Here is a 56516-nt window from a genome sequence, read left to right as displayed (position 1 = left end):
CGGGGCGCGGTCGTCTCGGCCGTCGCCGAGCCGGTCGCCCACGCGGATGCCCGCGACGCCGCTCAGGGCCGCGATGTTCCCGGCGGTGAGCTGCTCCGCCCCGCCGACGACGTCCAGGTGTGTCACCCGTCCGGTCACCTGCGTGGTCCGGCCGTCGGCCTCGCGCCGCAGGAACGTGAGGCGCCGCCGCCGGGTCACCTCACCGTCGTAGAGGCGCAGGTACGCCGTCCGCTCGCCACCGGGGCCGGGCCGTACCGCGAACACCGTGCCGCGTGGTGCTCGGCCCGTCGTCGTGGGGGCCGGCGGGATCAGCCGGGTCACGCTCTCGGCCAGTTCGGCGACGCCCTGGCCGCCGAGGGCCGAGCCGAAGAGGACGGGGTGGAAGGAGCCGTCGGCGGTGCGGGCGGCCAGCGCCTTGCGCAGGTCGTCCCCGGTCGGCTCGGGGCCGTCCACGACCGCCGCCAGGACGTCCGGGTCGACCTCGGCGAGCGCCTCGGCCAGCTCCCGGCCGGCCGGGAGCGGCACCGCGCGGGCCTCGGCCGTACCGATGCCGGTCACGTCCGTGAGCGGCGCGATGTGCGGGGTCAGCCTGCGCCGGATGTCGGCGAGCAGGGCGTCGGAGCGGGCGCCCGCCCGGTCGATCTTGTTGACGAAGACCAGGGTGGGCAGCCGCAGCCGCCGCAGGGTCCGCATCAGGACACGGGTCTGCGCCTGTACGCCCTCCACGGCGGACAGCAGCAGCACCGCGCCGTCGAGGACCTCCAGGGCGCGCTCGACCTCGGCGATGAAGTCCGAGTGGCCCGGGGTGTCGATGAGGTTCACCTGCGTGTCACCGACGGTGAAGGCGGCGACGGCGGAGCGGATGGTGATGCCGCGCTGCCGCTCGATCGTCCCGTCGTCCGTGCGGGTGTCACCGGCGTCGACACTGCCGAGCCGCTCGATGGCGCCGTGGTCGAACAGCAGCCGCTCGGTCAGACTGGTCTTACCGGCGTCGACGTGGGCCAGGATTCCGATGTTCAGGGTGTGCATGCGTGGTCGTGTCCTCGAGAACCGTCGTCCAGTAGGGGCGCTGGGGGTTGTCGAGGAGTCGGCGCATGCGAGGGGTCCTGACGTGAGGGAACCGGGACGTCCCCATCATGGCTCGTGCCCGTGGACGGTCCGCAACCGGTTTTCGCGCGGCCCGTAGCATGAGCCCCGGCAGCCGGAATGATCATGCGAGGAGCAGGTCGTGCGAGACATCGCGGTATTCAGCGGGAGCGCCCATCCCGAGCTGGCCCAGGAGGTCTGCGCGCATCTCGGTGTGCCGCTCAGTCCCACCCGGGTCAGCCGGTTCGCGAACGACTGTCTGGAGGTGCAGCTCCAGGCGAACTGCCGGGAACGGGACGTGTACCTCATCCAGCCGCTGGTCAGGCCGGTGCAGGAACACCTCGTGGAGCTCCTGCTGATGTGCGACGCGGCGCGCGGTGCGTCGGCCGGGCGGATCACCGTCGTCATGCCGCACTACTCCTACGCCCGCTCCGACAAGAAGGACGCTCCCCGTATCTCGCTGGGCGGGCGGCTGGTCGCCGACCTGATGGTGGCGGCCGGTGCGAGCCGGGTCCTGGCGATGACGCTGCACTCGCCGCAGGTGCACGGCTTCTTCTCGGTGCCGGTCGACCACCTGCACGCGCTGCGGGAGCTGGCCGTGCACTTCCGGCAGTACGACCTGTCCCGCACCACCGTCGTCTCGCCGGATCTCGGCAACGCCAAGGAGGCCGCCGCCTTCGCCCGGCTGATCGGCGCCCAGGTGGCGGCCGGCGCCAAGCAGCGGTTCGCGGACGACCGGGTCAGCATCAACTCGGTCATCGGCGAGGTCGCCGACCGGGACGTCATCGTGCTGGACGACGAGATCGCCAAGGGGAGCACGGTCCTCGAACTCCTGGAGCGGCTGCGGGAGCTGGGGCCGCGCTCCATCCGGGTCGCCTGCACGCACGGACTGTTCGCGGACGGGGCGCTCAAGCGGATCGGCGAGCAGCCGGACGTACTGGAGATCGTGTGCACCAACACCGTGCCGGTCCCCGAGCAGGAGCGCACGGACAAGCTGCGGATCCTGACCGTCGCCCCGGCGCTCGCCGAGGCGGTACGCCGCATTCACAACGGTGAGTCGGTCAGCGCCCTGTTCGACGCGCCGCGAACCGAATAGCCGCGGTCACACGGAGCCGGACGTGGACTCGGGCTGCCCCAGGGCCGCGTCCAGCGTCGGCATCGGCGGCAGCAGCCGGGCGAGGCCCGTGACGCGCAGGACCCGCAGGGTGAGCGGATGCGTGCAGACCAGGAGCAGTCGGCCGCCGTGGTCCAGCACCCGGCTGCGGGCCCGGTACAGCAGCCGCAGGCCGGAGCAGTCGAAGAACTCGACCCGGCTGAGGTCGATCACCATGCGGACGTCGGGCCGCCCCGTCACCCGGTCCAGGTACGGGATGATCTCCATGGCCGCGGCGATGTCGATCTCCCCGCGGAACTCCAGCACCGTGTGTCCCCGGTTCTGGTGGACGCGCAGATGCCGGGTGAGCGGTGCGGGTACCTGCTCCACGACGACCTCGCCTCCATCCGGCTCTTCACGGGGCGGGGGTGCGCGCAAATCCGTTCCCCGTCCTGCAAGTTACCCCCGATGGAATGAATTTGAGCATGTTCGATTGACATATGTCTTCGAATTGCGGCGGGGTCTTACGACAAGGCGTGCCATGCCTTGGTGAGTGCCTGGCGGAGCTGCTCGGACTGGTGTGCGGTCAGGTCCCGGACCATCCGCTCCTCCAGCTCCCGCACGGGCCCCTCGTGCAGCGCCAGCACCTCGCGGCCGGCGTCGGTCAGCAGGATGAGCAGCTCGCGGCGATTGCGGGGGTTGCGCTCCCGGCGCACGAGTCCACGGTTCTCCAGTGACCGTACGAGATCGGCGATGGACTGGGCGGTGACGAACGAGTCACGGGCCAGCTGGGCCGCCGAGAGCCCGTCGTGTCGCTCCAGCACGGTGAGCGCGGTGTACTGCAGTGCGGTGATCCCGGAGGGCTTGACCAGGTCATCGAGGTGGGAGCGCACGACCAGCTCCACCTGCTTCACCATGTAGAGGAGAGACGGCGGTGTCTTGACTGCCTGGGTGTCGAGCATGACTTCAGGTTAGAGCATTGACAGGAAACCTGTCTGTAATGAGACTGCGAACCAACAGGAATCCTGTTGGTTGAAATCTTGGCGATGAGGCTGAGGAGTGGCGATGACCACCATCGAGATCGAACCCGGACAGCTGTTCATCGGAGGGCAGTGGCGGGAGGCCGCCGACGGCGCGCGCACCGACGTGGTCGACCCGTCCCGAGGCGTGGTCGTCACCACCGTCGCCGAGGCGGGCGCCACCGACGTGGACGCGGCCGTACGCGCCGCACGTGAGGCCTTCGACAGCGGCACGTGGTCGGGAATGAGCGGCCGCGAGCGGGGCCGGATCCTGCACCGGGTCGCCCAGCTGATCCGCGAGAACGCCGACGAGCTCGCCGCGCTGGAGAGCCTGGACGTGGGCAAGCCGATCAGCCTGTGCCAGGCCGTCGACGTGACGAACGCGGCCAACGACTACGAACACTTCGCCGCCCTCGCGTACTCCCTGGACGGCGCGGTCCGCGACACCCCCATGAACGCCCTCGCGTACACCCGGCGCGAACCCCTCGGCGTGGTCGCGGCGATCACCCCCTTCAACTTCCCGCTCATCCTGGCCGGCTCCAAGATCGCCCCGGCGCTCGCGGCCGGGAACACGGTGGTCCACAAGCCGGCCGACGAGACCCCGCTCAGCGCCCTGTACATGGCCGGGCTGCTGCGCGAAGCCGGCGTCCCGGACGGCGTGGTCAACGTCGTCACCGGCGCCGGCCCGGTGGCCGGCGAGGCACTGCTCAGGCACAAGGGCGTCGACAAGATCGCCTTCACCGGCTCCACCGCCGTCGGCCGGCACGCCGCGAGCATCGCCGGCGAGAACCTCAAGCCCGTCACCATGGAGCTCGGCGGCAACGCGGCCCACATCGTCTTCGAGGACGCCGACCTGGAGAAAGCGGTCGGCTCCGTCATCAAGGGCTTCGTCTTCAACACCGGACAGTTCTGCATGGGCGGCCCACGGCTGCTCGTGTCCCGCCCGGTGTACAGCACCCTGCTCGGCATCCTCGCCGAGGCCGTCCCCGGCGTACCGGTCGGCGACCCCCGGCAGCCCGAGACCGTCGTGGGACCGATGGCGGGGGAGAGGCACCTCAAGAAGGTCGAGGAGTACGTCGAGCTCGCCCGCAAGGAGGGCGGCCGCATCGTCTGCGGCGGCGAACGCCTCGACCTCGACGGCGGCTACTACTACCTGCCCACCGTGATCGCCGACCTGCCCAACGACTCCCGGGTCGTCCAGGAGGAGATCTTCGGACCCGTCCTGACCGTGCAGCCCTTCGACTCCGAGGCGGAGGCCGTCCAGCTCGCCAACTCCACACCGTACGGCCTGGCTTCGGGCGTCCAGACGACAAACCTCGCCCGCGCCCACCGCGTCGCCGAACGGCTCCAGGCGGGCATCGTCTGGATCAACGACTGGGCGATGCTCGACCCGGCCGTCCCGTTCGGCGGGGTCAAGGACTCCGGCTACGGCCGCGAGTACGGGACCGAGGCGCTCGCCGCCTACACCAGGGTCAAGTCCGTCGTCGTCTCGCTCGACTGAGCGCGTCCTTCAGGGAGTTCCCACGATGTCCATCACCACCCGCGCCGCCGTCGTCGAGTCCGGCGGGGCACCCTTCACGCTCAGCGACGTCCAGCTCGACGAGCCCGGCCCGCACGAGGCGGTCGTCCGCATGGTGGCGACCGGCCTGTGCCACACCGACCTCGGCGTGGCGAGCGGCGGTCTGCCCTTCCCGCTGCCCGGCGTACTGGGCCATGAGGGCGCCGGTGTCGTCGAGGCAGTCGGCTCGGCCGTCACCGGCGTCGCGCCCGGCGACCACGTCGTGCTGTCCTTCACCTCCTGCGGCGAGTGCCGCAACTGCCGGGGCGGCCACCCCGCGTACTGCGCCACCTGGCTGCCGCTGAACCTCATCGGCGGCTGCCGCGCCGACGGCAGCAGCACCATCAGCCGGGACGGCCAGGCCCTCGGCGGGCACTTCTTCGGCCAGTCCTCGTTCGCCGAGCGGGCCCTGGTGGACGAGCGCAGCCTGGTCAAGGTCGACGCGGACGTGCCGCTGGAGTCGATCGCCCCGCTGGGCTGCGGTGTCCAGACCGGCGTCGGCGCCGTGTGGAACGTACTGAAGCCGGTCACCGGATCCACCGTCGTCGTCCTCGGCGCCGGAGCCGTCGGCCTGTCGGCCGTGATGGCCGCCGCCCTCAGCCCCGCCACCACCATCGTCGCCGTCGACCGGGTCGGCGAACGCCTGTCCCTGGCAAGGGAGCTGGGGGCCACCCACACCATCGACGCGAGCGAGGCCGACCTCGCCGAGGCCCTCGCCGAGATCACCGGCGGTCAGGGTGCGGACGGCATCGTCGAGACCACGGGCAACGTCGCCGTGCTGCGCCAGGGCGTCGACGCGCTCGCCGCCCGCGGCACCCTGGTCATCGTCGGTGCCCCGGCGTTCGGCACCGAGGTCGCCCTGGACGTCAACGGGATGCTCGGCGGCAAGCAGGTCGTGGGCCTCACCCTCGGCGACGCCGAGACGCAGACCTTCATCCCCGCCCTGGTCCGGCTGGTGAAGGAGGGGCGGCTCCCGCTGCACCGCCTGATCAGCACCTATCCGTTCGCGGACATCGACCAGGCGGTGACGGACATGCGCGCGGGCAAGGCGATCAAGCCCGTGCTCACCTTCTGACCCGCCGGATCAGTCGACCGTGAGGACCAGCTTCCCCGTGGTCCGGCCGGTGTCGCCCAGCGCATGCGCCTCGGCGGCATCGGCCAACGGGAAGGTGCCCGCGATCGTGGCCCTCAACTTCCCCTGCTCCACGAGGTCCACGATCGCCCGCATCCCGGCCCGGTCGGCGTCCACGAGCATCCTGAGAGCCCGGACGCCGAGCCGCTCGGCCTCCTCGTGGAAGTCGTCCGACCCGACCGGCAGGATCGACACCACGATCCCGCCCCGCCGCAGCACGCGCAGCGACTTCACGGAGGTCTCACCACCGAGCGTGTCCAGGACGACGTCGACGTCCTTCACGGCCTCGGCGAAGTCCGTCTCCCGGTAGTCGATCGCCTCGTCCACGCCGATCTCGCGCAGGAAGTCGTGCTTGCCCGCGCTCGCCGTGCCGATCACGTAGCCGCCCCGCGCCTTGGCGATCTGCACGGCCACGTGCCCGACCCCGCCCGCCGCCGCGTGGATCAGGACCCGCTGACCCGGCCGCAGGTCCGCGTTCTCGACCAGGGCCTGCCACGCGGTCAGGGACACCAGAGGCAGCGCGCCCGCCTGGGTGTGGTCGATGACGGACGGCTTGTGCGTGAGGGCGCGGACCGGCGCGATGACGTACTCGGCGTGCGAGCCGCTGCCGAAGGGGTACGGCAGCATGCCGAACACCTCGTCGCCGGGCCGGAACGTGGCGACACCGATGCCGACCGCCTCGACCACGCCGGACACGTCCCAGCCGAGCACGAAGGGCGGCTCGCCCAGGAAGCCACCAGTCGCCCGGTGCTTCCAGTCGGTGGGGTTGAGGCCGGCGGCGCGGACCCGGACCAGCACCTGGTTCGGGCGCGGACGTGGGACCTCCAGCTCCACTTCCTTCAAGACCTCGGGACCGCCGAGGACGTCCTGGCTGATGGCTCGCATCGTCTTCGCAGTGCTCACAGTGCTCATGGTGAACCAGCCTGCCGGGAGCCGCCCACCCGGGAAATGGCATGATTGCCAACCTTCGATAGAATCTTGCCATGACGCATGGGGAGCGGGTCAAGGCAGGCGAGCGGGTCGTGGTGCTGGCCCTCGATGGTGTGTACCCCTTCGAACTGGGCATCCCCAGCCGGATCCTCGGCGCGGCCGACGGCCGGTACGAGGTGCTGACCTGCACCGTCGACGGCCGCCCGGTGCGCAGCGACGCGGACTTCACCATCGGCGTCGAACACGGCCCCGAGATCATCGCCACGGCCGACACCGTGGTGATCGCGCCCGTCTCGCCCTCCCGGGTGACCGCCGACCTCCCCGAAGAGGTCGCCGCCGCCCTCGCGTGCATCCGCCCCGACGCGCGGATCGTCTCCATCTGCACGGGCGCGTTCGTCCTGGCCGCGGCCGGGTTGCTCGACGGCCGCAGGGCCACGACCCACTGGCAGCTCGCCGACCGTTTCCAGCGCATGTACCCGCACATCGCCCTCGACCCCGACGTCCTCTTCGTCGACGACGGCCGCATCTTCACCTCGGCCGGAGCGGCCTCCGGCGTGGACGTCTGCCTGCACCTGATCCGTCAGGACCACGGCAGCGAACTGGCCAACAAGGTCGCCCGCCGCTGCGTGGTCCCGCCCTTCCGGGACGGCGGCCAGGCCCAGTACATCGAGCAGCCGGTCCCGGAACAGGGTGCCGCGAGCACCGTCGCGACCCGGGCCTGGGCCCTGGAGCGCCTCGGCGAACCCCTGACCCTGGCCGACCTCGCCGGCCACGCCCGGATGAGCCCGCGCACCTTCGCCCGCCGCTTCAACGAGGAGGTCGGCCTCAGCCCCGGCCGCTGGCTGATCCAGCAGCGGGTGGCCCGGGCCCGGCACCTGCTGGAGGCCAGCGACCTGTCCGTCGACCAGATCGCCGGACAGGTCGGCTTCGCCACGGGCGCCTCCCTGCGCCAGCACCTGCACGCCTCCATCGGGGTCTCGCCGCAGGCGTACCGGCGGACGTTCCAGACGGCGGCCCGCTGAACGTTTCGTGCCGCTGCCACGTCGGAGGTCCGGACGGTGATCAGGGGACCGTGACTCAGGTGACGGGGAACAGGGGCGGGGATGCGCAGAGGGCTCGCGACGGTGGCGGTACTGGCGGCGACGGCGGCCATAGGCGGGTGCGGGGCCGGGGACGGAGCCGACGTGGTCGTCGAGGGGACGGCCCCGGCCACGCCCTACGGCGGACCGCTGTACCTGCCCACGAAGGACCTGGACGACCTGGACGAGAACACCGAGCGGGCCGCGCTCATCGAGTCGGGCGCCGCGGGCCGGGCGCTGGAGTGCGACGGGGAGGTCTACTCGGGTGGCCACGGCGAGACATGGAGCAAGGGGGACGGCGGATCGACCCCCGAGGAGGGACTGAAGCTGTACTTCGACATCGAGCAGCCGGAGGTCCCCCGGTCCGGTTACCGCCAGGAGCGCGAGGAGAACGGCCGCGTCCTCTACTCCTACGACGTGGCGGGCCGGACCAAGGTGGCCGTCGTCGTCGCCAAGGACCACGAGAACCGGCCGGGCTGGGGCCCGGAGACCAACGCCTCCTGCGATCCGGCCGAACTCCCGGCGAGTTTCACCGACTCCAAGGAGTACGAGATCTGGACCGACCGGAGCGGGAAGCGGATCCCCACCACCACCGTGAGCAGCAACGCCGGTCCGCAACACTGTGACTGGCAGAGCGCGCACTTCCTGCAGCTGGGCCGGGGCGAGGACAGCCGGCAGTACGTGCGCGATCCCGACGGCGTGTTCGAGAGCGGCCTGCTCGCCGCCCCGTACGACGGGGACGTCCGCCTGCCCGAGGACGCCCGGGACACCGGATACCGCCTGGACGAGCGGGAGTTGTGGCTGACGGACGATCCCTCCAGGGCGTACGTCCGCACCCCTGACGGCGTGGAGGCCTGGCCCCTGGCCGAACGGGGAGTGGCCTGCAAGTGACGCCTCAGCGGCTCGCGTGCAGGGCGACCAGCAACTGCCAGACCTGGTCGGCGATCTCGCGGGCGTCGGCCTCGAGAAGGCCGTGCAGCCAGTCGGCCAGGACCCCGGCGAAGGTGGCGGCGACGGCCGAGGCGACCAGCGGGGCGTCAGCCGCGCCCGCGAGTTCGCGCTCGCGCAGGCTGTAGGCGCGCAGATCCCGGTGCAGCACGCGGCCCAGCGGGCCGCCGCCGCCCGGGGTCAGCAGCACCCGGTACAGCGCGGCCCGTGGGGCGAGCGAGTCGAAGAACTCCGCCAGCGCGGGCGGCGCGTGCACCGGGTCGGGCCGCCCGCGCCAGGCGTGCAGCGCGTCCACGGCCTCGCGCACGACGTCCGCGCAGGCGTCGACCGCCAGCGCCTCCAGGCCGTCGTAGTGGACGTAGAACGTGGCCCGTCCGACCCCGGCGCGGCGCACCAGCGCGGCCACGCCGACCTCCGCGAGGGGCCGCTCGGCGCACTCGTCGAGCAGGGCCTGCCGCAGTCGCGCCCGGGTGCGCGCGGCCCGCGGGTCCTGCGGGGTGTCCCGGCTCACCGGGCCAGCAGGACGGCACCCAGGGCGAGCGCGCCCGGCAGGGCCTGCGCGAACAGGATGCGGCGGTTGGCGGTGACGGAGCCGAAGACGCCGGCGACCACGACACAGACCAGGAAGAACACCTGTGCCCGGAAGCCGGTGGGATCCGGGGCGACCAGCCCCCACACCAGCCCCGCTGCGAGGAACCCGTTGTAGAGCCCCTGGTTGGCGGCCATCGGCGCGGTCGCCGCGGCCATCTCCCGGTCGAACCCGTGCAGCGCCCTGCCGGGCTTCTTCTGCCACAGGAACATTTCCATCACCAGGATGTAGACGTGCAGGGCGGCCACCAGACCGACCAGCACACTCGCCAGGATCTCCATGAGTCGCTTCCTCTGTTTCTTGGACGGGTGTCCACTATAGCTGGACAGCTGTCCAGAAAGTCCACTGCGACGGATGGTGCGGGGCGACCCCGTAGGTACGTAAAGGGATTTGTCGATGTGTGGGTTCTTGTCTGACAGTGATGGAACCCTCACCTCCGCCAGGCGGATGCGTTTGATCCTTTCCGCATCAAACCCGATAAGCTCCGGGTCGGCGCTGCGAGTTGACGCGATTTCGATCGGTCGTCGCGTGGTGCGTACTCATGAGTGCGGTCCCCCCTTGAACACCCCCCTTGTTGGATCGTGTTGCTTCGAAGGATGCAGATGGAACTCGCCACTCCGCCCCCGGCGGCGCGGGCCCCTGTCGCCTGGTACAGCTGGTGGCTGATGCCGCTGGCCTTAGGAGGCGGGACGGTTGCCGCCACGTTCATGAGCTCGGAGCGAATAACCGCCGCCGTCGCCGGCGTTGCCGCGACGGCAGCCAGCGCCGTGTGCGTTCGTCTCCTGCTCCGCGCCCGGACCGAACTGCGCCGGACGGAGGGCTCCTTCCGTACCTCGCAGGCCGAGCACTCCCAGCAGTGGCAGCAGCATGTCGCCGGTCTGGAGCGCAAGTTCTCGGCCGAGCGCGCCGCCCAGGAGGCGCAGTTCGCCGACCAGGCGGGCGCCTACGAGGTGCAACTGGCCGAGCAGTCACGGGCGTTCGATGCACGGCTGGCCGAGCAGACCTCCGCGTACGAGGCACGGCTCGCCGAGCAGGCCACGTCCTACGAGTCGCAGCTCGCCGACCAGGCCGAGGTCTGGAAGGAGCAGCTGACGCACCAGCAGGACGCGGTCGCGCGCCTCGCCGGCGAGCAGTTGCCGGACGCGCTCAAGCGCCTGCGCGACGGCGACGCCATCGACGACCTGCTGCCCAGCACCAACCAGTGCGCGAAGGTCAGTGCCGACCTCCAGGCAGAACTCCGCAAGATCCTGCGGACCGCGCTGATCGGTGTGGAGGAGGAGTTCAACCGCTCGACCTCCGCCGAGCAGGCCGTGATCAGCATCGGCAACCGCATCCACGTGCTGACCAGCAAGCTCCGCGGTCGTCTGCACGAGATGCAGGGCGAGCACGGCCGGCTGCCGGCCGTCGCCCGCGGCCTGATGGAGCTCGACCAGGAGATCGGCCCCGCCGACTGTCTCGCCGCCAGCATCGGCGTGCTCGGCGGCTCGGACCGGCCCGGCCGGCAGTGGCAGGAGCCGCAGCGTCTGCTGAGCGTGGTGCGCGGCGGCATCGGCCGCATCAAGGACTTCCACCGTGTCCAGGTGCGCCACCTGCCCGAACTCGGCGTGGACGGCGGTCTGGTCGACCACCTCACGCTGATCTTCGCCCACCTGCTGGACAACGCGGCCCGCTACTCGCCGCCCACCGAGCCGGTGGTCGTCTCCGGCAAGGAGGTCCCCAACGGCGTCGGCATCGAGATCCAGGACTCCGGCAAGGGTCTGAGTGAGGAGAAGAAGCGCGAGGCCGAGAACGCCCTCGCGGGCACCGGGGCCGGACCGGGCCTCGGCGGTGTCTCGGAGGACGCCAACCTCGGCCTGCGGGTCGTCGGCGCCCTCGCCCGCCGCTACGGCATCCGCGTCACCTTCGCGGACTCCCCCTGGCTCGGCACCTCGGTGGTGGTCGTGGTCCCGCACAAGTACTTCAGCCAGCTGCCCGCGGTCACCCCCGCGGCGACGGCACCGGTGGTCCAGGCCGCCGCGGCGACTGCGGCCCAGGTCCCGGCCGGCGTGGAAGCCGCGGCGCAGGAGACCGACGCCGCGGACACCACCCCCGGCGGACTGCCCAAACGAAGGAGCAAGCGCAACGAGTCGGAGCGGCACCAGCCGGCCGAGCGCGCCGAGCGGACCGAGGAGACCGGCGTCATGGCCGTTCCGCCCGACGCTTCCTTCACCGGCCTGGCCGCCTTCGCCACCGCCGGACGCGAGTCCGTCGAGGCGACCGGCACGCCCGACGGCCGCGAGTCCGCAGAGCACCGCACTGAAGAGAGCGACTAGTCCCATGACGCAACAGGGAACCGACGTGAGCTGGGCGCTGCGCGATCTGGTGGAATCCATCCCGGAGATCCGCTTCGCCCTCGTGGCCTCCAGCGACGGCAAGGCAATCACCTCCTTTGGCGCCGAAGACCCCGACGACGTGGACCGATTCGCGGCCGTGGTGGCCGGCCTGCAGGCGCTGGCCCAGCCGGTCGCCGAGCAGTTCCCCAAGTACGCGGGGCAGCTCAGGCTGGCGATGATCGAGGTCGACGGCGGCCACCTCTTCGTCGTACGCGCCGGCGTGGAGACGTATCTCGGTGTCCTTGCCAGGGAAGGCCTCGACCAGGGGCTGCTCGGACACCAGATGAGGGATATGGCCCGCCGGATGGGTGAGCTCCTCGGCACCACTCCGCGCCTGGAGGAGCACTCTGGATGAGTGCTCCCCGTCGGCCCACGGACCCGTCCGGTCTCGAGCGCTACTACGTCCTGACCGGAGGGCGTAGCGGACCGGGCGGTCCGGCGTCGAGTCTCGACGTGGCGACCCTCATCGTCTCCCGCACCGCCCCCGTCCCGGGTATGCAGCACGAGCACGAGGAGATCCTTCGACGCTGCCGCGATCCGCTGTCGGTGGCCGAACTCGGCGCCCATCTCGGATTGCCCTTCAACATTCTCGCGGTGCTGTTGGCGGATCTGCTCGAGGCAGGCCGCGTCGAAGCCCGTGACCCCATCCCGGCGCACGACGCCGGTCGCGGGCCAGACCTCGCGCTCCTTGAGGAGGTACTCAGTGGACTTCAAAGGCTTTGACCATCCCGGCGGTCCGGCTGCCGGGGGCACTCGCTCGGTGAAGGTGATGATCGCCGGCGGCTTCGGGACCGGGAAGACCACGATGGTCCGCTCGGTCAGCGACATCAAGCCGCTGACCACCGAGGAGACCCTCACCCAGGCCAGCGCCGACGACGACCACCTCATCGGCGTCGCCGACAAGACCGAGACCACGGTCAGTCTGGACTTCGGCAAGATCGGCATCAACGAGAAGCTGGTGCTCTACCTGTTCGGCACGCCCGGCCAGGAGCGCTTCTGGTTCCTGTGGAACGGCCTGTTCAAGGGCGCGCTCGGCGCGGTCGTCCTGGTGGACACCCGTCGGCTCGCCTCCAGCTTCCGGGCGATCGAGGAGATGGAGCGGCAGAACGTCCCCTTCGTGATCGCCCTGAACGTCTTCCCCGACTCCAGGAACCACCCGGTCGAAGAGATCCGGGACGCCCTGGACATCTCCCCGCACACCCCGATCGTGGCCTGCGACGCCCGCGACCGGGCCTCCAGCCGTGACGTACTCGTGGCCCTGATACGTCACTTGAAGGAACGCTCCGCCGTCGCACTGGAGCCCCGATGAACGATCAGACCTTAGACGGCACCGACGCCCCGCGCGGCTGCCCCGTCGCCCACGGCGGAGCCGATCTCGCCCGGCTGTACGGTCCGGAGGCGGCGACCGACCCGCACGGCATCTACGAGCGGCTGCGCAAGGAACACGGTTCCGTGGCCCCCGTCCTGCTCGAGGGTGACGTCGCCGCCTGGCTGGTCCTCGGCTACCGCGACAACCGGCGGGTGCTGGACAACCCCCGCCAGTTCAGCCGGGACGCCCGGATCTGGCGGGACTGGCAGGACGGCCGGATCGAGGAGACCTCGCCGCTGGTCCCGATGCTCGCCTGGCGCCCCGACTGCGTCTCCCAGGACGGCGAACCGCACCGCAGGCTGCGCGGCGCCGTCACCGACGGGCTGCAGGCCGCGGCCGGCCGCGGAATCCGGCGGCACGTCACGCACTTCGCGAACAAGCAGATCGACGCGTTCGCCGACACCGGGCGGGCCGACCTGGTGGCGGAGTACGCCGAGCACCTGCCGATGCTGGTCCTCACCCGCATCCTCGGCCTCCCCGCGGCGGAGGGCCGCAGCCTGGTCGAGTCCTGCGCCCAGGTCCTCAAGGGCGGCGAGGGGGCACTGGCCCACAACGACCGCATCGTCGGCATCCTCGGCGAACTCGCCGCCCGCAAGCAGGCCGAGCCGGGCTCGGACTTCGCCACCGCCCTGCTCGAACACCACGCGGGTCTCGACATGGAGGAGGTCGTCAGCCATCTGCGCCTGGTGCTGATCGCCGCGCACACCACGACCAGCAACCTGCTGGCCCGGGTGCTGCAACTGGTCCTCACCGACGCCTCCCGCCTCGCCGGTCTGGTCAGCGGTCAGCTGAACATCTCCGCGGTGGTGGAGGAGGTCATGTGGAACACGCCGCCGCTGGCGGTCATGCCGGGGCGCTTCGCCGCCACCGACCTCGAACTCGGCGGGCACCACATCCAGGAGGGCGACCTGCTCGTCCTCGGGCTCGCACCGGGCAACCTCGACCCCGAGGTCCGGCCCGATCCGGGGGTCTCCGTCCAGGGCAACCAGTCGCATCTCGCGTTCAGCGCGGGCCCGCACGAGTGCCCCGGGCAGAGCATCGGCCAGTCCATCATCGAGATCGGCGTGGACGTCCTGCTGCACCGGCTGCCGGGCCTGCGTCTGGCCGTACCGGCGGACGAGCTCGGCTCGACGGCCTCCACGTGGGAGTCCCGGCTGGACAGCCTGCCGGTCGAGTTCCCCGTGTAGCGCCCGCGGCGCGCGCACTCCCGCTGCCCGGTCGGACCACCGACCGGGCAGCGCTGTCCCGTCACACGGCCAGCAGGTCGTCCACCGAGCCTCGTCCGGCCAGTTCGGCGGCGGCCGCGGGTCCGTCCTTGGCCGCCGCGTAGCGGCCCGAGACCAGGGCCCACTCGTAGTTGCCGTTGATCCAGTGCTGGATGGCCTCCACGCCCATCAGCACCCGGGCGCGCTGTTCCTCGTCGAAGCCGAGCTCGTCGCACATTCGCGGGACGCGGGCCTCGAGTTCCAGGTACTCGTCGAGGCAGGCGGTCGTCATGCGGTAAGCCTCGGCGGCCGCCTCCTTCCACGAGAAGGACCGCTCCCTGTGCAGCACGGCGATCAGGTTGTGACCGTCGCCCCGGCGTTTCTCGCGCTCGAAGGAGTGGATGTCGTTCATGAACCCGATCGTGTCGGCGGCCAGGTCGCGCATCCGCTCCATCACCGGATGCGCCATCGCCTGCGGCGGCACCTCGAAGCCGCGGCTGCGCTCTCCCGCGTCGATGCTGTGGTGGATGCCGACCGTGCGACGCCGGAACTCGGCGTACTCGTCGAGCCCCAGGGTCCCCGCCAGCCCACGGGCCGCCAGGTCGACCTCCTCGCAGTGGGCCACGAGGAAACGTCCCCAGGAGGCGGCGAACCGGGTCCGCCAGGTCAGGGACATGCCATCGGAGAGATGGTTCCAGACCTCCGCCCAGGCCAGCGTGATGGGGCAGACCACCCGGGGGCGGATTCCCGCCGGCCGCAGCGGTGTGACGATGAGCTCGCGCGCGACCTCCGCTATGCGGTCCGCGCGGTCCGGCTGATTCGCGTCGAACTGGTCGTCGAAGAGGAAGGCCAGGGAGAACCAGTTCATCAGGACGACCATGTCGTCCGCCGAGGCGTGCGGGTAGGTGCGGGCGGCGGCCTGCGGCAGGTCCCAGGACTTGTACTCCTCGAACCCGGCCAGACTGCGGACCAGGCCCATGTCCCAGATCCAGCGCAGATGGCGCGCCCGGGCGTACTCCAGGTGTTCGCTGACGGGGGTGTCGAAGGGGAGGTCGAACCGGACGTCCTGAGGCATGTGCTTCCTTTCGGGAGACGTGACGCAGAGCCCCCCGCCCCTGCGAGCGGGCAGTCACGACGACCGCCCCGTGCACTCGAACTGGGCTTCTATGGCCGAAAGTTGAACCGAGAAGCGCTACGAGGCTGCCCAGAGCGTAAATGATCTACACCGTGACCTGGCCGTGATGTCCGTTACTGCACAGCCCAGTTGAGCTGCGTATACTCCCTCCCCTCCCACACGTGTCAACGCGCCCTCACCTGTGGGCGATTGACCCGGGAGGCCGACTGAATCGGCCAGGTCGGGATATCCGCTAGGTACAGGGTGGCGGGACACCACCGTTCCGCGCCCCGGACCTTCGGAGGAGACATGGCACTGGTCAAAGCGGGCGTGGTCGTGCTCGACTGCGCCGAGCCCGAGAAGCTCGCCGTGTTCTACAAGGAGCTGCTGGGCGCCGAGCAGACGCACGAGAGTGCCAACCGGGTCGAGATCAGGGGCGCCGGCGGGATGTGCATGGCCTTCCGCCGCGACGTGAACGCCACGCCGCCGAGCTGGCCCCGGCCCGAGAACGCCCTCCAGGCCCACATCGACTTCGTGGTGGACGACCTGGACGAGGCCGAGCGCAAGGTGATCGGGCTCGGCGGGCGGCCCCTGGAGACCAAGGACGCGGCCGGACCGTACGAGGAACGCGGTTACGCCGATCCGGCCGGCCACTCCTTCACGCTGCGCCTGATCCCGTCGACGGCGCCCAAGCAGGGCTGAGCCGCGACCGGGCGTCGCTGGGCCCCGTAGGAAGAGGGCTGAGGCTCGTACGAACAGGGCTGAGGCTCGTACGAACGGGGCTGGGCCCCGTACGAACAGGGTGAAGCGCCCGGGCGGGGATGACCCCCGTCCGGGCGTGACCACTGGCCGCCGTCAGTCCCGGCCGCCCTTGTCGTCGGCCGGCCACACGCCCGTCGAGCGTTCGATGGCCTTGGCACCGGTGCGGTCCACCGCGCTGCGCACCACGGCGAAGATGGCGCCCTGGATCGCGGCGGCCAGCAGGATCTCTCCCCAGCCGCGGTCCCGGTCCAGGGCGTCGGGCGCGTCGTCCTCGTGTCGGATCGCCTTCCAGGTCTTCTGGAAGGCGAGTCCCGCCAGGGTTCCGCTCGTCCAGCCCAGCACGAAGCCGACGGGCTTGTAGACGAGGGGCAGCTTCTTCTTCTTGGCCACGTGAATCTCCTTGTCAGCGGATGGGTCGGTGGTCTTCCGGGACCTTCTCGCCCTCGGGTACCGGACCCGGCGGCGTCCCGTCGCCGAACGGCCGGCCGCCCAGTTTCTCCCGGTGATGGGGTGTCAGCCAGCCCGACAGGTCCGGTCCGAGGGGCACGATGCCGGTCGGGTTGATGCCGGTGTGCACCTGGTGGTAGTGCCGTTTGATGTGGTCGAAGTCGACGGTGTCGCCGAAGCCCGGAGTCTGGTAGAGGTCGCGGACGTAGGCCCACAGGACCTCGTTCTCGGTCAGCTTCCAGCGGTTGCACTTGAAGTGGCCGTGGTAGACGGCGTCGAAGCGGACCAGGGTGGTGAACAGCCGGATGTCCGCCTCGGTGATGGTGTCGCCGACCAGGTACCGCTGCCGGGCGAGCCGGGGTGTCAGCAGGTCCAGCCGGCGGAAGACTCCCGCGCAGGCGGCCTCGTACTCCTCCTGGCCGGTGGCGAAGCCCGCCCGGTACACGCCGTTGTTGACGTCCTGGTAGACGTCCGCCATCACCGCGTCGATCTCGTCGCGCAGCGCCTGCGGATACAGGTCGGGCGCGCCTTCCCGGTGCAGGGCCGTCCACTCGGTGGCGAGGTCCAGGGTGATGCGCTGGTAGTCGTTGGTGACCAGCTTCCCGCTCGGCACGTCCACGATCGCGGGCACGCTCACGCCGCCCGGGTAGTCGCTCTGCCGCCGGTCATAGGCCTCGCTGAGGTAGCGGATGCCGAGAACCGGGTCGCGGCCGTCGGGATCGAGGGTGAAGCGCCAGCTGCGGTCGTCCTGGATCGGGTCGGCGACGGCGAGGGACAGCGCGTCCTCCAGGCCGAGGAGGCGCCGGGAGATCAGCGAGCGGCTCGCCCACGGGCAGGCGCGGCTCACCACCAGCCGGTAACGGCCCGCCTCAACCGGCCAGCCGTCCCGGCCGTCCGCGGTGATCCGGTCCGCGAAGTGGCTCTTGGACCGGGTGAAGCTCTTCTTGCCGTACTCGCTGTTGCCGTCGTCCCCGGCACCCATGCTTCCTCCCTGCTCCGTGGCTGCCCGCTGTCGGACCGCCCTGGTGAACGCGTTCCCCGTTTTCCGCAGACGGCACGGTGTGAGCCGGACCGACCGGGGCAGTCGGCGGAGGTGACAGGTACATCTTCAGAACAGACGGCGGATCGGAAGACTCGCGTCACCGTGCTCGTGGCGCTCGCGGCCAACCTCGTGATCGCGGTCGCCAAAGCCGTCGGCGGGCTCCTCGCGGCCTCACCGGCACTGCTGTCGGAGGCCGCGCACTCGGTGGCCGACAGCATGAACGAGGTCTTCCTGCTCGCCGCACTGCGCCGCAGCCGCCGTCCCGCCGACCGGCGTCACCCCTTCGGCTACGGCAAGGAGCGGTTCTTCTGGTCGCTCCTCGCGGCCGTCGGAATCTTCGTGATGGGCGGCTGCTTCTCCTTCTTCCAAGGGATCGAGGCCCTCAGGAACGGCGCCGAGGAGACGCGCGGCGGATATGTGGCGGGCCTGGTCGTGCTGGGCGTCGCCCTCATCGCAGAAGGACTCTCGCTGGTCAGGGCCCTGTACCAGGTACGCCGACAGGGCGGGGGCATGGACGGCCTGCGCGACCCGGCGCTGCGCACGGTCGTCGCCGAGGACGGCACGGCGGTGCTCGGCGTCACCCTCGCGATGGCCGGCATGGCGCTGCACATGGTCACCGGGCAGGTCGTGTGGGAGGCGTCCGCGTCGCTGGCGATCGGCGCCCTGCTGGTCTACGTGGCCTACCGCCTCGGCCGCGAGGCACGGGACCAGCTGATCGGGGAGGCCGCCGACCCGGAGTCCAGCGGCAGGATCCGGATGCTGCTGAAGGCGCAGCCCGAGATCGACAGCGTGGAGGCGCTGTTCACGATGAAGATGGGGCTGGACTCGCTTCTGGTGGCCGCCCGCATCGACCTGGTGCCCGGACTGGACAGCGAGCGGGTCGAGGAGGTCGCGGTACGGATCAAGCGGTCCATCGCCAGTACCGTCCCGGAGGCCGGCCAGATCTTCCTCGACGTGACCGACCGGCCCGCCGCCGAGACAGGGGAAAGCCCCGCCGCGACGGGGGAACGCGGCGGGGCCTGACGCTCGGGTGCCCGGCGGACGCGGGTCCATGCGTCCTGGGCCGAGAATTTTTTCCGGGAGGTTCAGTTCCCGTCCGAGGGCTCCAGCACGAAGAGCGGTATCTCCCGGTCTGTCTTCTTCTGGTAGTCGGCGTAGGGCGGATAGGCGGCCACCGCGCGCTCCCACCACTCGGCCTTCTCGTCGCCGGTGACCTCACGGGCCGTCATGTCCTGTTTCACCGGACCGTCCTGGAGTTCCACCCGAGGATCGGCCTTGACGTTGTGGTACCAGACCGGGTGCTTGGGCGCCCCGCCCAGGGAGGCGACCGCGGCGTAACGCCCCTCGTGCTCGACGCGCATCAGCGGCGTCTTGCGCAGCTTGCCGCTCTTCGCGCCACGGGTCGTGAGCAGGATGACGGGCATCCCCATCATGGTGGTGCCCTTCGTGCCGCCGGAGCTCTCGTACTCCTCGACCTGCTTGCGCACCCATTCCGTCGGGCTGGGTTCGTACTCGCCCTCGAGAGGCATGGCATCCGTCCCATCGTCGTCGGCTACGTTCGTCCGTGTCCCGGTTGAACATCGGTACGAACGGTTTTCATCCGTACAGCGTTCCCCGACGGCCCCAAAGAGTGCCGCCCGGCCCTTACTTCCTCCGGTACCCGCCCGCACCGAGCCTGTACGGCACAGCCCCCACCGCACCGCACGACAGGTCGGCCCACTCATGACGGAGCCACCAGCATCCGCACGGCCAACGCCGTCATCACCCCGCTCGACAGCACTGCCGTCGCCAGCCGCCCCCGGTGTCCGGTCAGGGCCCGGCCCAGCAGGGCGCCGCCCCCGGCGAGCAGCAGCTGCCAGCTCGCGGACGCGACGAAGGCCGCCAGCACGAACACCCCTTGTTCCAGGGGGCGTACGGCCGTCTCGGCACGGGTGCCGAGCACCAGGGCGGCGAAGTAGACCACGGTGGTGGGGTTGAGCAGGGTGATCCCGAGCAGCGCCAGGAAGGCCCGCCCGGGGCTCGGCGGAGGCGGGTCGACCCGGGTGGTGAGCCGGTGGCCGCGGTACTGCCGTACGGCCGTGACCGCGCCCAGGACCGCGAGCGCCACCAGGACCAGGGCGGAGGCCCAGCGCAGCGGCCCGAGCACCGGCCGCAGCGCGCCGGCGAGGGCGGAGCCGCCGAGGGTGGCCACGAGGGCGTAGAGCCCGTCGGCGGCCGCCACGCCGAGCGCGGCGCAGACGCCGGTTCGCAGGGACGTCCGGGCGGTGAGGGAGACCAGATAGGCGCCGACCGCGCCGACGGGGACGGCGATGCCGTACCCCGCGAGCAGTCCCGCGACGAGCGCGGCGGTCATGAGCGCGCGGGCGTCGGCCTCCATGGACGGCCGGACTGCCGCTGGACGCGCACCGGAGGAACGGCGGTGGCGGTCGGCGGCAGCGGGGCATCGGTTTTCAGCATGGCCAGATCCTGGGGGTGGCGGCCGTGCGGGGACAACCGGATTTCCGAGGTGCGACGACGGTCCGCCGGCCGACCGTGGATCCGGCCGTGCGATGCGCGCCCGGGGAGCGGTGATCCCCGGCCATATCGCCCGTGCCACCGATCTGGCCGAACTTCTCGTCGCCCCTTAGATGCCCGGGGCATCTAATGATGCTGCATGCCGCACCCTTCGTCTGCGAGGTCTGCCATGACGGAAACGGAACCGGTCGCCTTCCCCCAGAGCCGGACCTGTCCCTACCACCCGCCGGCCGCCTACGATCCGCTGCGCACCGCCCGGCCGCTCACCCGGATCACCCTCTTCGACGGCAGCCCGGCCTGGCTGGTCAGCGGTCATGCCGCCGCCCGCGCCCTGCTGGCCGACCCGCGCCTGTCCACCGATCGGACCCGGCCCGATTTCCCCGCGCCCTCGGCGCGCTTCGCGGCCGTCCGGGACCGGAAGACCGCACTGCTCGGCGTCGACGACCCCGAGCACCGCGCCCAGCGGCGGATGATGGTCCCCGGTTTCACCCTCAAACGCGCCACCGAACTGCGCCCGCGCATCCAGCAGGTCGTGGACGAGCGGATCGACGCGATGATCGCCCAGGGACCGCCCGCCGAGCTGGTGAGCGCCTTCGCACTGCCCGTGCCGTCGACGGTCATCTGCGCCCTGCTCGGCATCCCGTACGCCGACCACGACTTCTTCGAAGGGCAGTCCCGGCGCCTGCTGCGCGGCCCGACGGCCGCCGACACCATGGACGCACGCGATCAACTCGAGTCGTATGTCGGTGAGTTGATCGACCGCAAAGAAAAGCAGCGCGAGCCCGGTGACGGCGTGCTGGACGGACTCGTCCACCAGCAGCTGCGCGACGGGGAGATCGACCGCCCAGAAGCGATCTCCCTGGCGATCATCCTGCTGGTCGCGGGCCACGAGACGACCGCCAACATGATCTCCCTCGGCACCTTCACGCTCCTCCAGCACCCGCGGCGGCTGGCCGAGTTGCGCGACGATCCCGCACTGCTGCCCGCCGCCGTCGAGGAACTCATGCGGATGCTGTCGATCGCCGACGGCCTGCTGCGGTCGGCGACCGCGGACATCGAGGTGGCGGGCACGACGATCAGGGCGGGCGACGGCGTGGTCTTCGCGACCTCGGTCATCAACCGCGACGAGGAGGTGTACGCCGACCCCGACACCCTGGACTGGCACCGGTCCGCCCGCCACCACGTCGCGTTCGGCTTCGGCATCCACCAGTGCCTCGGCCAGAACCTGGCCCGCGCCGAGATGGAGATCGCCCTGCACACGCTCTTCGCCCGGCTGCCCGGCCTCCGCCTCGCCGCCCCCGCGGACGAGATCCCCTTCAAACCCGGCGACACCATCCAGGGGATGCTGGAACTCCCCGTGACCTGGTAGGGGGCTCAGGTCATGCGCATCGACATCGACAAGGACGTCTGCATCGGCGCCGGCCAGTGCGCCCTGGCCGCCCCGGGCGTCTTCACCCAGGACGACGACGGCTTCAGCGCCCTCCTGCCCGACCGGGAGGACGGCGGCGGCGACCCGAAGGTCCGGGAGGCCGCCCGGGCCTGCCCCGTCAGCGCCATCACGGTGTCCGAGACGGTGGGCTGACGCTCCCCGCGTCCGGCCTGGGCGATGCTCCGGCAGGCGGCTTCAGTAGGGTGCCGGGATGACCGGACCGGACGGGAAACCCTTCCTCTACGTCGTCGTCTGCGCCGCCGGGATCGCGACGGACGTCAGCAAGCTGATCACCGCCGCCCAGGAACGCGACTGGGAGGTCGGGGTGATCGCGACGCCCGTCGCGATGAACGGCTTCTTCGACACCGCCGCCGTCCAGGCGCAGACCGGACGGCCGATCCGTTCGGCCTGGCGCAGCCCCGGCGACCCGCGCCCCTTCCCGCCGCCGGACGCCGTCGTGGTGGCTCCCGCCACCTTCAACACCGTCAACAAGTGGGCGGCCGGGCTCGCCGACACCCTCGCCGTGGCGACCCTGTGCGAGACGTACGGCCTGGGCGTGCCGGTCGCCGTCCTGCCGTGCGTGGCCGACGCGCTCGCCGCCCACCCCGCCTACCGGGACAGTCTGATACGGCTGCGCGCCATGGGCGTGAGGTTCGGCGAGCCGTATTCCGGCGAGCCGGGGGAGGACGGCGCGCGCCCGGAGTTCGGCTGGGAGCGGGCGCTGCACCTTCTGGGGTGAACTCCGCGGGACCCGCCGTACGACTTCGAGCGCGGGCGAAGTCGTACGCTCGCTTTCGTACCCATCCCGAAGGCAGGAGCGGCAACGATGCAGTACGTGAAGCTCGGTTCGACGGGCCTGGACGTCTCGCGGATCTGTCTGGGCTGCATGACCTACGGCCTGCCCGACCGCGGCGCGCACGAGTGGACCCTCGACGAGGAAACATCACGCCCCTTGATCCGGCAGGCGCTGGAGGCCGGGATCAACTTCTTCGACACCGCCAACGTCTACTCCGACGGCACCAGCGAGGAGATCGTCGGCAGGGCCCTGGCCGACTTCGCCCGCCGCGACGACGTCGTGCTCGCGACCAAGGTGCACGGCCGGATGCGGCCCGGACCCAACGGCGCCGGGCTCTCCCGCAAGGCGATCATGACGGAGATCGACCACAGCCTCGGCCGCCTCGGCACCGACTACGTCGACCTCTACCAGATCCACCGCTACGACCCGCACACCCCGGTCGAGGAGACCATGGAGGCCCTGCACGACCTGGTGAAGGCCGGCAAGGTGCGCTACATCGGGGCGAGTTCGATGTTCGCCTGGCAGTTCTCCAAGATGCAGTACACGGCCGAGAGCAACGGCTGGACCACGTTCGTCTCCATGCAGAACCACTACAACCTCCTCTACCGCGAGGAGGAGCGCGAGATGCTGCCGCTCTGCGCGGACCAGGGCGTCGGCGTCCTGCCGTGGAGCCCGCTGGCCCGCGGCCGGCTGACCCGGGACTGGGGCACCGTCACCGAGCGCAGCGCCAACGACGACTTCGGCAGCCGCCTCTACTCGGAGGGCGACCGCGCCATCGTCGAGGCCGTCACCCGCATCGCGGACGACCGGGGTGCACCGCGCGCCCAGGTGGCCCTCGCCTGGCTGCTGCACCAGGAGACGGTGGCCGCGCCCATCATCGGCGCGGCCAGGCCGCAGCACATCGAGGACGCCGTGGCCGCCGTCGAACTCGAACTCAGCGACAAGGAGATCGAGGAACTGGAGCAGCCCTACGGCCCGCACCCGATCGTCGGTCACTCCTGAGGAATTCGTTCAGTGCGGTCCGTGCGGTGCGAACTCCGTGCCGCACGGACCCGCGCCCTCGCTCCGAGGCAGCGGCACCCGGTCGCCGCTCATCGACAGCGTGCGGTAGTAGTGCCCGATGCGCTCGGTGGAACGGCCGACGTAGTGGCCGATGAACGAGCGGCGGAAGCGGTCGCCGGTGCGGTTGGGCTGCGAGCCGTGCACCAGGCTGCCGTTGAAGAACAGGACGTCCCCCGGCTCCATGTCGACGGCCACGGGCGACAGGCCCGGCGGTGGGGGCACGTACTCCCGCGCGAAGGACAACTCGGCGTCCGCCTCCTCCGGGCAGAACAGTTCCATCCGATGCGTGCCGGGGACGACCTCCAGGCCGCCGTTGTCCCGGTCGATGACGTCACAGGCGATCCAGGCCGCCACACACGTGCCCGGCTCCGCCCGCAGATAGAAGTTGTCCTGGTGCAAGGCCTGGCCCCGCGCCCCGGGCGGCTTGAAGTAGAACATGCTCTGCGCGGCCAGTACCTCCTCGCCGAGCAGTGTCTCCAGCACCTCGCGCAACCGCCCGTCCAGGAGCACCTCCCGCGACAGCTCGTCGATCTCGTGCGGGTGCATCACCCTCGGGTACTGCCGCAGCGGATCCGCCGACGCGCGCGGCTCGAAGTGCCCGGGCACCGGCCCGGCCGCGTGCAGCGCCGCGAACGCGCCACACAGCCGGTCGATCTCGTCGTGGTGGAACAGCCCCCGCACGACGGTGAAGCCGTCCTGTGCGAACTGCCGCGGCCCGTCCTCGGGCAGGATGGGAGCGCCGGTGGCGCCGAAGTCCGTGGCTGTCATGGATCCGCTCCTCGGTTCGGTGTCTTCGGTGCGACACGCTAGGCCGCCGCGTTTCCGAGGAGGATGCCCGTGACCGCTGACGGATTGCCCGAGCCTGCCGCGTCCGGCGATCCGGGACCGCCGCCGGGCCTGGTCGTGGTCGGACACTTCGACCAGGTGCCGGGCTACGGCGTGCACCGGCCCCGCGGGGCCGACAGCTGGCTGTTCACCTGGACGACCGGCGGACAGGGCCGGCTTCGCCAAGGGGCGGCGCAGGCGCGGGCCGGTGCCGGGGACCTGGTCGTGCTCGCCCCGGGTGTCCGGCACGACTACGGCGTCGAACCGGGCGCCCCGCACTGGCGGTTCTGGTGGGCGCACTGCCAGGCCCGACCGTCCTGGTCCGCCTGGCTGCGTCCGTACGACGCCGGCGACGGCATGTACGTCGTCACCCCGACCCCTGCCGGAGTGTCCGCCCGGATCGAGGCGGCCTTCCACCGCATGCTCACCGACGCCCGCTGGACGGGCACCGGAGCGCCGCCCGCCTCCGACGCCGACCGGGAGCAGGTCGCCGTGGCGCACGGCACCGCGGCCCGCGAACTGGCTCTGTGCGCGCTGGAGGAGGTCGTCCTGCTCACCGCCGGCGCCGCGCGCACCACTGCGCCGCCGGCCGGTGTCGACCCGCGGGTGCGCCGGGCCCAGGAGATCCTCGCGGCCGACCCGGGGGCGCCGCACACGGTCGAATCGCTCGCCGAAAGCGTCCGGTTGTCCCCCTCCCGGTTCGCCCATGTGTTCACCGAGCAGCTCGGCCGGTCCCCGATGCGGGCGCTGCGCGAGGCGCGGCTGCACCACGCCGCCCGACTGCTGGAAAGCACCGACCTTTCGGTGGAACGCGTGGCCGCGGCTTCCGGCTTCGCCAGCCCCTTCCACTTCAACCGGGTCTTCCGTGAGCGCTACGGCCTGCCGCCCGGCGCCTACCGGGCCGGCGGTCCAATGGTTGGCGGGTGAGCCGGAAGTCCGGCCCGATGCGCGGTGGAGTGGCCGTTCAATGGTTGGCGCGAAGTCGACGCGGAACCAGGTGAATACCGTTCCCATTTACCGGGGCGATAGCGCGGCAACTCTAAAGGTGACGCAAAGGGGACGCTATTGACCCGTCGTCAAATACCTCCGACCCGAGCGCAATGCACAAAACCGCGGCATCACTTGTTACGTCTCGCTGACCTGTGCAAAGGTGTGCGTTGTCGGCGCACGGACAATAACGTCTCTCCTGTGCGCACGAGGCCGCTCCCGTACGCTCCCCACGCTTCAAAAGAGCTGCCCCTGGTGGGCGTTCGAGATGCCGAACCCTGTGCGGATGAACCTCGGCGTCGTGTCGGCGGCACCGCATACCCATTGGTATGGACTTAGTACAGAACGCCCTCGGAGGAATGCCGCTGTGAAAGACGCAGGCCTGTCGAATTCCCCGACTCCCGCTCGCCCCTCAGACGCCACGGACGAGCAACTGAGCGCCGAGCTCAAGAAGTGGAGCGGGGCGACACCCGCCCTCCAGCCGGTCGGTGAACTCCTCGACCGGCACTGGGAAGCGGCCTTCGCCTACGCACGGCTGTGCACCGACGGCGCCCGCCCCGCGGGAATGCTCACCACCGCCGCATTCACCCGGCTCTTCGGAGAAACACTGCGCCAGAACGGGCCGACCTCCGCCTGGCGCCCCCAACTGCTCGTCACCGTGCGCCGCATCGCGGCGGAGTGGGACGGCGACCACAGACGCGAGATGCTGCACCCGGAGCTGAGAACCGCCGGTGGTGGCGGGGACCGAGCCGCCGCCCGCCTGCTGCCGCCGGCCCACCGACGGCTGCTGTCCGGAGCGTTCCAGCGGTTGCCCCAGTCCGCCCGCTGCCTGCTGTGGCACACCGAGGTCGAGGCCGAACCGCTCGCCACCCCCGCCGCACTGCTGGGCCTGGACGAGGAGGACGCCCGCGTCGAAGTGGGGCGCGCCCGCGAGCGGTTGCGGGAGGAGTGCCTCCAGGTCCACCGCGAACTCGCCCCCGAGCAGGAGTGCCGCCACTACCTCCGGCTGCTGGACGTGACCTATCGGCGCGGCGGTGCCGACATCGACACCGACCTGCGCGGACACCTGGACGGCTGCAAGCACTGCCGGCACACCGCCGACCAGTTGCACCAGTTCAACGTGGGCCTCGGCGGCGCACTCGCCGAGGCGGTGCTCGGCTGGGGCGCGTACGCCTACGTGGAGGCCCGCGCCCACGTGCACGACCTCGCCCGCGAGGCGGAGGCGCAGGCCCAGCGCCCCGCCGTGGTGGGCGAGTCCTTCATGGCGACGACGCCGCCTCAGCCCTTGGCAGCCCCGGGAGCGCCCTTCGTCCCGGCGGCGGACGCCGGGCACCCGGTCGCCGTCGCGCAGGAAGCCTTCGAGGCGTCCGCCCGGGCGGCATCGGCATCCCCGGTCGGCCCTCGCACGGCCTCCCGGCGCTCCGCGCACAAGGCCGCCCGTCGCTCGTCCCGCCGCAACCTCACCGCGGCCGTCCTGACCGTGAGCGGGCTGATCGTCCTTCCGCTGGTCCTGTGGTCCTCGCTCGGCTCCTCCGACGACACCACCCAAGCCGACGACGACCGTACCTCCGGTGCCCCCGACGGCGACCCGGGCACCGCGACCGCCGACCCGTCCTGGGTCGGCGACGGTGACGCCGAGCAGGGCACCATGCGCGGCCGGCTGCACAACGTGGCGTCCGGACTCTGCGTCGGCGTCGCGGGGGAGAAGGCCGTCGAGAACGCGGAGACCGAGCTCACCGACTGCTCGTCGGCCGCCGCCCAGCAGTGGTCGTACGCGCCCGACGGGCTGCTGCGCAACGCGGACGACCCCGACCTCTGCCTGGACTCCCACCTCGGCTACTCGGTGCGGCTGGCCCCGTGCACCGGTGCGGTCACGGCGGCCGCCAAGAGCGTCCGCTACGACTTCACCCTCCAGGGCATCCTGGTGCCGCGCTGGGACCAGGATCTGGCCCTGACCCCCGCCGCCACCGACGGAGCGGGCTCGCTGGTCGTGAAGACCCGCGACGACAGCCCCGCGCAGCGCTGGGTGATCGACACCTCGAAGACCGACCTCCAGATGGAGGTGGTCAACTGGGGCGCGGACAGCACCCTGGCGAAGGTGCCCGCACCCACGCCCACGCCCGAGCCGTCGAAGACGCCGGCCTCGAAGCCCACCCCCACGCCGTCCACGACGCCGTCGACCCCCAATGCCTCGCCCACCCCGACTCCGGCGCCCACGTACCCGTACCCCACCAGCGGGCCCTGCTCCTACAACCCGTACTACTGCTCGGGGGGCGGCCAGTACGGAGGCGGGTACGGCGGCGGGTACGGCGGATACGGCGGATACGGCGGTTACGGGTACGGCTCCGGCGACGGCCGCAACCAGTACTGACGGGGCCCGCACTCCTGCCGGCCCGGCGCTTCAGACCCCGACGACCTGAAGCGACGCCCACAGCGCCACCACGGCCGCCACCAGCGCGGCCGGTGTGGCGAGCAGACCGAGCCGGGTGAACTCCCCGAGTTCGACCTCGTGCCCGTGCTCGTGCGCGATACGCCGCCACAGCAGCGTGGCCAGCGACCCGGCGTAGGTCAGGTTCGGACCGATGTTCACGCCGAGCAGCACCGCGAGGAGCGCGCCGGGTCCGGCGGAGGCCGTCAGCGGCAGCAGCACCAGGACCGCGGGCAGGTTGTTGATCAGGTTCGCCAGTACGGCGGCCAGTGCGGCGATGCCGAGCAGCGCGACCAGTCCGCTCCCGTCGGGCAGCACGTGCCGCAAGGCGTCGGCGAGGCCGTTGTCGACCACCGCGCGCACCACGACGCCGAGCGCGAGCACGAACGCCAGGAAGGCCGGCCCCGCCGCCCGCACCACGGTCAGCGGGGTGGCCTGCCGCCGGACGAGAGCACGCCCGGCCAGTACGAGCGCCCCCGCCAGCGCGGCCCAGGCAGGTTCGACGCCCAGGGCGGAGGTCACGACGAACCCGGCCAGCGTGCAGGCGACGGTGACGAGCGCGAACAGCGGCAGTTCCGGCGCCGCGGCGGCGTCGGGGGAGTGGGTGACCTCTGCCAGGTCGCGCTCGAAGAAGCGCCGGAAGACCGCGTACTCGGCGGCGATCGCGACCAGCCAGGGCAGTGCCATCAGCGCGGCGAACCGTGTGAAGCTCAGCCCGCTCGCCGCGAACGCCAGCAGGTTGGTGAGATTGGAGACCGGCAGCAGCAGCGAGGCCGTGTTCGACAGGTGCGCGCAGGCGTGCACGTGCGGCCCGGGCCGGACCCGCATCCGGGCGGCGGTGGCGAACACCACCGGCGTGAGCAGCACCACGGTGGCGTCCAGACTGAGAACGGCCGTGATCGTCGACGCCAGGACGAAGACCCCGGTCAGCAGCCGCCCCGGGGACCCCGCCGCTCGCCGGGCCAGCCACGCCCCGCACGCCTGGAAGAGCCCTTCGACGTCGCAGAAGTGGGCGAGTACCAGCACTGCGGCGAGAAAGCCGACCACCGGCCCGAGCCGCTCGGCCTCGGCCCGCGCGTGCTCCAGCGAGATCGCCCCGGTCGCGATCACCACTCCCGCCGCCGGGACCGCCAGCACCGCCTCCGGCCGGCCGAACGGGCGCAGTACGGCCCAGCCGAGGACGGCGACGAGCAGGGTGACGGACAGGGTCTCGGCGAGCGGGGCGTTCAGTGCTGGATCCTTCGGAACGAATCAGGTGGTGCCCCGCCATCGAAGCAGACGCCGGTAAGAGACCGGTGAGCACCCCGGCCGGCCCTCCCGTCGGCGGCTCAGGGGCCGGTGCCGGCGGCGAAGACCGTCAGGTGCACCGAGGACGCGTTGCCGGACACGGGCACCGGCCCGGCCGTCCACGTCACCTTCAGCGGGTCCCGTTCGTCCGGCGGGGTCACCAGCAGCGACTCGGGAGTGGCCGCCCGCGCCCCGCTGACCTCGGGGTTGGAGAAGGTCAGTCCGGCCCAGGCGCTCTTCCCCGGCGCCAGCTTCACCGTCACCATCGCGTCGGCGGAACGCTTCGGGTCCGGTCCCAGCTGCTTTCCGGACGCGTCGAGGAAGGCGACGCCCGGGTAGCCGCGCACGGTGCAGGTCCGAGCGGACGCGTTGGTCAGGACGACCGGGAAGTTCTCCTGCCCGGCCCCCGGATCGTTGCGCCCGACGGAGGCGCGCAGCTCGGCGGTGTGACACCGGGTGCTCATGGACGTGGAGGAGTCCTTGGCCGCGGTCGACGAGGCGGCGGCGCTGCGGATCGGACTCGGCGTGGGTGTCGGGCTGGGGCTGGGGCTGGAGGTGACGGCCGAGGCGGTCGCAGGGCCCTCGGTCGCGGGGGCGGCCGTGCCGGACATCTTCGGCGGCGCACTCGCCGTGCCGTCACCGCCGCCGCAGGCGGTCAGCAGGCCGAGCACCGCGACCGCGCTCGCCAGCCGGACCGCCCGGGACAGGCCCTGGGACGTCTTCGCCATGTCGTCCACACTCCCGGAAACTCTTCGCGCCCGCGGCACCCGTGCGTACGGCGCCGGGTGCCCCGTCACCGAGATGCGATGCGGCCGGGACCGTTCATGTAGCCCGTCACTCCAGGGAACCACGTCGGTCGTCGAGCCGTACGCGATCCAGGACGCGGCCGGTCGCCGACCCACCGCCGAACCGCAGGAGCCGCCCGGTGAGCAGGGCCCCGCCGACCGCCGCCAGGACGCCCCGGGACGAAGGCGAGAGCGCCGATGGCGACCGAACCCGCGAGGACGGCGTATGCCGCGACCTGCCCGTGCGCGGCCGGCGTCCGCGCACGGAGGGCGCCCCGCAGGGCGCTCATTCCTCGTCGGCCAGGCTGATCTCCGACCAGATCGTCTTGCCGTCGGTGTGGTGCCGGCTGCCCCAGCGCTCGGTGAGCTGGGCCACCAGCAGCAGACCGCGGCCGCCCTCGTCCCAGGTCTTGGCCCGGCGCAGGTGCGGGGCGGTGTGGTTGGTGTCGGAGACCTCGCAGATCAGTGTGCTCGCGTCGTGGATGAGCCGTAGCCGGATGGGGCGGGCGCCGTACCGGATGGCGTTGGTGACGAGCTCGCTGACCACCAGCTCGGCCGTGAAGGCCGCCGCGCTCAGGTCCCATCGGTCGAGCTGGGCGACGACCTGCTTGCGGATCGGGGCGACGAGCGCCGGGTCGGCCGGGATGTCCCAGGTGGCGACCTGGGACGCGGGCAGCCCCCGGGTGCGCGCCAGGAGCAGCGCCACGTCGTCCAGCGCGCTGCCCGAGGGCAGCAGGCCGTGCAGGACCCGGTCGCAGGTCTCCTCCAGCGAGGCGGAGGGCACCGCCAGGGCGTCGCAGAGCAGGGCGTGGCTGGCGTCCACGTCCCGCTCCCGGGTCTCGATCAGCCCGTCGGTGTAGAGGGAGAGCACGGTGCCCTCGGTCAGTTCCAGTTCCGTGGACTCGAACGGCAGCCCGCCCAGGCCCAGTGGCGGTCCCGGGGGCATGTCGACCTCCCGGGGTACGCCGCCCGGCGGGAGCATCACGGGTGCCGGATGGCCCGCCCGGGCCAGCGTGCAGCGCCGCGACACCGGGTCGTACACGGCGTACAGACAGGTGGCGCCGACCTCACCGGGGCGGCCCTCGCTGCCGGCCTCCGCGGACAGCCGTACGACGAGGTCGTCGAGGTGCGTCAGCAGCTCGTCCGGGGCCAGGTCGATGTCGGCGAGGGTGCGGACGGCGGTGCGCAGCCGGCCCATCGTCGCCGAGGCCTGGATGCCGTGGCCGACGACGTCTCCGACGACCATCGCGACCCGCATCCCGGACAGCGGGATCACGTCGAACCAGTCGCCGCCCACTCCCGCGCGGGCGGCCGGGAGGTAGCGCGAGGCCGCTTCCACGGCGGCGGTGCGCGGCAGCGACCGGGGCAGCAGGCTGCGCTGCAGGGCGAGGGCGGTCTCGCGCTCGCGGGAGTAGCGGCGGGCGTTGTCGATGCAGACGGCCGCCCGGGCCGTGACCTCCTCCGCCAGCAGCACGTCGTCCGGCGTGAACGGGTCCGGCCGCCGGAACCGGGTCAGCACGGCCACGCCGAGGGTCTGGCCACGGGCCTGGATCGGCACGGACATCGTGGAGTGGATGCCGTACTCCTTGACGCGGTCCCTGCGCGCGGGGTCCCAGGCGAGCCACTCGGCCAGGTCGCGGGTCTCCGTGGTCGCCACGATGGTGTGGCCCGCCATGAGGGGGTCGGCCTGGGGCGAGGGGACGGGATAGAAGTCGACCTGGCCCGGCTTGGCCACGGCCTCGGGGGTGCCGTGGTTCACCGACCGGTGGGCCGCCCGGCGCATCCTGACCGGGGCGGTCAGCCTCGCCGTGGAAGGCTCGCCCCCTGCCTCCGGAGGGTCCAGCAGATCGACGCTGACGAAGTCGGCGACGGCGGGGACCAGCACGTCCGCCAGCTCCTGAGCCGTTCGGGTGACGTCGAGGGTGGTGCCGATGCGGACGCTGGCCTCGTTCACCAGCTGGAGCCGCTCCCGGGCCAGGTACTGGTCGGTGAAGTCGTGGGCGGCGACGCACACCCCCCGCACCCGGCCCTTGGCGTCGGTGATCGGGGCCATGCGGGCCAGCCAGGCGTTCATCCGGCCGTCGCCGCCGATCGGCACGTACGTGCGCACGTCGTGCCCCCGGCCGGTGACGAGCACCCGGTGCAGATGCCGCTCGATGTCCTCGCTCTGCGGTCTGCCGCTCATCTCGGGCGCCCGCAGGCCCCGCACCCGCTCCTCGGGCAGCCCGAGCACCTCGGCCATGGCGGCGTTCATCCGGCGCAGCCGCAGCCGCTCGTCGTAGATCGCGACGGCGCAGGGGGACTGGACCAGCTCGGCCTTGTCCAGCGGGTCGTCGGGCGCGTGCGGGCCGTCCCCGCTCAGCGGGGTGACCAGGAGCCAGTGGCTCGGGCCGTCCTGCGACGGTCTGCGGTGGGCGAGCAGCCATACGGACACGGTCGAGCCGTCGCGGTGGCGCAGGGCGAGGACGCCCTCCCAGCGGTGCTTGCCCGGAGTGGGAACCTCGGCCGGGTCGGCCAGCAGCTCGAGGGCGGGGCGGCCCACGACGTCGGCGGTGGGCCAGCCCAGGAGCAGACGTGCGCCCTCGTTCCACTCGACCACCGTGCCCGCGTCGTCGATGACGGCCCGCGCTGTCGCGGCATCGTCGAACGGGTACTCCGGGCTCATCGTCGCCACTCCATCGCGGACACTCACAGTGAACAGGCGCGCCACATCGGTCCCAGCCTAGTGCGTCCCGGCCCCTCACGAACGGGGAACCCCGGTGCCGGCCGGGGCCGCCATCAAGCCGCGGTCAAGGGGGAAATCCGGCCGTTGTGACGCCTGGGACAGAAGCACTCGACCGCACCCTTGACGGGCGCGCGTGGCACACCGTCAGAATCTGTTTGTTCACGATCAGTTGTGAGTACTTCTGGGCCCTGATGAGGGAGAGCCGCCATGACGGTCACTCGCAGATCGCTTCTCCTCGCCTCCGCGGCAGCGCCCGCGGCCGGGGCGCTCCTGGGCACCCCGGCGGCGTGGGCCGCCGAGGCCGCCGGGGGTGCCGCGGGCCGCCGTACGGTCGCGTTGCGCGACGGCTGGCGCTTCGCGCTGGTCAATCCGGGCGGGATCACCGACCCGACCGGTGAGTACGCCGACGCCGCCGCTCCGGGGTACGACGACTCCGGGTGGCGCGAGGTCGCGGTGCCGCACGACTGGAGCATCGAGCTGGCACCGACCACGCAGAACGGCACCACCAGCGGCACCGGGTTCTTCCCCGGCGGCCTCGGCTGGTACCGCCTCGCCTTCACGCTGCCGCCCAGCCTGGCGGGCAAGCGGATCTCGGTGGAGTTCGACGGTGTCTACATGGACTCGTACGTCTACTGCAACGGCACGGAGGCCGGCCGGCACCCCTACGGATACACCGGTTTCGCCCTGGACGTCACCGACCTGGTGCACACCGACGGCACCACCGAGAACGTGATCGCGGTCAAGGTGCAGAACCGGCTGCCCAGCAGCCGCTGGTACTCGGGCAGCGGCATCTACCGCGAGGCCCGCCTGGTGGTCACCGACCCGGTGCGCGTGGCGCGTTGGGGCACGTACGTCACCACGCCGGACGTCACCGAGGAGCGGGCGCTCGTCCGGGTACGGACCTCCGTGGTGAACGGCACCGGCACCGCGAGCGAGGTCGAGATCCGCTCCCGGATCAAGGACGCCGCCGGCCGCACGGTGGCCCGCACGGCCACCACGGTCACCGTCGACGCCGAGGCGACCGAGGCGACCGAGGCGCATGAGCTGACCGTCACCAGACCCAGGCTCTGGGACTTCGCCTCGCCCCACCGCTACACCCTGGAGACCGAACTCCGCGTCGGCGGCAGGACGGTCGACACCTACCGCACGCCCTTCGGCATCCGCACCTTCCGCCTCGACCCCGACGAGGGCTTCCACCTCAACGGCCGCTACGCCAAGATCAAGGGCGTCGACCTGCACCACGACCTGGGCGCGCTCGGCGCCGCGGTCAGCATCGACGCGATCCGCAGACAGATGACCATCATGAAGTCGATGGGCGTCAACGCCTTCCGCACCTCCCACAACCCGCCCTCCCCTCAGATGATCGAGGTCTGCGAGGAGCTGGGCATCGTGATGATGGTGGAGGCGTTCGACTGCTGGAAGAGCCCCAAGACGCGCTACGACTACGGCCGGTTCTTCGACGAGTGGGCCGACCGGGACATCACCGAGATGGTGCTGGCCGCCCGCAACTCGCCCGCCGTCATCATGTGGTCGATCGGAAACGAGATATCCGAGTTCACCTCCACCTCGGGCCTGGCCATGGCGGACCGGCTGATCGCCGCGATCAAGGCCTCCGACGACACCCGCCCGGTCGTGATCGGCTCCCACCGGCACCGCAGCGTGCCCGCCGTGGGCTCCCCGGGCGACCTGATCCTCGCCAAGCTCGACGGACTCGGGCTCAACTACAACACTGCCAAGTCGGTGGACGCCCTGCACGCCCGCTACCCGCACCTGTTCCTCTTCGAGTCGGAGTCCTCCTCGGAGACCTCCACCCGCGGCGTCTACCAGGAGCCCGAACGCCTCAACACCGGCGAGAACCACACGCCGGGCAAGCGGGCGACCTCGTCGTACGACAACAACCTGGCCTCCTGGACGATGAGCGGGGAGTACGGGCACAAGAAGGACCGGGACCGGAAGTGGTTCGCCGGGGAGTTCCTGTGGTCGGGAATCGACTACATCGGGGAGCCCACGCCCTATGACGTCTTCCCGGTGAAGGCGTCCTTCTTCGGTGCGGTCGACACGGCCGGGTTCCCGAAGGACATGTACTACCTCTTCCAGAGCCAGTGGACCGGCGAGCCCATGGTCCATCTGCTGCCCATGACCTGGAACCACGAGAAGGGCGACACGGTCGAGGTGTGGGCGTACTCCAACGTCGACACGGTCGAGCTGTTCCTCAACGGCAGGTCACTCGGCACCCGGAGATTCGACACGAAGAAGACCACCGACGGCCGGGAGTACCTGGAGACCACCGAGGCGACCGGCGACGACAAGACCTTCACCGACGGCCCCTACCCCGGCAGTTACACCAGCCCGAACGGCAGCGCGGGCAAGCTCCACCTCACCTGGAAGGTGCCCTACCAGCCGGGCGAGCTGAAGGCGGTGGCCCGCCGCGGGGGCAGGGTGGTCGCCACCGACGTCCTGCGCACCGCGGGGAGGCCGCACGCCGTACGCCTCACCGCCGACCGCACGTCCGTCGCCGCCGACGGCCGTTCGCTCGCCTTCGTCACCGCGGACATCGTGGACGCCCGCGGGGTCGTCGTGCCCGGCGCCGAGCACCTGATCTCCTTCGACGTCAGGGGCGGCTCCCTCGCCGGGCTCGACAACGGCCGCGAGGAGAGCGCCGAGCGCTACCAGGCGAGCACCCGCACCGCCTTCCACGGCAAGGCACTCGCGATCGTGCGGTCCGGCACCGAGCCGGGGGCCCTGAAGGTGACCGCGCGGGTGGAAGGGCTGCGGTCGGGCACCGTGACCGTGCGCACCACCCCCGCCCGGTCCGCCGCCGTCACCCCGGCGGCCGTCTTCGAGCCCGACCACCCGGCGCCCTCGGACTTTCCCTACGCGGACGCCAGTTACTCCGGCCGCCCCGACACCCTCCCCGCCGCGATGCTCGACGGTGACCCGGCCACCGGCTGGTCCAACGCCTTCAGCAAGGCGGCCACCGCCCTGCTGCCCGCGTTCAGCGGCGCCAGGGCCGAGGACTGGGTCCTGGTGGACTTCGGCCGGACGCGGACCTTCGACCGCGTGGAGGTCTCCTTCTCCCTGAGTGCGACCCACAGCCTGCCCGCCTCCGTCGAGGCGGAGGTGTGGGACGGCGGCCGGTACGTGCCCGTCGAAGGAACGGCCGTCGACTGGGGCACCGCCTCGGACGAGCCGACGGTCATCACCTTCGGCGCCGTCCGCGGCTCCCGGCTGCGACTCACGCTGACCAGCGCCTACCCCGGCGAGGCCCGGGGCGCGGTGCGCATCAGCAGGCTGGAGGTTCCGGCCGGCTGAGCCATGGTCGTGCGGTCCGGTCGGGAAACCAGTCCCGTCCGGACCGTTGACTCGGTGTCATGCCTCCAACAAGCATGGCCTGCGTCCGCATCTGGGAGCGCTCCCACGCCGAGCGTCGCCCGCACCTCCCCCAGGAGCCCAGACGTGAAACGACGCAGAACCGCCTTGCTCTCTCTGACGGCCCTGTTAGGGGCGGCACTGGTGGGCCTCCCCGCCCCCGGGGCCGTCGCCGACGAGGTCGAGCAGCTCAAGAACGGCACCTTCGACACCACCACCGCCCCCTGGTGGACCACCAACAACGTCACCGCGGGCCTGTCCGACGGACAGCTCTGCGCGGACGTGCCGGGCGGCACCGCCAACCGCTGGGACGCCGCCGTCGGCCAGAACGACCTCACCCTGGTCAAGGGCGAGTCGTACAAGTTCTCCTTCACCGCGAACGGCACACCCGACGGACACGTCCTGCGCGCGATCGTGGGACTGTCGGCCGCCCCGTACGACACCTACTTCGAGGTCAGCCCGCAGCTGAGCGTGTCGGGCAACTCCTACTCCTACACGTTCACCTCGCCCGTCGACACCGCCCAGGGCCAGGTCGGCTTCCAACTCGGCGGCAGCGCCGAGCCGTTCCGCTTCTGCATGGACGACGTGTCGCTGCTCGGCGGGGTGCCGCCCGAGGTCTACGAGCCCGACACCGGACCCCGGGTGCGCGTGAACCAGGTCGCTTACCTGCCCTCCGGGCCGAAGAACGCCACCCTGGTCACCGACGCGACCGCGAAACTGCCCTGGCGGCTCAAGAACTCCGGCGGCGCGGTCGTCGCCCAGGGCTGGACCGTGCCGCGCGCCACCGACGCCTCCTCCGGACAGAACGTCCACTCGGTCGACTTCGGCGCCTACAAGAAGCAGGGCACCGGCCTCACCCTGGTCGCCGACGGCGAGACCAGCCGTCCCTTCGACATCGGCACGGCCGCCTACGAGAAGCTGCGCCTGGACGCCGCGAAGTACTACTACACACAGCGCAGCGGCATCGCGATCCGCGACGACCTGCGTCCCGGCTACGCCCGCCCCGCCGGCCACGTCGACGTCGCCCCCAACCAGGGCGACTCCGACGTGCCCTGTCAGCCGGGCGTCTGCGACTACACCCTTGACGTCACCGGCGGCTGGTACGACGCCGGCGACCACGGCAAGTACGTCGTCAACGGCGGCATCTCCACCTGGGAGCTGCTCAGCACGTACGAACGCTCGCTGCACGCCCGCACCGGACAGCCGGCCAAGCTCGGCGACGGCTCGCTCGCCATCCCGGAGAGCGGCAACAAGGTGCCGGACATCCTCGACGAGGTCCGCTGGGAGCTGGACTTCCTGCTGAAGATGCAGGTGCCGGACGGACAGCCGCTGGCCGGCATGGCCCACCACAAGATCCATGACGAACAGTGGACCGGCCTGCCGCTGCTGCCCAGCGACGACCCGCAAAAGCGGGAACTGCACCCGCCGAGCACCCAGGCCACGCTGAACCTGGCGGCCACCGCCGCGCAGGCCGCCCGCCTGTACCGGCCCTACGACAAGGCCTTCGCGGCGAAGGTCCTCGCCGCCGCCCGCAAGGCATGGACGGCCGCCCTCGCCCATCCCGAGAGGTACGCCGACCCGGACGACGGCATCGGTGGCGGCGCCTACGCCGACTCCGACGCCACCGACGAGTTCTACTGGGCGGCGGCCGAGCTGTACCTGACCACGGGGGAGAAGACCTTCGCCGACCACGTCCTCGCCTCGCCGGTCCACACGGCCGACATCTTCGGCCCCCTCGGCTACGACTGGGCCAGGACGGCCGCAGCGGCCCGCCTGGACCTCGCGACCGTACCGAGCGAGCTGCCCGGCCGGGACAAGGTGCGCCAGTCCGTGATCAAGGGCGCCGACCGCTATCTGGCCACCCTCAAGGCCCATCCGTACGGCATGCCGTACGCCCCCGCCGACAACCTCTACGACTGGGGCTCCAACCACCAGATCCTGCACAACGCGGTCGTCATCGCCACCGCGTACGACATCGGTGGCGCCTCGAAGTACCGTGACGGCGCCGTCCAGAGCATGGACTACATCCTCGGCCGCAACGCGCTGAACATGTCGTACGTGACCGGCTACGGCGAGGCCAACGCCCACAACCAGCACAGCCGTTGGTACGCCCGCCAGCTCGACCCGAGCCAGCCGGCCCCGCCCGACGGGACCCTCGCGGGCGGACCGAACTCGGCCATCCAGGATCCGTACGCACAGAGCAAACTCCAGGGCTGCGTCGGGCAGTTCTGCTACATCGACGACATCCAGTCCTGGTCGACGAACGAGCACACCATCAACTGGAACTCGGCCCTGACCCGGATGGCGTCCTTCGTGGCGGACCAGACGTAGGCCGAAATCGGTTGGCGGGGGCTCCATGCGTGCGGTGATACTCCGGCATGAGCAGAATGGCGGAGGTCATCGTGCTGGCGCTGGGCAACTCCTGGCAGGTCATGGAGCCCCTCCTCGAGTACGACGACGAGCGCAGCTGGAAGGGCAGGTTCGTGCCGGTTCCGAGTTCCCTGGGCGGCGGCACCATGTACAGCTGGGCGTCGGAGTTCGTCCGGGTGGGTTCCCGGACCGGACTGCTGAGGCATCTGGAGTCTTTGCCGTGGGACCGGCCGGAGTCCGTGCAGGTCCTCATCCATGACGAGGAGGACGACTGCTTCGGGCTGTGGATGATCCACGACGGCAGGCTGGTGGAGATCCCGCTTCCGGGCACCGAGCGCTTCCATGACCCGGCGCCCGAGACGTTCGAGTTCGCGCCGAGCCCGGGATACCTGATCAGGACGGATCAGGGGGAGGAGCACCGGCAGCCGGAGCGGACCCCGGAGCATCTGAGGGATCCGCGAACGGCCTGGTGACTACGGTTCGCGCTCCACGAGTTCCCCGGGCCGCTCGTGCGCGGTCAGGGTGTGCAACCGGGCCTGATCGAGCGGCTGGTGCACCTCGACGTACTCGCCGTGCGGCAGACGCTTGATCACACCGGTCTCACGGCCGTGCAACACCAGCTCCCTGTCCCGGAGTTGAAGACCGAGACAGATGCGCCTGGTGACGACGAAGACGGCCACCGGGACGACGAACACCGCGACGCGGACCGCCCACGTCACCGTGTTGATCGACAGATGGAGCCGGGTCGCCACGATGTCGTTGCCCCCGCCCGCCAGCAGGATCAGGTAGGCGCTGATCCAGGCCGCGCCGATCGCCGTACGGACGGGCCGGTTGCGCGGGCGGTCGAGGAGGTGGTGTTCCCGCCTGTCACCCGTGATCCGGGCCTCCAGGAACGGGTACACGCCGATGAACAGCAGGAGCAGCGGGAAGACGACGATCGGGATCAGCACACCCAGCACGAGTGTGTGGCCCCACAGGGTGATCTCCCATCCCGGCATGATCCGCACCAGGCCCTCGGCGAACCCCAGGTACCAGTCGGGCTGGGCGCCCGTGGAGACCTGGTCGGCGCGGAAGGGGCCGTACGCCCAGACCGGGTTGATCGTCGCCACGGCCGCGATCAGCGCGAGCGTCCCGAAGACCAGGAAGAAGAAACCGCCCGCCTTCGCGAGGTACACCGGGAAGAACGGGGCGCCGACGACGTTGCGTTCGCTCCGTCCGGGACCCGCGAACTGGGTGTGCTTGTGGTACACGACCAACAGGACGTGGGCCACCACCAGCGCCGCCATGATGCCCGGGATCACCAGGACGTGCAGCGAGTAGAAGCGGGCCACGATGTCGTCGCCGGGGAACTCGCCGCCGAACAGGAACATCGACAGATACGTCCCCACGACCGGGACCGCCAGCAGAGCTCCGTCGACGAACCTGAGCCCGGTGCCCGACAGCAGGTCGTCCGGCAGCGAGTAGCCGAACAGGCCCTCGAACAGACCCAGGAACAGCAGCGACCAGCCGAACAGCCAGTTGACCTCCCGCGGCTTGCGGAACGACCCCGTGAAGAAGTGCCGCATCATGTGCGTGAACATCCCGGCCACGAAGACCAGTGCCGCCCAGTGGTGCAGCTGCCGGATCAGCAGCCCGCCGCGTACGTCGAAGCTGATGTCCAGCGTGGAGGCGTACGCCTCGGACATGCGCACGCCGTTGAGCGGGGTGTAGCTGCCGTGGTACGTCACCTCGTTCATCGACGGATGGAAGAAGAGGGTGAGCCACACGCCGGTGAGGATCAGGACGACGAAGCTGTACAGACAGATCTCGCCGAGCAGGAAGGACCAGTGGTCCGGGAAGACCTTGCGCAGGTACCGCCTGCCGAGGGTGTGGATGCCGAGACGGCCGTCGAACCAGTCGGCCACCCGCTCGCCCTTGCTCGTCACGTCTCCTCCCGGTGCACGTGCGTGAGTTTCTCGGGGTTGGTCACGATGTAGACGCCGGACACCTGGTCGCCCTGAGGGGTGAGGTCCATGACCATCACCGCGTACGGGGAGTCGCCCTCGAACAGCACGGCGGCGTCGTCGCCGTTGACGCGCCGGTAGCGCAGGTCCAGGTGCTGCGGGCCGTGCCGGCCCGCGTAGCCGGTGATGAGGCGGACGGCCTTGTCCCGGCCGTGCACCGGACGCAGTCCCGCCGGTCTGCGCAGTCCCCCGCCGTCCGTCCACACGGTGACGTCCGGTGCCAGGATCTCCATCAGCTCGGCGATGTCACCGCCGAGCGCGGCCCGCACGAACCGCTCGGTCGCCTCCCGCCGCACCCGTGGATGGGCCCGGTACCGCGGGCGCCGCGCGTGCACATGGCCCCGCGCGCGATGCGCCAGTTGCCGCACGGCCGCCGGGGTGCGGTCGATGATCTCCGCGATCTCGGTGAGGGCGTACCCGAACACCTCGTTCAGGACGAACACCGCCCGTTCCAGCGGTGTCAGGGACTCCAGCACCACCAGCATCGCCATCGACACCGACTCGGTGCGCAGCGCCGGATCCTCGGCCCCGCCGTCGTCGCCTGCCACCAACGGCTCGGGCAGCCACGGACCGACGTACGTCTCCCGGCGGCGGCTGACCGCGGCGCGGCGGGCGAGCGCGTGGTTGACGGCGATCCGGACGAGATACGCGCGGGGACGGGCGATCCCGTCCAGGGCGTCACCGTCCCGCCGTCCGGTCCACGACAACCAGGTCTCCTGGAGCACGTCCTCGGTGTCGGCGACACTGCCGAGCATGTTGTAGACGACGCCGAACAGCAGTTCCCGATGCCGGACGAACACACCGGTGGCGTCGGCCGGCGGTCCGTCGGTCTCGCAACGGTCGGAAACGGTGTGCTCGGTCATGCGTGGCCTCCCCGGTGGCGCGCTCACCACTGCGACGGCCCACGGGCGCCGGTATGTGACATCAGGTCGGTGGAATGTGACCCACGCCTCACCCTCGCGACACCGCCGCATGTCGGTTCCGGTACCGGCGGGTTGCTTGTCTGACCTGCGGATATTTACGAGTAAGTACCCGCGCGGTACCGTGAGGGCATGCCAGCTCTCAACGTGGAGTTCAGCGAGCGCGAGCTAGAGGACCTGCGGCAGATCGCCAAGGAGCGGGGTACGTCCATGAAAGCCCTCGTGCGAGAGGCGGCCGCCGCCGACATCGCCCGGCACCGAGCGCTGCAGGAGGGCGCGGAGGCGTTCCGCAGGTTCTTCGCGTCCCACGCCGAGGAGTTCGCGGAGGCCTTCCCGGACGACGAACCGTCCGCCAAGGGCGAGGGGCGGGTCGCCTGACCCATGGCTCCCGTCGTTCACATCGACGTGCCCTGGCTGCTGCAGCGGCACGAAGAGGTCCTGCCCGACCAGCCCACGATCAACGACTTCTCCGCCTTAGTGGCCGCCGTCGCCCGGCACCGGGTCGACCCGCCCCGCCTCGGTGTGGACTCCGACCCGGCCTGGCGGGCCGCCGCACTGCTGCACACCATCGCCCTGCTCAAGCCGCTGCCGTCGGCCAACGCCCGTTTCGCCTGCGCGACGGCCGTGGCCTACATGTTCGTCAGCGGCGTCGGCATCGACCCGCCCTACGGAGCCCTCGTCGACCTCGCTCGCGACCTGATCTCCGGCAAGACGGACGTGTACCGCGCGGCCGACCGGCTGCGTTCCTGGCAGATCTGACACTTCCGGGCGCCCCTGCGCAGCCCGCCCCGGGGCCGCCGACCGAGGGCGGGAGGAACGGGGTCGGCGGCCGTCCGCGCGCGGGAGAGCCGCCGTCCTGCGCGGGGGCCTCGGAGGAAAGGCCGGTCCCAGTGCACTACGCGGAGGCGTGCGCCGGGAGCGTGCGTTCCGCTCCGGCGCGTGCGCGTGCATCACACGGGGCGCACGCGAAGGCGAAAACCGTTGTCGCCGCGATGAGTTGCGGTATGCCGTGCGGCCGTTTCTGACTTTCTTTCAACGATGTGCAGGTTTCCCAAGTGCCTTGTTGGCCGTGAGTGACTTGTGCGAAGGTGAACAACCGTGTGGGGGGTAAGGGCCGGCTCGCATTCGTCCGGTGGGGAACCGGGGCGGACGGGCGTCGGTCAATTCATGCTCCTCGTGTCCGCACCCGAAAGGTGAGCGCCGACTGGGGCTTCTTTTCGGCGGCAAGAACTTCTTTGTCCCCATGTGCCTGGGAAGGAATCCGCTCAGTGCCCACCCCCCACCCCCCGCGCCCGCCCTACCCCCCGGTCGGCGGGGTTCCGGAAGAATCCGACGAGGGCCTCGGCGCGGCGCTGAGAGGCCACTCGGACGTCGAGGTCGGCAAGTCCGTCGCGCTGCTCATGGCGCGGCACTGGCAGCCGGTCCACGCGTACGCGGCGATCTGTCTGGCCTCTTCGGAGGACACCGCCTCGATGGTCACCGCCGCCGCCTTCCACCAGGTGCTGGACCGGCTCACCCTTGGCGAGCCGGCCGTGGCGCTGCGCCCGCGGTTACTCGTGACAGTGCGGGACACCGTCAGGCAGTGGTCGGCCGAAGAGCACATATCGGAAGTACTGCCGGAGTTGGGGAAACCCTCCGGAGGCCGCGGTATCCGTGCGGCCAAGTCGCTGACGCCCGAAAATCGCAAGTTGGCCGAGCGTTCATTCCACGCGCTTCCCGGACTCGCCCGGTGTTTGCTGTGGCACGTCGAGGTCGAGGCGGAGGGGATAGCCGCACCCGCCGCTCTTCTCGGGATGGATACCGCCACCGCCTCGGCGGCTCTCGAACAAGCGCGTGAAAAACTCCGCGAAGGTTGTGTACATGCCCATCGGGAACTCGCGCCCACCAAGGATTGCCGTTTCTACAACCGCCTCCTCGACGTTCCGATTCGCCGTGGCGGGGCCCTGTTGCCGGATGTCCAGCACCATCTGGGCGAGTGCCGTCACTGCCGGAACGCCGCCGAACAACTGAGCCATTTCGAGGGTGGCTTGGGCGTGCTGCTCGCCGAGGCGGTGCTCGGCTGGGGAGCCCGACGCTATCTCGAGTCCCGGCCGGGCCGGACCCAGGAGCCGACCCGCGCGCGCGGCACCTCCCGGCACGGCGGCGGGCGCCGCCGAATGCTGCCGGGGGCCCCCGCTCCCGGCCGCCGGCCCCTGGGCGGGCTGCGCTCCTCCAGGACGCTCCTGACGGGCGTGGGCCTCGCCTCCGCCGGACTGCTCGCGACCGTACTCGTCGCCAGCCTGTGGTCGGACGAGGACGGCGTCGACCCGGCCGCCTCCACCAGCGCGAACGGCGGCGTGGGCGCGGCACCGGGTGCCGGCACCCAGGCCCCGCCGACGGCGTCCTCCGGCACCGCCCAGCTCCCCGTCGCGCCGGGCCGCACCAGGCTGCGCAACCTCGGCGCGGACCTGTGCCTCGACATCAAGGGCGAACCCAGGTCCGGCGCCGGGACCGAACTGGCGACGTGCTCGTCCGTGCCCACGCAGCAGTGGTCGTACGGGAGCGACGGGCTGCTGCGCAGCGTGGCGGAGCCCGGCCTGTGTCTCGACTCCCACGCCGACGCCGGTGTGGTCATTCTCGGCACGTGCGCGGGCGAGAAGGCGAAGCGGGCCGACGACGTGCGCTACGACCTCACCGTGCAGGGCGAGTTGCTGCCCCGCTGGGACGAGCAGCTCGCCCTCACCTCCGCCAACGCCGACCCGGGCGCCGACATCGTCGTCAAGGTCCGTGACGGCTCCACCGACCAGAACTGGCTGACCGACCCGGCGTCGACGGCCACCCCCGGCTCGCTGTCGGACACCGGGACGCCGGCGCCCGGCGCGCGGGCAGTGGGGCTGTCGGACCGGACCTAGCCCCGACCGGCGGGGTCCCACCGGCTCTCATTCGGGCGCCGCCACCAGGTCGGCCGGGCTCACGGTCGCCGGTGTGGCGTGTCCGGACAGGGCGAGGGTGAGGTCCAACTCCGCCAGCATGCAGCAAATCACGTGCTCGACGCCCGCCTGGCCGTCCAGTCCGAGGCCGTAGACGTACGGCCGTCCGACCAGCACCGCCCGGGCGCCCAGGGCCAGGGCCTTGAAGACGTCGTCGCCCGTGCGGACGCCGCTGTCGAACAGAACGGCCAGGCGGTCGCCGACCGCTTCCGCGATCCGCGGCAGCGCGTCGGCCGCCGCGACCGAGCCGGCCACCTGACGGCCGCCGTGGTTGGACACCACCACGCCGTCCATTCCGGCGTCGGCCGCGAGCCGGGCGTCGTCCGGGTGCAGCACGCCCTTGAGGACGATCGGGCCGTCCCAGTTCTCCCGCAGGAACGCCAGGTCCGGCCAGGTCTTGCCGGGGTCGGCGAACATGCCGACGAAGTGCATGACGGCCGCGTTCGGGTCCTCGTGCACCGGTTTGGCCAGGCCCGCGAGGAACGCCGGGTCGGAGAAGTAGTTGGCGGTGCCCACGCCGTGCAGGAACGGCAGATACGCCTGGTCGAGGTCGCGCGGACGCCAGGACAGCAGCGGTGTGTCCAGCGTGACGACCAGCGCGGTGAACCCGGCCGCCTTCGCCCGGACCAGGAAACTCCGGGCCACCTCCGGGTCCTTCGGCCAGTACAGCTGGAACCAGCGTTCGGCGTCCCCCATCGCCTCGGCGACCTGCTCCATCGGCGTGCTGGACGCCGACGACAGGATGTACGGCACACCCTGCGCGGCGGCGGCCCGGGCGGCGGCCGGCTCGGCGTCCGGGTGCATGATCGACAGCACGCCGACCGGCGCCAGGGCCAGCGGCGCGGGCAGGGCACGGCCCAACACCTCGACCGACAGGTTCCGTTCATGGACGTCCCGCAGCATGCGCGGCACGATCCGGCGACGCTCCAGGGCGGCCCGGTTGGCACGGGCCGTACTGCCGTCGCCCGCGCTGCCCGCCACATAGCCGACCGGGCCGGGGCCGAGCCGTCGCTCGGTCAGCTCCTCCAGCCGGGTCAGATCGGTGGGCAGGCGCGGTACGGCGCCCGACATCCCGTTCAGGTAGATCTCGTACTGGAAGTCCGCCCAGTGCTTGCCCATCAGACCGCCCCGCCTCTCCTCGTCGAGCAGCGTCCCGCCGACCATACCGGCGAGTAGGCGCAGGTCCGACTGCCGGGAGCGGACGAGGCGTCAGGGGCCCGGCGGCCGACTCGCGCGGGGCGTGGGGCGCGGGGCGCGGGCCTGTTCGCGGGACGGCGAGGACGTCGGCCGGCGCCGGTTTCGGCCACCTCCGGCCTCCGGCGCACGCGGCCGGGCCCGGTCAGCGGGGGCGGAAGCCGTCGCGCGCGGCGATCGCCTCCGCCTCCCGGTCACTCACTGTCCGCCGCGGAGTCCTCCGGTTCGGCGTCGGGCCCCTGGGCGCGCACCCGCTGGACGTGTTCGAGGGAGTCGCGCAGTTCGGCGAGCCAGTCGTCGGTGTGGCGCTGGACCAGGCGGACGCACCAGGCGAGGGCGTCGCTGCGGCTGCGGGCGACACCGCCGGCCACGAGGGTGTCGAGGACCTGGCGCTCGGGCTGGCGCAGCCGGGTCATCACGGGCGCCGCCACATGCGTGAACAGGACCCGCTCCCCGCCGCACTCCACGCCCCAGGACACCTTCCGGCGGAACCGGTGCTCGGCCTCGCCCGCCACCGCGATCCGGGTCTCCCGGGTGCGCTCCCGGAACTCCTGGACGCGGCCCTGGACGGCAGCCTCCCGTTCGGCGGCCGACACGTCCTCGGCCAGCCGGGGTTCGGGGATGCGGCCGATCACGGTGATCTCCTCGCGGTCGGCCGTCACCTCGACCAGCGCCTCGAACAGGTCGTCCGGCAGTCGGCCGGCGAACCAGCCGCGCAGCTTCTCTTGTTGCTCTGTCGTAATCATGTAATCACGATTACTCGGCGACGGCGGGAACGCAAGGGGCGGAGCGGAAGTGCGCCCAGGGCTGAAGCGGAATGTTTCAGGACTATTAAGTGGCGGGGGGAAACCGGCCAATCGGCCGGAACGGGAGATCGAGATCCGTGCGATTGCAGGGCGGGCGCGTTCGAATTCCGTTACTTCGCGCCACTGATTCAATACGCAAGGTTACTGAAACCGATGGGGTCGATGTGAGTTCCGGGACCGGACTCGGCAGACTCGCGCTCGCCGCACCGGCACCGACCGAGCCGGATCGCGGCACACCGACATCTCGTCGTATCGAGCGGAAGGATGCACACAATGCGGAACACCGCGCGCTGGGCAGCGACCCTGGGCCTTGCGGCCACCGCCGTCTGTGGACCCCTGACGGGCGCCGCCCTCGCACAACCGTCCACCCCGACCGCGCTCTACGCCCCCTCGGCCCTGGTCCTCACCACGGGCCACGGCGACAGCGCCGCCACCGTCACCCCGGAACGGGCGGTCACCCTCACCTGTGCCCCGACCGCCTCGGGCACCCACCCGGCCGCCGCGTCCGCCTGTGCGGAACTGCGCGCCGCCGACGGTGACTTCGAGGCCCTGGGAGTCAGGGACGGCGTCCTGTGCACCAAGGAGTACGACCCCGTGGTCGTCACGGTCGACGGTGTCTGGCGCGGTCAGCGCGTCTCCTACGAGCGCACCTTCGCCAACGAGTGCGTGAAGAGCTACGAGGGGAGCAGCGTCTTCACGTTCTAGGGGACCGGGATCGCACGTACTCCGGGAATGTCCCGAGGGGCCCGCAGCTGGGGAGTGCGCGCCGCTTTCGCGGAGACCTGTGATCCCGCACCGGGGGTCGGTGGGCGGAGTGGGGCCGCCCGCCGACCCCTCGGGTCATTCTCTTCCTGCCTCTTCGCTTCCGGCGCCGATCGCGCCGGCGCTAGCTCCGGTCGCGGTGACTGGTGTCGCACCAGGGATACCGCCGGCTGCGCCGGCAGGTGCACAGAGCCACCCGGAAGCGGTCGGAGCGGACCGTGGAGCCGTCCTCCAGTTCCACTTCCACCGGCCCCTCCACCAGCAGCGGGCCTTCCCGGCGCCGCACGGTGATCCTGCGCGGCGGGTCAGACGGGGAGTTCGGCACGGACGACCACCAGTTCTTCCTGCTTCTCGGCGGGAGGCAGCAGCCCGCGCTCCCGCAGCCAGTCCTCCCGCCCCCGCAGCACCGGACCGAACGCGATCCGGCTACGGCGGGTCACCGACGCCTTGAGCCCGGCCGCACGCAGATGCTCCAGCGTCCGGCCCGGGTCACTCAGGGCGGAGTGCACGATCAGCAGGACACCACCGGGGCGCAGCAGACCCGGTGCCTCCCGGCAGATCCGGTCCAGCACCAACCGCCCGTCACGGCCCGCGTCCCACGCCCGGGCCCGTCCGCGCGGCAACCGCATCATGGGTGCCGGCACGTACGGCGGGTTGGTCAGAATCAGGTCGAAGGTCTGGCCCCGTACGGGGCCGAAGAGGTTCCCGCGCCGGATACGAACCGGCACTCCCGCCCGCCAGGCGTTCAGCCGGGCCGTGGCCACCGCCCGCCACGACACGTCCACCGCGGTCACCCGCGTGCCGCGGCGCGCGGCCTCCAGCGCCAGCGCACCGGAGCCGGTGCCCACGTCGAGGACCTCCGCGCCCGGCGGAAGCGGTTCTTCGGACAGGGCCCCGGCCAGCAGGGCGGTGTCCTCCTGAGGGGTGTACACACCCGGGAGGACCAGCGGCAGTACCAATGGATTCACCCCGCCCAGGTACCCCGGCAATCAGGATATATGGGAAATTTCATCGGCAAGGGGTGTACGCAGTGACGATCGTCCGTCCCGCCAGTCGGTGAGCAGCCGGGCGGCCAGGCGGCCCTCGACGTGTTCCGTGGCGTCGATCCCGAAGGCCACGTCGGCCGCCAGACGCGGCTCCTCGGCCAGCAGTCCGCCGATGACCTCATGGCGTACGACCTGCTCGTGCACGGCGTCGGCCTCGACGTGCTCGTCGTAGAAGAACTCGGCGGCCGGTCCGGCCTCCGTGCGCCGCATCGCGTCTGCCAGCCGCCGGGAACCGGGCGACGACGTGATCTCGACCGCCGCGAAGTGGCCCACCAGGGCGCCCCGCAGGGATCGGTGCAGCCCGAAGAGGGACATGAGGTTCACCGTGGCCAGCATCTCCGCGCAGGCCGCGTCGAGGTAGTGGCCGTACGTCGCGTCGAGGTCCAGGTCGGTCATCAGGTCGGCGAACAGCCGCGCGTGCACCCGGTCGGGGCGGCCGCCGCCGTACTCGTCGAACTCCACCGCCGCCATCCCCGCCTTGGCCCGGCCCCACAGCCGCGGCAGCACCCAGGCGTGCGGATCGGCCTCCTTGAGGTGGTACAGCGAGCGCTGCGCGGCGTACTCGCGCAGCTGCCACAGCTCGCCCTCCTTGTGCAGGTAGTGACTGACGCCCGTCCCGTCGAGGGGTTCGACCAGGAGTTCCGCGAGCGCGTCGTCCACGCTGTCGTGTACGGCGGTGTCGGCGCGCAGCGCGGCCAGGAAGCGGTGCTCCAGCGCGGCGCGGGTACGCAGCAGGTCCGGGTCCCACTCGCGGTCCGGGGCGACGCCCGCGAACCCGCGGTAGTGCAGCTCGTAGCAGAGGTACAGGGCGAGCTGGAGGTCGTCGCCGTACACGGGCGCGCCCGCCACCTCCTCGTGGTCCGGCAGTGGTCCGGCGTCCCGCAGGTACTCCGCGACGGCCTCCGAGACCGGCCCCCGGGCGGGGGGCAGCCGTGGTTCGTGACTCTCGTGTGGCATGAGCCCCGGGTACCCCGGCCGTGCTCGGCCATCCACCGGCGTGGAGCCGCCCCGAGGGGCACCCCGAGCCCAACGAAGGCACTCGTGATCAACTGCACGCTCAAGAAGTCGCCGGACCCCTCCCACACCGAGGCACTGGCGGGCGTCGTCGCCGAGCGGCTCGCCAAGGACGGTGTGGACGTCGAGGTGGTCCGAGCCGTCGACCTGGCCATCGAGCCCGGCGTGACCATCGAGCCCGTCAGTGAGGGCGACGACTGGCCGCGCGTCCACGACAAGCTGCTGGACGCCGAGATCCTGGTCATGGCATCGCCGACCTGGCTCGGCCGGCCCTCCTCAGCCGCCCAGCGGGTCCTGGAGCGGACGGACGCGCTCATGTCCGAGACCGACGACGAAGGCAGGTCCGTCGCCTACAACCGGGTCGCGGGCGTGGTCGTCACCGGCAACGAGGACGGCGCCCACCACGTCATCAGTGAGATCTCCGGCGCGCTCGCCGACATCGACTACACCATCCCCGGCCGGGCGTGGACCTACTGGCACCTCGGGCCGGGCCTCGCCCCGACCACCTCGACGACGAGCGGGGCCGCGACTGGTCGCACCGGACGGGCCGGGCCATGGCGGCCAACCTGTACGGCGTGGCGAGCGCCCTGGCGGCGCACCCCGTGGGCGCGCCGCCAGGGTAGGAGTCAGTCGCCCTCGGACTCCTCCTGGGCGCGGGCGTTCGGGGTGATGGCCTCGGAGGCCTCACCCCGGTGCCGCCGCTGCTCGGCGGTGTCCCGGGTACGCGTCTCGGCGTCCTCGATCTCACTCAGGACCTCTTCGAGCGCGGTCCCCGGCTCATCGGTCCGGCCGTCGCTCCTGTCGTTCTTCTTGGCGTCGGACACGGCTGACTCCTTCTTCCGGTTCTCGGGTTCGCTCTGGTTCTCGGGCTTGCCCAGGTCTCTCGGGCTTGCTCCGGCTCTTCGGGCTTGCTCGGCTTCCTCGGTTCAGTTGGCCGCCGTCGCTATACGCAGCGGTACCGGATCCGGGGGAGCGGTCTCCTCGTTGCGACGGACGATCCCCGCCCACCAGGACGCACCGTCCTCGATGTGACGCAGCAGCACGCCTTCGCGGATCGCCCACGGGCAGAGCGTGAGCGTCGTGATCCCGGTCAGCTTCATCGCCGTGTGCCCGACCACCGCGCCGGCCAGGCTCTGCATCGCTCGGGGGGCGGAGATGCCGGGCAGCAGGGCACGTTGGGCGGCGGGCAGGACGGCCAGCCGGTCGACCGCGTCCCGCAGGTCCGCCCGGTGCAGCCGGCGTTCCTCGAACGGGCCGTACCGTCCGGGCGGGGCCCCGCACAGCCGGCCCAGCTGCTGGAAGGTGCGCGAGGTGGCCACCGCGGTGTGCGGTCCCTCCCAGCGGATCCTGGCCGCCACGTCCCGCAACTGGTGCCGGACCTTGCGGCGCAGCGCCCGCACCAGCTCCGGCGACGGCGGGTCCTGGCCCTCGAAGTGCTCGTGGGTCAGCCGGCTCGCGCCGAGCGGCAGTGAGGCCACGAAGTCCGGTAACCGGCCGCGGCCGAACGCCACTTCGAGCGAGCCGCCGCCGATGTCCAGCAGGGCGAGCGGTCCTGACCGCCAGCCCATCCAGCGCCGTGCCCCGAGGAACGTGAGCTCGGCCTCCACCTCGCCCGGGAGGGTGCACAGCCCGACTCCCGTCCGGGCCCGTACCGTACGCAGCACCTCCTGCCGGTTCTGGGCGCTGCGCACCACCGCGGTCGCGAAGGCCAACGGCTCCGCCGCACCCCACCGGGTCGCGGTTCTGCTCGCCTCGGCGACCGCATCGACCAGCCGTTCGACCGCCTCCTCCGGCACCGGGCCGCCGGGTTTCACGTGCTCGGACAGTCTCAAGCGCCACTTGGCGGTGTGGACCGGCAACGGCACCCCGCCCTCCGCGTCCGCGACGACCAGTCTGACCGTGTTCGATCCCACGTCAACCACGCTGATTCGCATGGCCCGTGAGTACCCGCTCGCGGGGTCGTCCAACGTGGACCACGTGCGGACGGCCGCAGCCGCGGCCACCGGCTCGGCACCGCATACCGGTACGGCAGGGCGGGCCTGCCAAGGGCGCGCACGGCCAGGCGCGCCCGCGTCCGCTATCGCCTCCGCCGACCGCGATGTGCCCGGTGAGGGCGACCGGTGCGGCGAACGACCCGTCCGGCACCCCACGCCCGCACGAGCCCCGCCGCCGGAACAGGCCGCGAAGCCCCGCGCGGCGCCGAGTCCGCCGCGCACGCTCCGCCCGAAGACGGGCGGCAGGCCTACCGGCGTCGACGGCGAGCGGGTTTGAGGCCGTGCAGTCGCACCTGCGGCCATCGGTTGCCGGCCTGCCTTCACGGTCGGCCGCGACGGTGCCGGGATGGTCGTGGCGTCGGGCCTATCGCGTCGACGGCGAGCGGTTGAGGCCGTGCAGTCGCACCTGCGGCCATCGGTTGCCGGCCTGCCTTCACGGTCGGCCCTGACGGTGCCGGGATGGTCGTGGCGTCGGGCCTATCGCGTCGCCGGCGAGCGGTTGAGGCCGTGCAGTCGCACCTGCGGCCATCGGTTGCCGGCCTGCCTTCACGGTCGGCCCTGACGGTGCCGGGATGGTCGCGGTGCCGCGGCGCGGCGGCGAGGGCAGACCACTTTCAGCGAAACGGCAAAGTTTCGATAGAGCGCCGCGGACCGGCGTGGCGCGCTGCTCCCCGAGCGGCCGCGGTCAGTCGACGAGATCGTGGGGGAGTGCGGTCCGAGCCGCCCTCAGAGCCCCTCACCGAAGGACTGATGCACCATGTCCGCCGATCTCACCGGCACCTTCCTGACCCTGGACGACGGCCGCCCGGCCGTCCGCTTCAGTCGCGTCTACGGCCAACCCGTCGACCGCGTCTGGCGGTTCGTCACCGACGCCGGGGAACTCGCCCACTGGTTCCCCTCCCGCGCCGAGATCGAACCGCGCCCCGGCGGCACGATCACGTTCAGCGGCGACCCGAACCTCAAGGACTCGACGGGCCGGGTGATCGCCGTGGATCCGCCCCGGCACCTGTCCTTCGCGTGGGGCGGCGACGAACTGCACTTCGGCCTGGAGCCGGTGCAGGACCGCCGTACCCGCTTCACGCTGACCAACGTCCTGGCCGCCGAGGACACCGCCGCCCGCAACGCCGCCGGCTGGGAGGTGTGTCTGGCCGCACTGGACAAGAGGACCCGAGGCGAGAAGGCCGACGGACCGCATGCCGGGGCCGACGCGCCCTGGAAGGAGTTCTACGACGGGTACGTCCGGGCCGGCGTCCCCTCCGGGGCACCCGTCCCCGGCCTCGACGCCTGACCTCCCGAACCGCTCACGTCATCTGCCGCCGCACCAGCTCGTGCAGCCGGCCGCCCGTGTCCGCGAGGAGCTGCGCGGGCGGGCCCTGCTGGGCCACCTTGCCGTCCTCCATGACGATCACACGGTCCGCGTCCAGCACGGTCGACAGGCGGTGCGCGATGACGATCCGGGTGGCGTTCAGGGCCTTGGTGCTCTCGATGACGGTGCGCTGCGTCTCGTTGTCGAGGGCGCTGGTCGCCTCGTCGAAGAAGAGGATGCGCGGACGGCGGATCAACGCCTGGGCGATCATGAGCCGTTGCCGCTGCCCGCCGGAGATGGCGCCGCTGCCCGAGACGATCGTGTGCAGGCCCATCGGCATCCGCTCGATGTCCTCGGCGAGCCCCGCCATCGCGGCCGCGGCGAGGGCCTCCTCCGGCGTGTAGGGCTCGGTGCCGCAGATGACGTCCAGGATGGAGCCGGTGAACGGCTGCGCGTGCTGCAGCACCACCCCGCACTGCCGGCGGACGGCGGACTGGTCGAGGGCGGCCAGGTCCTGACCGTCGTACAGCACACTGCCCGAGACCGGCCGGTCGAAGCCGATCAGCAGCCTGAGCAGGGTCGACTTGCCGCAACCGCTCGGACCGACGATCGCCACGAACTCGCCCGGCCGTACGTCGAACGACACGTCGTCGAGGACCAGGGGACCGTCGTCCGAGTACCGGAAGGAGAGCCGGCGGGCCTCGATCCCGCCGGACAGCGGGCCGGGGCGGGTGCTGGCCGCGCGCACCTCCGGCGAGGCATCGAGCACCGGCTTGATCTCCTCGAACAGCGGCAGCGCGGCCACCACCGAGACGAAGGAGCCGGTCAGCTGGGTGACGGCCGTCAGCAGCATCGTCACCGAGGTGTTGAAGGTGAGGAACGCGGCCGCCGACATCGCCCCGCGCGCCGGACCCGCCAGCAGCATGAACATCACCAGGGTGCACAGCGGCAGGTAGACCGCGCCCATCACCGCGGTGAGGTTCTTGATGCGGCCGACCTTCTGCTGCAGCTCGCGGCTGCGCGCGAACTGTGACGCCCAGGCCGCGTAGGCGTAGTTCTCGGCCGCCGCGACCCTCAGCTTCGGCAGACCGCGCAGGGTCTGGAACGCCTGGTTGTTCAGCTTGTTGCCGAGCACCACCAGCCGCCGCTGCCAGCGCACCTGCCACAGACCGAGGCCCAGGAACACGGCGGCGATGACGACCAGCATGGCGATCGCCGCCATCGCCATGGAGGCGCTGTACCAGAACAGCAGGCCCAGGTTCATCGCACCCACGGTCACCGACTGGGCGATCACCGGGCCGATGCCCGCCATCATCCGGCGGATCGCGCTGATGCCCATCGCCGCGCTCGCCAGCTCGCCGGTCGAGCGTTCGGTGAAGAACTTGGTCGGCAGCCGGAGCAGCCGGTCCCACACCGCCGGCTGGAGAGTCGACTCGATACGGCCCTCCAGGCGGAGCATGGTCAGGTTCTGCATCAGCATGAAGGCCGCCGCCACCACGCTGCTGATCATCACGGCCAGACAGAACTGCACGATCAGGCCGGTCTGCGCCCTCGGCACGAACTCGCCGAGCACCTTGCCGGTCGCGATCGGCACCAGCGCCCCGATGGCGACCGTCACCAGACCGCTGGTCAGCAGGTTCGTCAGGTCACCGCCGGTGCCGCGCATGCTGAAGCGGAGCAGCCCGAGCGGAGTGAGAGGCCGGTCGGGCAGCGGGCGGTAGAACATCACCGCGCGCGGCTCGAACTCCTCCGCGTTGGCCTTCTCGATCGGCGTCTCACGGCCGGTCGCCGGGTGCACGGACACATAGCCGCCGCGCCGCCACAGCAGCGCGACCGGCGCTCCGGACAGGGCCCGGTGGCCCACCAGCGGGCCGACGTCGTCCCGCCACCAGCGGCCGTCGAGGCGTACCGACCGGATGCGCACCCGGGAAGCGAGGGCGATCTGCTCGACCGGGTCGAGACGGTCGCTCTCGGTGCCCGACTGCGCGGGCTCGGCGAGCGGGATCCCGGCGGCCTGGGCGACCAGCTTGCACGCCGCGTAACTGGCGTCCGCGTCGGCGGCCGTCGCACGCTTGGACGACTTGCCGATGGACGCCAGCAGCGTCCGGTCGGCCTGGGCGCGAACCGCCTCACCGGCCCTGATACCAGCGGCCGTCCGCGTCTCGTGCGTCTGCTCCAGCTGTTCGATCCACCGGTCCAGCGTGGTCAGCAGCCGGTACTCCTGGTCGACCATGCTCTGCCACACGGCCGGGTCCATCAGCAGGTCGGCCGCCGCCTCCGCGCCGTACAGCGAGCCGTACTGCACACTGCCCGGCGGCACCTGCATCCAGAAGACGTCGTCGTCGGTGGGCGCGGCGGCCCGCTCCGTGGCCATCGGCGCCTGGAAGAGGATGGACAGACTGCGGCCGACGCCCAGGGCGAGGGCGTACTCCAGCGGGCTCGTCGTCGGCGGCACGTACTGGGGGTTGCCGTACTCGTCGTAGGACCACGTCTGGGTGTCCGCCGGCTGGTACAGCTCCCGCAGGTTGATGCGGTGCACCACGCAGTCCCTGAGGGGGCGGGCGACCAGCGTGTGGTGGGGCCCCGGGACCGGGCCGAGCAGCAGCGAACCCGCCTCCAGCCGGCCCAGGTGATGCCAGTGGCCCTGCGCCTCGGCGTCCACCGCGAACAGGTCCACGGCACCCGCCGCGACCAGCCACAGCACCTGCGGCCCCTCCAGGTCGATGCGGCTCAGGCCGGTGCAGTCGATCGGCGTGCCCATGGACCCGAGCGCGCCCAGCACGAGGTCCGGCTCGTGTGCGGTCGTCATCTCACCGCTCCCTGACCAGCTCGGCGTACGCGCCCCCGCGCACCACCAGCTCCTCGTGCCGCCCGCGCTCCACGATCGTGCCGTGCTGGAGTACGACGATCTCGTCGCTGTCGCGCACGGTGCTGAGCCTGTGTGCGATCACCACACAGGCACAGCCGCGCTTGCGCAGGTTGTCCATCACGGTCAGCTCGGTCTCCGCGTCCAGCGCGCTCGTCACCTCGTCGAGGACCAGGATGCTGGGCCTGCGCACCAAGGCCCGGGCGATCTCCAGACGCTGGCGCTGCCCGCCGGAGAAGTTGCGGCCGTCCTGCTCGACCTTGCTGTGGATGCCGCCCGGACGGCGCATCACCACGTCGTGGAGGGCGACGTCGCGCAGCGCGTCCACCACGGCCTCGTCGGGGATCGAGGGATCCCACAGCGCCACGTTGTCGCGGACCGAGCCCTCGAAGAGGAACACGTCCTGGTCGACGAAGGAGACGGAGGCGGCGAGGGCGCCGCGTGGAATGTCGTCGATGCGCTGCCCGTCGATACGGATCACGCCCTCCCAGGGCGCGTACAGGCCCGAGATCAGCCGGGACACCGTGGACTTGCCGCTGCCGGAGCCGCCGACCAGCGCGACCTGCTGGCCGGGGCCGACGGTCAGGTCGAAGCCGGAGAGCAGGGGCTTGTCGAGCGGGTTGTAGCCGAAGGAGATGTTCTGCAGCTCCACGTGGCCCTGCAGACGACGCGTCGACTCACCGGCGCCGGGACGGCCGTAGAGCGGGTCGGCCTGGAAGTTCTCCACGTCCTTGAGCCGTGCCACGTCGGCCGCGAAGTCCTGGATACGGCCCGCGACGCCGTTGAGGCGGGTGATCGGGGCGGTGAAGCGGGTCACCAGCGCCTGGAAGGCGACCAGCAGACCGACCGAGATCCCGCCCTCCACCGCCCGCATGCCGCCGATCCACAGGATCAGCGCGCTGTTCAGCGACGCCAGCGTCGGCGCGACCACGCCCAGCCAGGCGCTCGGCACACCGAGCCGCTGCTGCTCCTCCAGCGTGGTGGCGTGCTGCCCGGCCCACTTGCGGAAGTAGCCGTCCTCACCACCGGTCGCCTTCATCGTCTCGATCAACTGCAGGCCGGTGTACGCCGTGTTGGTGAGCCGGGCGCTGTCGGCGCGCAGCTTCGCCGTACGGGTGGCACGCAGCCGGATCACCACCCGCATCGCCACCACGTTCAGCAGGGCCACGCCGATGCCGACGTAGGTGAGCTGGGGGTCGTACGTGTACAGCAGCACCGCGTACAGGACGACGACCACGGCGTCCACGCCCGCCGCCGCGAGGTCGCGGGCCAGCGTCTCGGCCACCTGGTCGTTGGACTGGAGGCGCTGCACCA

The 56516-nt window shown here is 71.5% G+C and carries 52 protein-coding genes and 1 pseudogene (2 of these 53 cut by a window edge); 27 read left to right on the top strand and 26 right to left on the bottom strand.

The genetic code is table 11. The features are described 5' to 3' along the window. Positions 1–1029, bottom strand: partial view of a tetracycline resistance ribosomal protection protein Otr(A) gene (otr(A), locus tag ACWBNA_RS11190; RefSeq protein ID WP_482704126.1) — the 5' portion only. Its footprint begins 834 nt before the window's first position; the window shows 1029 of its 1863 coding nt (coding positions 1–1029); its start codon is at positions 1027–1029; the stop codon falls past the left edge of the window. A 199-nt stretch (positions 1030–1228) separates the two neighbouring features. Between otr(A) and ACWBNA_RS11185 the strand changes: the two genes are divergently transcribed. Then, on the top strand, positions 1229–2182 hold the full coding sequence (locus tag ACWBNA_RS11185; RefSeq protein WP_482704125.1) for a ribose-phosphate diphosphokinase: 954 nt from the start codon (positions 1229–1231) through the stop codon (positions 2180–2182). Positions 2183–2188: 6 nt separating this feature from the next. On the opposite strand, the gene ACWBNA_RS11180 is transcribed toward ACWBNA_RS11185, so the two are convergent. Together ACWBNA_RS11180 and ACWBNA_RS11175 are read right to left on the bottom strand one after the other, a co-directional pair. Next, the gene (locus tag ACWBNA_RS11180; protein ID WP_482704124.1) at positions 2189–2569 is read right to left on the bottom strand and encodes an anti-sigma factor antagonist; all 381 of its coding nucleotides are present in this window, start codon (positions 2567–2569) and stop codon (positions 2189–2191) included. 134 nt (positions 2570–2703) lie between these two features. Beyond that, positions 2704–3141 carry a MarR family winged helix-turn-helix transcriptional regulator gene (locus tag ACWBNA_RS11175; RefSeq protein WP_482704123.1) on the bottom strand — a complete coding sequence of 146 codons (438 nt, stop codon included), beginning with the start codon at positions 3139–3141 and terminating at the stop codon, positions 2704–2706. Positions 3142–3244: 103 nt separating this feature from the next. On the opposite strand from ACWBNA_RS11175, the gene ACWBNA_RS11170 reads away from it, so the two are divergent. Further along, a complete protein-coding gene (locus ACWBNA_RS11170; protein ID WP_482704122.1) occupies positions 3245–4699 on the top strand; it encodes an aldehyde dehydrogenase family protein in 1455 nt (484 codons plus the stop codon). A 25-nt stretch (positions 4700–4724) separates the two neighbouring features. Beyond that, a complete protein-coding gene (locus ACWBNA_RS11165; protein ID WP_482704121.1) occupies positions 4725–5831 on the top strand; it encodes an NAD(P)-dependent alcohol dehydrogenase in 1107 nt (368 codons plus the stop codon). A 9-nt stretch (positions 5832–5840) separates the two neighbouring features. On the opposite strand, the gene ACWBNA_RS11160 is transcribed toward ACWBNA_RS11165, so the two are convergent. Then, complete coding sequence (locus ACWBNA_RS11160; RefSeq protein ID WP_482704120.1) at positions 5841–6800, bottom strand: NADP-dependent oxidoreductase; 960 nt, start codon at positions 6798–6800, stop codon at positions 5841–5843. Between the two features lie 71 nt (positions 6801–6871). Here ACWBNA_RS11160 and ACWBNA_RS11155 point away from each other — a divergent pair, with 71 nt between their 5' ends. Both ACWBNA_RS11155 and ACWBNA_RS11150 read left to right on the top strand, forming a co-directional pair. Next, positions 6872–7840, top strand: a complete 969-nt coding sequence (locus ACWBNA_RS11155) for a GlxA family transcriptional regulator (protein ID WP_482704119.1) — start codon at positions 6872–6874, stop codon at positions 7838–7840. Between the two features lie 81 nt (positions 7841–7921). Continuing rightward, entirely contained in the window at positions 7922–8788 is an 867-nt protein-coding gene (locus tag ACWBNA_RS11150; protein WP_482704118.1) for a hypothetical protein, read from the top strand. A gap of 4 nt (positions 8789–8792) precedes the next feature. Here the strand turns inward: ACWBNA_RS11150 and ACWBNA_RS11145 are convergent, their stop codons facing one another. Beyond that, on the bottom strand, positions 8793–9356 hold the full coding sequence (locus tag ACWBNA_RS11145; protein WP_482704117.1) for a TetR/AcrR family transcriptional regulator: 564 nt from the start codon (positions 9354–9356) through the stop codon (positions 8793–8795). Further along, the gene (locus ACWBNA_RS11140) at positions 9353–9715 is read right to left on the bottom strand and encodes a DUF1304 domain-containing protein (RefSeq protein WP_482704116.1); all 363 of its coding nucleotides are present in this window, start codon (positions 9713–9715) and stop codon (positions 9353–9355) included. The genes ACWBNA_RS11145 and ACWBNA_RS11140 overlap by 4 nt, the downstream gene beginning before the upstream one ends. A gap of 321 nt (positions 9716–10036) precedes the next feature. Here ACWBNA_RS11140 and ACWBNA_RS11135 point away from each other — a divergent pair, with 321 nt between their 5' ends. Genes ACWBNA_RS11135 through ACWBNA_RS11115 form a run of 5 tightly spaced genes read left to right on the top strand, consistent with a single transcriptional unit; the run spans position 10037 to position 14362 of the window. Continuing rightward, positions 10037–11746, top strand: coding sequence for an ATP-binding protein (locus ACWBNA_RS11135; RefSeq protein ID WP_482704115.1), 1710 nt, complete (start codon positions 10037–10039; stop codon positions 11744–11746). Between the two features lie 4 nt (positions 11747–11750). Continuing rightward, positions 11751–12161: a roadblock/LC7 domain-containing protein gene (locus ACWBNA_RS11130; RefSeq protein WP_043670271.1), complete on the top strand. Its 411-nt coding sequence runs from the start codon at positions 11751–11753 to the stop codon at positions 12159–12161. Further along, positions 12158–12529 (top strand): DUF742 domain-containing protein, encoded by a 372-nt coding sequence (locus tag ACWBNA_RS11125; RefSeq protein WP_482704114.1) that lies wholly within the window; start codon positions 12158–12160, stop codon positions 12527–12529. The genes ACWBNA_RS11130 and ACWBNA_RS11125 overlap by 4 nt, the downstream gene beginning before the upstream one ends. Next, the gene (locus tag ACWBNA_RS11120) at positions 12510–13115 is read left to right on the top strand and encodes a GTP-binding protein (protein WP_482704113.1); all 606 of its coding nucleotides are present in this window, start codon (positions 12510–12512) and stop codon (positions 13113–13115) included. The genes ACWBNA_RS11125 and ACWBNA_RS11120 overlap by 20 nt, the downstream gene beginning before the upstream one ends. Then, positions 13112–14362: a cytochrome P450 gene (locus ACWBNA_RS11115; protein WP_482704112.1), complete on the top strand. Its 1251-nt coding sequence runs from the start codon at positions 13112–13114 to the stop codon at positions 14360–14362. The genes ACWBNA_RS11120 and ACWBNA_RS11115 overlap by 4 nt, the downstream gene beginning before the upstream one ends. Before the next feature lie 61 nt (positions 14363–14423). Here ACWBNA_RS11115 and ACWBNA_RS11110 read toward each other — a convergent pair whose 3' ends face one another. Continuing rightward, entirely contained in the window at positions 14424–15455 is a 1032-nt protein-coding gene (locus ACWBNA_RS11110) for a 7-epi-alpha-eudesmol synthase (protein ID WP_482704111.1), read from the bottom strand. 348 nt (positions 15456–15803) lie between these two features. Here ACWBNA_RS11110 and ACWBNA_RS11105 point away from each other — a divergent pair, with 348 nt between their 5' ends. Next, a complete protein-coding gene (locus tag ACWBNA_RS11105; RefSeq protein ID WP_482704110.1) occupies positions 15804–16196 on the top strand; it encodes a VOC family protein in 393 nt (130 codons plus the stop codon). Positions 16197–16349: 153 nt separating this feature from the next. Here the strand turns inward: ACWBNA_RS11105 and ACWBNA_RS11100 are convergent, their stop codons facing one another. Beyond that, complete coding sequence (locus tag ACWBNA_RS11100) at positions 16350–16646, bottom strand: DUF4235 domain-containing protein (RefSeq protein WP_482704109.1); 297 nt, start codon at positions 16644–16646, stop codon at positions 16350–16352. A gap of 13 nt (positions 16647–16659) precedes the next feature. Continuing rightward, on the bottom strand, positions 16660–17685 hold the full coding sequence (locus tag ACWBNA_RS11095) for a glutathione S-transferase family protein (protein WP_482704108.1): 1026 nt from the start codon (positions 17683–17685) through the stop codon (positions 16660–16662). Between the two features lie 111 nt (positions 17686–17796). Here ACWBNA_RS11095 and ACWBNA_RS11090 point away from each other — a divergent pair, with 111 nt between their 5' ends. Next, on the top strand, positions 17797–18768 hold the full coding sequence (locus ACWBNA_RS11090; protein ID WP_482704107.1) for a cation diffusion facilitator family transporter: 972 nt from the start codon (positions 17797–17799) through the stop codon (positions 18766–18768). A gap of 62 nt (positions 18769–18830) precedes the next feature. Here ACWBNA_RS11090 and ACWBNA_RS11085 read toward each other — a convergent pair whose 3' ends face one another. Next, the gene (locus ACWBNA_RS11085; RefSeq protein ID WP_482704106.1) at positions 18831–19274 is read right to left on the bottom strand and encodes a nitroreductase family deazaflavin-dependent oxidoreductase; all 444 of its coding nucleotides are present in this window, start codon (positions 19272–19274) and stop codon (positions 18831–18833) included. Positions 19275–19465: 191 nt separating this feature from the next. Next, positions 19466–20098, bottom strand: a complete 633-nt coding sequence (locus tag ACWBNA_RS11080) for a LysE family transporter (RefSeq protein ID WP_482704188.1) — start codon at positions 20096–20098, stop codon at positions 19466–19468. Between the two features lie 330 nt (positions 20099–20428). Here ACWBNA_RS11080 and ACWBNA_RS11075 point away from each other — a divergent pair, with 330 nt between their 5' ends. The 4 genes from ACWBNA_RS11075 to ACWBNA_RS11060 all read left to right on the top strand — a co-directional run bounded on the left by ACWBNA_RS11075 (position 20429) and on the right by ACWBNA_RS11060 (position 23486). Continuing rightward, complete coding sequence (locus ACWBNA_RS11075) at positions 20429–21628, top strand: cytochrome P450 (RefSeq protein WP_482704105.1); 1200 nt, start codon at positions 20429–20431, stop codon at positions 21626–21628. A 12-nt stretch (positions 21629–21640) separates the two neighbouring features. Next, complete coding sequence (locus ACWBNA_RS11070; protein ID WP_482704104.1) at positions 21641–21841, top strand: ferredoxin; 201 nt, start codon at positions 21641–21643, stop codon at positions 21839–21841. Between the two features lie 58 nt (positions 21842–21899). Continuing rightward, the gene (locus ACWBNA_RS11065) at positions 21900–22427 is read left to right on the top strand and encodes a flavoprotein (protein ID WP_482704103.1); all 528 of its coding nucleotides are present in this window, start codon (positions 21900–21902) and stop codon (positions 22425–22427) included. A gap of 87 nt (positions 22428–22514) precedes the next feature. After that, the gene (locus ACWBNA_RS11060) at positions 22515–23486 is read left to right on the top strand and encodes an aldo/keto reductase (protein ID WP_482704102.1); all 972 of its coding nucleotides are present in this window, start codon (positions 22515–22517) and stop codon (positions 23484–23486) included. Positions 23487–23495: 9 nt separating this feature from the next. Here ACWBNA_RS11060 and ACWBNA_RS11055 read toward each other — a convergent pair whose 3' ends face one another. Beyond that, positions 23496–24314 (bottom strand): phytanoyl-CoA dioxygenase family protein, encoded by an 819-nt coding sequence (locus ACWBNA_RS11055; protein WP_482704101.1) that lies wholly within the window; start codon positions 24312–24314, stop codon positions 23496–23498. 63 nt (positions 24315–24377) lie between these two features. On the opposite strand from ACWBNA_RS11055, the gene ACWBNA_RS11050 reads away from it, so the two are divergent. After that, positions 24378–25298 carry a helix-turn-helix domain-containing protein gene (locus ACWBNA_RS11050; protein ID WP_482704100.1) on the top strand — a complete coding sequence of 307 codons (921 nt, stop codon included), beginning with the start codon at positions 24378–24380 and terminating at the stop codon, positions 25296–25298. Between the two features lie 427 nt (positions 25299–25725). Then, a complete protein-coding gene (locus ACWBNA_RS11045; protein WP_482704099.1) occupies positions 25726–27729 on the top strand; it encodes a ricin-type beta-trefoil lectin domain protein in 2004 nt (667 codons plus the stop codon). A gap of 30 nt (positions 27730–27759) precedes the next feature. Here the strand turns inward: ACWBNA_RS11045 and ACWBNA_RS11040 are convergent, their stop codons facing one another. From ACWBNA_RS11040 to ACWBNA_RS11030, 3 genes are all read right to left on the bottom strand, one after another. Continuing rightward, a complete protein-coding gene (locus ACWBNA_RS11040) occupies positions 27760–29016 on the bottom strand; it encodes an SLC13 family permease (RefSeq protein ID WP_482704187.1) in 1257 nt (418 codons plus the stop codon). A gap of 98 nt (positions 29017–29114) precedes the next feature. Next, the gene (locus ACWBNA_RS11035) at positions 29115–29801 is read right to left on the bottom strand and encodes a DUF4232 domain-containing protein (RefSeq protein WP_482704098.1); all 687 of its coding nucleotides are present in this window, start codon (positions 29799–29801) and stop codon (positions 29115–29117) included. 343 nt (positions 29802–30144) lie between these two features. Beyond that, complete coding sequence (locus ACWBNA_RS11030; RefSeq protein ID WP_482704097.1) at positions 30145–32523, bottom strand: SpoIIE family protein phosphatase; 2379 nt, start codon at positions 32521–32523, stop codon at positions 30145–30147. Between the two features lie 267 nt (positions 32524–32790). Here ACWBNA_RS11030 and ACWBNA_RS11025 point away from each other — a divergent pair, with 267 nt between their 5' ends. The 3 genes from ACWBNA_RS11025 (at position 32791) to ACWBNA_RS11015 (ending at position 38795) form a co-directional block, all read left to right on the top strand. Next, the gene (locus tag ACWBNA_RS11025; RefSeq protein ID WP_482704096.1) at positions 32791–35895 is read left to right on the top strand and encodes a glycoside hydrolase family 2 TIM barrel-domain containing protein; all 3105 of its coding nucleotides are present in this window, start codon (positions 32791–32793) and stop codon (positions 35893–35895) included. A 144-nt stretch (positions 35896–36039) separates the two neighbouring features. After that, positions 36040–38283, top strand: a complete 2244-nt coding sequence (locus ACWBNA_RS11020) for a glycoside hydrolase family 9 protein (protein ID WP_482704095.1) — start codon at positions 36040–36042, stop codon at positions 38281–38283. Positions 38284–38330: 47 nt separating this feature from the next. Next, positions 38331–38795, top strand: coding sequence for a hypothetical protein (locus tag ACWBNA_RS11015; RefSeq protein WP_482704094.1), 465 nt, complete (start codon positions 38331–38333; stop codon positions 38793–38795). Here the strand turns inward: ACWBNA_RS11015 and qcrB are convergent, their stop codons facing one another. Together qcrB and sigJ are read right to left on the bottom strand one after the other, a co-directional pair. After that, on the bottom strand, positions 38796–40247 hold the full coding sequence (gene qcrB, locus ACWBNA_RS11010) for a cytochrome bc1 complex cytochrome b subunit (RefSeq protein ID WP_482704093.1): 1452 nt from the start codon (positions 40245–40247) through the stop codon (positions 38796–38798). Next, positions 40244–41188 carry an RNA polymerase sigma factor SigJ gene (gene sigJ, locus ACWBNA_RS11005; RefSeq protein ID WP_482704092.1) on the bottom strand — a complete coding sequence of 315 codons (945 nt, stop codon included), beginning with the start codon at positions 41186–41188 and terminating at the stop codon, positions 40244–40246. The genes qcrB and sigJ overlap by 4 nt, the downstream gene beginning before the upstream one ends. A gap of 189 nt (positions 41189–41377) precedes the next feature. On the opposite strand from sigJ, the gene ACWBNA_RS11000 reads away from it, so the two are divergent. From ACWBNA_RS11000 to ACWBNA_RS10990, 3 genes are all read left to right on the top strand, one after another. Further along, complete coding sequence (locus ACWBNA_RS11000; protein WP_482704091.1) at positions 41378–41623, top strand: hypothetical protein; 246 nt, start codon at positions 41378–41380, stop codon at positions 41621–41623. Between the two features lie 3 nt (positions 41624–41626). Beyond that, on the top strand, positions 41627–42004 hold the full coding sequence (locus ACWBNA_RS10995; RefSeq protein ID WP_482704090.1) for a toxin Doc: 378 nt from the start codon (positions 41627–41629) through the stop codon (positions 42002–42004). Positions 42005–42513: 509 nt separating this feature from the next. Further along, complete coding sequence (locus tag ACWBNA_RS10990; RefSeq protein WP_482704089.1) at positions 42514–44136, top strand: ricin-type beta-trefoil lectin domain protein; 1623 nt, start codon at positions 42514–42516, stop codon at positions 44134–44136. A 27-nt stretch (positions 44137–44163) separates the two neighbouring features. Here the strand turns inward: ACWBNA_RS10990 and ACWBNA_RS10985 are convergent, their stop codons facing one another. Continuing rightward, entirely contained in the window at positions 44164–45333 is a 1170-nt protein-coding gene (locus tag ACWBNA_RS10985) for a lactate 2-monooxygenase (RefSeq protein ID WP_482704186.1), read from the bottom strand. Between the two features lie 269 nt (positions 45334–45602). Next, the gene (locus ACWBNA_RS10980) at positions 45603–46154 is read right to left on the bottom strand and encodes a hypothetical protein (protein WP_482704088.1); all 552 of its coding nucleotides are present in this window, start codon (positions 46152–46154) and stop codon (positions 45603–45605) included. A gap of 333 nt (positions 46155–46487) precedes the next feature. Between ACWBNA_RS10980 and ACWBNA_RS10975 the strand changes: the two genes are divergently transcribed. Further along, on the top strand, positions 46488–46919 hold the full coding sequence (locus ACWBNA_RS10975) for a protease inhibitor (RefSeq protein ID WP_482704087.1): 432 nt from the start codon (positions 46488–46490) through the stop codon (positions 46917–46919). Between the two features lie 181 nt (positions 46920–47100). Here ACWBNA_RS10975 and ACWBNA_RS10970 read toward each other — a convergent pair whose 3' ends face one another. Genes ACWBNA_RS10970 through ACWBNA_RS10960 form a run of 3 tightly spaced genes read right to left on the bottom strand, consistent with a single transcriptional unit; the run spans position 47101 to position 48979 of the window. Continuing rightward, positions 47101–47301, bottom strand: a complete 201-nt coding sequence (locus ACWBNA_RS10970; RefSeq protein ID WP_482704086.1) for a CDGSH iron-sulfur domain-containing protein — start codon at positions 47299–47301, stop codon at positions 47101–47103. Then, on the bottom strand, positions 47282–47953 hold the full coding sequence (locus ACWBNA_RS10965) for a HemK2/MTQ2 family protein methyltransferase (RefSeq protein WP_482704185.1): 672 nt from the start codon (positions 47951–47953) through the stop codon (positions 47282–47284). The genes ACWBNA_RS10970 and ACWBNA_RS10965 overlap by 20 nt, the downstream gene beginning before the upstream one ends. Before the next feature lie 12 nt (positions 47954–47965). Further along, positions 47966–48979, bottom strand: a complete 1014-nt coding sequence (locus ACWBNA_RS10960) for an iron-containing redox enzyme family protein (RefSeq protein ID WP_482704085.1) — start codon at positions 48977–48979, stop codon at positions 47966–47968. Positions 48980–49009: 30 nt separating this feature from the next. On the opposite strand from ACWBNA_RS10960, the pseudogene ACWBNA_RS10955 reads away from it, so the two are divergent. Next, positions 49010–49659 (top strand): annotated as a pseudogene (locus ACWBNA_RS10955) (flavodoxin family protein). Between the two features lie 3 nt (positions 49660–49662). Here the strand turns inward: ACWBNA_RS10955 and ACWBNA_RS10950 are convergent. Together ACWBNA_RS10950 and ACWBNA_RS10945 are read right to left on the bottom strand one after the other, a co-directional pair. Next, entirely contained in the window at positions 49663–49860 is a 198-nt protein-coding gene (locus tag ACWBNA_RS10950; RefSeq protein WP_482704084.1) for a hypothetical protein, read from the bottom strand. A 102-nt stretch (positions 49861–49962) separates the two neighbouring features. Then, a complete protein-coding gene (locus ACWBNA_RS10945) occupies positions 49963–50970 on the bottom strand; it encodes a Ppx/GppA family phosphatase (RefSeq protein ID WP_482704083.1) in 1008 nt (335 codons plus the stop codon). Between the two features lie 817 nt (positions 50971–51787). On the opposite strand from ACWBNA_RS10945, the gene ACWBNA_RS10940 reads away from it, so the two are divergent. Further along, positions 51788–52318, top strand: a complete 531-nt coding sequence (locus ACWBNA_RS10940) for an SRPBCC family protein (RefSeq protein ID WP_482704082.1) — start codon at positions 51788–51790, stop codon at positions 52316–52318. A 13-nt stretch (positions 52319–52331) separates the two neighbouring features. Here the strand turns inward: ACWBNA_RS10940 and ACWBNA_RS10935 are convergent, their stop codons facing one another. Next, the gene (locus ACWBNA_RS10935; RefSeq protein ID WP_482704081.1) at positions 52332–55145 is read right to left on the bottom strand and encodes an NHLP bacteriocin export ABC transporter permease/ATPase subunit; all 2814 of its coding nucleotides are present in this window, start codon (positions 55143–55145) and stop codon (positions 52332–52334) included. A gap of 1 nt (position 55146) precedes the next feature. Beyond that, positions 55147–56516, bottom strand: the 3' portion of a protein-coding gene (locus ACWBNA_RS10930) for an NHLP family bacteriocin export ABC transporter peptidase/permease/ATPase subunit (protein WP_482704080.1). 853 nt of this gene lie beyond the right edge of the window; 1370 of the gene's 2223 nt are visible here — the last part of the coding sequence; its start codon lies beyond the right edge, outside the window; the stop codon is at positions 55147–55149.

Source organism: Streptomyces sp. Q2, from assembly GCF_056820935.1.
Note: the sequence above shows the minus strand (reverse complement) of the source record. Positions and strands in the feature narration are given on the sequence as shown.

Coding starts and splice junctions, on each gene's coding strand:
- ACWBNA_RS11175 (WP_482704123.1), bottom strand. CDS start 3,141: ATGCTCGACACCCAGGCAGTCAAGACACCGCCGTCTCTCCTCTACATG.
- ACWBNA_RS11170 (WP_482704122.1), top strand. CDS start 3,245: ATGACCACCATCGAGATCGAACCCGGACAGCTGTTCATCGGAGGGCAG.
- ACWBNA_RS11165 (WP_482704121.1), top strand. CDS start 4,725: ATGTCCATCACCACCCGCGCCGCCGTCGTCGAGTCCGGCGGGGCACCC.
- ACWBNA_RS11160 (WP_482704120.1), bottom strand. CDS start 6,800: ATGAGCACTGTGAGCACTGCGAAGACGATGCGAGCCATCAGCCAGGAC.
- ACWBNA_RS11155 (WP_482704119.1), top strand. CDS start 6,872: ATGACGCATGGGGAGCGGGTCAAGGCAGGCGAGCGGGTCGTGGTGCTG.
- ACWBNA_RS11150 (WP_482704118.1), top strand. CDS start 7,922: ATGCGCAGAGGGCTCGCGACGGTGGCGGTACTGGCGGCGACGGCGGCC.
- ACWBNA_RS11140 (WP_482704116.1), bottom strand. CDS start 9,715: ATGGAGATCCTGGCGAGTGTGCTGGTCGGTCTGGTGGCCGCCCTGCAC.
- ACWBNA_RS11135 (WP_482704115.1), top strand. CDS start 10,037: ATGGAACTCGCCACTCCGCCCCCGGCGGCGCGGGCCCCTGTCGCCTGG.
- ACWBNA_RS11130 (WP_043670271.1), top strand. CDS start 11,751: ATGACGCAACAGGGAACCGACGTGAGCTGGGCGCTGCGCGATCTGGTG.
- ACWBNA_RS11125 (WP_482704114.1), top strand. CDS start 12,158: ATGAGTGCTCCCCGTCGGCCCACGGACCCGTCCGGTCTCGAGCGCTAC.
- ACWBNA_RS11115 (WP_482704112.1), top strand. CDS start 13,112: ATGAACGATCAGACCTTAGACGGCACCGACGCCCCGCGCGGCTGCCCC.
- ACWBNA_RS11110 (WP_482704111.1), bottom strand. CDS start 15,455: ATGCCTCAGGACGTCCGGTTCGACCTCCCCTTCGACACCCCCGTCAGC.
- ACWBNA_RS11105 (WP_482704110.1), top strand. CDS start 15,804: ATGGCACTGGTCAAAGCGGGCGTGGTCGTGCTCGACTGCGCCGAGCCC.
- ACWBNA_RS11095 (WP_482704108.1), bottom strand. CDS start 17,685: ATGGGTGCCGGGGACGACGGCAACAGCGAGTACGGCAAGAAGAGCTTC.
- ACWBNA_RS11085 (WP_482704106.1), bottom strand. CDS start 19,274: ATGCCTCTCGAGGGCGAGTACGAACCCAGCCCGACGGAATGGGTGCGC.
- ACWBNA_RS11080 (WP_482704188.1), bottom strand. CDS start 20,098: ATGACCGCCGCGCTCGTCGCGGGACTGCTCGCGGGGTACGGCATCGCC.
- ACWBNA_RS11075 (WP_482704105.1), top strand. CDS start 20,429: ATGACGGAAACGGAACCGGTCGCCTTCCCCCAGAGCCGGACCTGTCCC.
- ACWBNA_RS11070 (WP_482704104.1), top strand. CDS start 21,641: ATGCGCATCGACATCGACAAGGACGTCTGCATCGGCGCCGGCCAGTGC.
- ACWBNA_RS11065 (WP_482704103.1), top strand. CDS start 21,900: ATGACCGGACCGGACGGGAAACCCTTCCTCTACGTCGTCGTCTGCGCC.
- ACWBNA_RS11060 (WP_482704102.1), top strand. CDS start 22,515: ATGCAGTACGTGAAGCTCGGTTCGACGGGCCTGGACGTCTCGCGGATC.
- ACWBNA_RS11055 (WP_482704101.1), bottom strand. CDS start 24,314: ATGACAGCCACGGACTTCGGCGCCACCGGCGCTCCCATCCTGCCCGAG.
- ACWBNA_RS11050 (WP_482704100.1), top strand. CDS start 24,378: ATGCCCGTGACCGCTGACGGATTGCCCGAGCCTGCCGCGTCCGGCGAT.
- ACWBNA_RS11035 (WP_482704098.1), bottom strand. CDS start 29,801: ATGGCGAAGACGTCCCAGGGCCTGTCCCGGGCGGTCCGGCTGGCGAGC.
- ACWBNA_RS11030 (WP_482704097.1), bottom strand. CDS start 32,523: ATGAGCCCGGAGTACCCGTTCGACGATGCCGCGACAGCGCGGGCCGTC.
- ACWBNA_RS11025 (WP_482704096.1), top strand. CDS start 32,791: ATGACGGTCACTCGCAGATCGCTTCTCCTCGCCTCCGCGGCAGCGCCC.
- ACWBNA_RS11015 (WP_482704094.1), top strand. CDS start 38,331: ATGAGCAGAATGGCGGAGGTCATCGTGCTGGCGCTGGGCAACTCCTGG.
- sigJ (WP_482704092.1), bottom strand. CDS start 41,188: ATGACCGAGCACACCGTTTCCGACCGTTGCGAGACCGACGGACCGCCG.
- ACWBNA_RS11000 (WP_482704091.1), top strand. CDS start 41,378: ATGCCAGCTCTCAACGTGGAGTTCAGCGAGCGCGAGCTAGAGGACCTG.
- ACWBNA_RS10995 (WP_482704090.1), top strand. CDS start 41,627: ATGGCTCCCGTCGTTCACATCGACGTGCCCTGGCTGCTGCAGCGGCAC.
- ACWBNA_RS10985 (WP_482704186.1), bottom strand. CDS start 45,333: ATGGGCAAGCACTGGGCGGACTTCCAGTACGAGATCTACCTGAACGGG.
- ACWBNA_RS10980 (WP_482704088.1), bottom strand. CDS start 46,154: ATGATTACGACAGAGCAACAAGAGAAGCTGCGCGGCTGGTTCGCCGGC.
- ACWBNA_RS10975 (WP_482704087.1), top strand. CDS start 46,488: ATGCGGAACACCGCGCGCTGGGCAGCGACCCTGGGCCTTGCGGCCACC.
- ACWBNA_RS10960 (WP_482704085.1), bottom strand. CDS start 48,979: ATGCCACACGAGAGTCACGAACCACGGCTGCCCCCCGCCCGGGGGCCG.
- ACWBNA_RS10945 (WP_482704083.1), bottom strand. CDS start 50,970: ATGCGAATCAGCGTGGTTGACGTGGGATCGAACACGGTCAGACTGGTC.
- ACWBNA_RS10940 (WP_482704082.1), top strand. CDS start 51,788: ATGTCCGCCGATCTCACCGGCACCTTCCTGACCCTGGACGACGGCCGC.
- ACWBNA_RS10935 (WP_482704081.1), bottom strand. CDS start 55,145: ATGACGACCGCACACGAGCCGGACCTCGTGCTGGGCGCGCTCGGGTCC.